Here is a 54,621-nt window from a genome sequence, read left to right as displayed (position 1 = left end):
CGTGACGACCCGACCGGGACCGCGGCGGCCACGCCGCCGCTCGCCCCGCAGGCCCGCCGCCCCGTCGCCCGTCGGCCCGCAGGCCCGCCGTGCTGCCCGGGGTGGCGGGCGCTCGTAAGCTGAGCCGGTGCGAGGCGACGGAGGGGCGCGGCCCGGTTGGCCGGCTGCGGCGGGTAGGCCGGAAGGTGCCCGGTGAACCGCGCCGAGCGCGGCACGAGGGAGACGCACGCGGCCCTTCCCGTGGCGCTGCGGGAGGCGGTGGACGACTTCGCCGACCACCTGGCCCGGGTGCGCAACCGCTCGGCGCACACCGTCCGGGCGTACGTCGGCGACCTGGTCTCCCTGTTCGACCACGCCGCCCGGATGGGCTGCGTCGCGGTGGCCGACCTCGACCTCGGCGTCCTGCGCAGCTGGCTGGCGAAGCAGCGGACGACCGGGGCCGCGCGGACCACGATGGCCCGGCGGGCCGCCTCGGCGCGCACCTTCAGCGCGTGGGCCCACCGCGCCGGCCTGCTGCCCACCGACGTGGCCGCCCCGCTGGCGAGCCCCCGGGCCCACCGGGACCTGCCGGCGGTCCTCCGCGCGGACCAGGTGACCGCCCTGATCGAGGCCCCGGCCTCCCGCCCGACGGCCCCGCCCGCTGCCACGAGGACGGAAGGGCTCGGCGGCGAACGGCCCCTGGCCGAGCCGGATCCTGCCATCGCCTCACCGCCGGCTCCGGCTCCCGGCGACGGGGAGGCGGCGCGGGCCGTGGTGCTACGGGACCGGGTTCTGCTCGAGCTGCTCTACGCGACCGGGGTCCGGATCAGTGAGGCGTGCGGCTTGGACACCACCGATGTGGACGACGTGCGCCGGGTGGTCCGGGTGCTCGGCAAGGGTTCCCGGGAGCGGTCCGTGCCCTACGGGGTGCCGGCGCAACGGGCACTGGACGAGTGGCTGCGCGCCGGGCGGACCGTCCTCGCCGGCCCGGAGTCCGGCGAGGCCCTGCTGCTCGGGGCTCGGGGCGGCCGACTCCACCCGACCACCGCCCGACGGGTCGTCGCCGGGTACGCGGAGGCGACGGGGCTGCCCCGGACCAGCCCGCACGGCCTGCGCCACTCGGCCGCCACCCATCTGCTGGAGGGTGGCGCGGACCTGCGGGCGGTGCAGGAGCTGCTGGGCCACTCGTCGCTGGCCAGCACGCAGATCTACACCCACGTCTCGGTCGAGCGGCTGCGGGCCGCGTACCGGCAGGCGCACCCGCGCGCCTGAGCCGGGTGACTCCGCGACCCCAGGCGTCTGCGCCGGCCCGGTCCCGCGCCGACGCGCCCCTCGGACCGACCGCCGCACGGGTCGACCGCCCCTCGGACCGGCCGCCGCACGGGCCGACCCGTGCGTGACCGGGGAAGCCGGCCACCGTCGCGTGGTCGTTGGAGGGCACCGTCGATGGATGTCGGGCTACGATCATGGGATGAGCGCGCCGCAGCCGCCCGAGCCCATCCCCGGCGCCCGGCTGCTCTTCTCCCTCGACCCGGCGGTGAGCCACCTCAACCACGGCTCGTTCGGCGCGGTGCCGATCGGGGTGCAGCGCGCCCAGCAGCGGCTCCGCGACGAGATGGAGGCCAACCCGCTGCGCTTCTTCGGGCCGAGCCTGGTGGACCGGATCGCCCACACCCGCCGGCACCTGGCCGCCTTCCTCGGCGCCGACCCCGACGGAACCGCGCTGGTCGGCAACGCCACCACCGGCGTCGCCGTGGTGCTCCAGTCGCTCGGCCTGCGCCCCGGCGACGAGGTGCTCACCACCGACCACGGCTACGGCGCGGTCGGTCTCTCCGTCGACCGCGAGTGCCGGCGCACCGGGGCGACCCACCGCACCCTGCACGTGCCGTTGACCGCGACGGACGAGCAGGTCGTCCAGCTTGTCCGGGCGGGACTGCGGCCCGGACGGACGAAGCTGCTCGTCGTCGACCAGCTCACCTCGGCCACCGCCCGTCTCCTCCCGGCCGCGGCGATCGTCGGGGCCGCCCAGGAGCACGGGGTGCCGGTGCTCGTCGACGCCGCCCACGCGCCGGGCATGCTGCCGACCCCCGTCGGGGACATCGGCGCGGACTTCTGGGTCGGCAACCTGCACAAGTGGGGGTACGCCCCGCGCGGCACCGCCGCGCTGGTGGTGGCCCCGTCGTGGCGGGACCGGATGGAACCGCTGGTGGTGTCCTGGGAGCAGCGGGCGGGTTTCCCGGGCAACGTCGAGTGGCAGGCGACCCTGGACTACACGTCGTGGCTGGCCGCACCGGCCGGCGTCTGGACCCTGCGCAGCCTCGGCGTCGACCGGGTGCGGGCGCACAACGCCGCGCTGGCCGCGTACGGGCAGCGGGTGGTGGGGGACGCGCTGGGGGTGGCGCCGGCCGACCTGCCGGATCCGGGCGGGCCGACGGTGGCGATGCGGATCGTCCCGCTGCCGGCCGGGCTGGCCGCCACGCTCGACGACGCCCTCGCCCTGCGGAGCCGGATCGCCGAGGAGCTGTCCACCGAGGTGGCGGTGATGTCCTGGAACGACCGTGGCTGGCTACGGCTGTGCGGCCAGGTCTACAACGCGCCGCACGAGTATGAACGGCTCGCCGCGCGGCTTCCGGCGCTGCTCACCCGGCGCTGACCGGCGACCGCACCGGCGACCGCGTGCCGGGCACGCCGCGGGCCGCCCCGACCCAGGTCAGGGGCGACGGCACCGCGAAGGCGGCACCCGTGAAGGCGGCACCGTAAGGCGGCTGCGTGAAGGCGGCACCGTAAGGGCGGCTGCGTGAAAGCGGGGGCGTGAAAGCGGCTCCGTGGCGGCGGGGCGGTCAGGTGGGCAGGAGCCGGACGGGGCCGAGCCCGAGCAGGGCGAGCGGGTCCAGGTACTCCGCTCCCCGGCGCAGCCCCCAGTGCAGGCAGGCCGGCTCGGGGCAGCCCAGGTGCCCGGGCCGCAACCGGCCCAGCGGTGCCCCGGCGGCCACCCGGTCCCCGGCGCGGACGCCCGGCCGCACCGGCTCGTACGTGGTCCGCAGCCCCGCGTCGTGCCCGACCGTGACCACGGGACGACCCGCGACCGGGCCGGCGAACAGCACCACCCCCGGCCCGGCGGCCCGGACCACGGCGTCCGGCGCGGCAACCAGGTCGACGCCCCGGTGGCCGGGCAGCCACGGCTGCGGGGGCGGCGCGAAGCGGCGGGCCGGTCGCGGTACGCCGTCGAGCGGCCAGCGGAACCGCGCGTCGGGCGCGGGAGGCTGCGCCCGGGCCGCTGCGTCGGGCGCTGCCGCCCGCCCGTCACCGGGCGGGACGGGGTCGGACCCGACGGCGGACACGACCACCACGCCGGCGGCGCCGGATTGCGACAAAGCCACGGGGCCGGCCCCGACGGCGAGGACCGCCGCGCAGAGCGCCGCTACGGACAGCACCGCCGTGGCCGGTCGCGCCGGCCTGCGGGCGTCCTCACCCCGGGCCCGCCGCCCGCCGGCGCGCGTCCCGCCCCACCGTGAGCCACCGGCCCCGATCCTCGTCCACATGCCCGGCAGCGTGCCGGAGTCCCGGGACGCGCCGCCACCGCAGGCCGCTCGCCTGTGGACGGCCGGGCGGCCTGTGGACAGTCCTCGTCCGAACCGATGATCTGCTATGGCCCGGCCGGTCGGTCCGGCCCCACGCAAGCGCGGTGCGTCGCGGCCGGCACCCCGGCCCGCCAGCGGGCAAGCCGCCGGCCCGGGCCAGGGCGTGATGACCACTGTGGACGACATCAGCCGACCCGCCCGGGTCGCCGGCCGGACGAGGCGATCAGCATCGGGGAGTTCGGCTGGCCGCCCGCGCCCACGGCGAGCCGTCGGGCGCGGGCCGGCGCGGCGGTCCCGGCGGAGTGCGGGCGTGGCCGGGCGGTGGGGACGCGCGGCCGGCGCCGGAGAGGTCGACGCGGGTGGGCTGCCGGGAGGGACCGTCAGCCGCCGAAGCCGGAGTCGGCCGGCAGGGAGATGTCGGGCTTCTCCAGCTCCTCGACGTTGACGTCCTTGAACGTCATCACCCGGACGTTCTTGACGAATCGGGCGGGACGGTACATGTCCCACACCCAGGCGTCGTGCATCTCGACCTCGAAGTAGACCTCGCCGTCGGAGTTGCGCACGTGCAGGTCCACCTGGTTGGCCAGGTAGAAGCGGCGCTCCGTCTCCACGACGTAGGAGAACTGGCGGACGATGTCGCGGTACTCCCGGTAGAGCTGGAGCTCCATCTCGGTCTCGTACTTTTCGAGATCTTCCGCGCTCATCGCACTCCGCCTTCCATGACCACATCTTCCCCCACCGGCGCGGGAGGTCGGGGCTGCTCGCCCAACGCCACGCCGACGGTACCTCCTGACGCCCCGAAGCGCTCCATCGGCTCGTCCGGGCGCGCACCCACCGGTCGGCGGGACCTGGGTGGCCGCCCGTCCAGGCCGGACACGAGGGCCACGTTCACGTACGAGAAGCGGTGTTCCCGGCACGGTCCGTGCTCCCGCAGAGCGGCGGTGTGCTCCGCCGTGATGTAGCCCTTGTGCTCGGCGAAGCCGTAGTCGGGGAACGTCCCGTCCAGCTCGACCATGATCCGGTCCCGGGTGACCTTGGCCAGCACGCTCGCCGCCGCCACACAGGCGGCCACCCGGTCGCCCTTCCAGACCGCCAGCCCCGGCACGTCCAGCCCGTCGACGCCGAAGCCGTCGGTCAGCACGTAGTCCGGGCGGGTGTCCAGCGACGCCAGCGCCCGGCGCATCGCGGCGAGGTTGCACACGTGCAGGCCGCGGGTGTCCACCTCCTCGGCCGGGATCACCACCACCGCGTACGCCAGGGCGCGGGTGACCACCTGCTCGTAGATGCGCTCCCGGCTGGCCGGGGTGAGCAGCTTGGAGTCGGCCAGCCCGTCGATCTCGCCGCGTCGCCCCTCGGGCAGCACCGCCGCCGCCGCGACCAGCGGGCCGGCGCAGGCGCCCCGGCCGGCCTCGTCGGCGCCCGCCACGTGCCGGAAGCCGCGGCGTTGCAGGGCGCGCTCCAGCGCGTACAGCCCGGCCTCCCGGCGGACCACCGTGCGCGGCGGGGTCAGCACGGCGTACCCCCGGCCGCAGCGACCCCGGCGGACCCGGCGGGCGGGGTCGGCGCGGCCAGCACCCGGCGCAGCAGGGCCGGCAGGTCGGCCGGGTAGTACCGCTCGGTGGTGGCGGCCAGTTCGTCGGCCGGCCACCAGCGGTGCCCGGAGACGCTGGCCCGCTCGACGGCGTTGAAGCCGGCGGTGTCCACCTCCCAGAACGGCACCCGGACCAGGAAGAACTCCTGCTCCTGCTGGTACCGCACGCCGTCGAAGGGGAACCGGAGCGTCTCCCGCCACACCGGTTCGCCCATCTCGGCCGGGGCCAGCCGCAGGCCCGTCTCCTCGGCCAACTCCCGGGCGGCGCCGGCCGCCGGGGACTCACCCGGCTCCAGCCCGCCACCGGGGGTGAGCCAGTACCGGTGCTCGGGCCGCGCCGGGTCGCAACCGGCGAAGAGCAGCACCCGGTCGGCGTCGTCGACGAGCAACACGCGCGCCGCACGTCGATGGGTGTAGACCGTCACCTGCCCAGCCTGCCAGACCCGGCCCGCGTCGCCCACGCCCACCCGGGGGTCGGCGGGCGGATCAGGGGTTGGGGACGCCGTCGAACGACTCCGGGACGGTGAGCCAGGTGGCCCGGCCGACCGGCCAGAAGACGGTGAAGGCGCGGCCGACCACCTGGTCCTCGGGGATGGTGGCGCTCTGGATGTTCTGGCCGGACTGCTGCCAGTGCTCCAGCGAGTCGCCGGAGGCCGAGCGGTGGTCACCCATCACCCACAGCCGCCCCTTCGGGACCGTGATGTCGAACTCCTGGTCGGCCGGCTTGTCCTGCTGTCCGGCTGCCGAGTAGATGTACGGCTCGTCGAGCGACCTGCCGTTGATCACCAAACGCTCCTGCGGGTCGCAGCAGACCACGTGGTCGCCGCCGACGCCGATCACCCGCTTGATGAAGTCCTCGCCGTCGGGGTTGCCGCTCCACTCGGTGGGCGCCTTGAAGACGATCACCTCGCCGCGGTGCGGCGACCGGAAGTCGTACACCAGCTTGTTGACCAGCACCCGATCGTCGATCTGGAGGGTGTTCTCCATGGACGGCGACGGGATGTAGAAGGTCTGCAGCACAAAGGCCCGCACCAGCACCGCGACCAGGATCGCCACGCCCAGAAGGATGGGCAGCTCCTTCCAGAAGGAGCCGCTCTTCTTGTCGGTCTGCTCGTCAATCACGGGTGGAGCCTACGTCGCCGCGACCACCCGGACCGCCCGGAACGCGCGAGGACGGACACCGAGGCCGAGACCGGGAGGAGCAGCAGCACACCGCCCGATCCGCTGGGGCGCGCTGGGGCCGGGGGGTCACCGGCAGCCGTGACGGGACTGGTGACTCCGGCGAAGGTGTCCGGCACCGACAGCGACGCCCACCGGGAGGACGGCCAGACCACGACGAACGCCCGCCCGACGACGTTGTCGATCGGCACCGGGCCCTGGCAGCGGGCGTCCTGGGAGACCAGCCGGTGGTCGCCCATCACGAAGATCTGGCCGGGCGGGACCACCACCTCGGCGAAGCGCCGCGACCGGCACTCGCTTGGATTCGGCGGCAGGTCCAGCGGGGAGTTCCGGATCACGTACGGCTCGTCGAGCGGTATGTCGTTGACGGTGACCCGCCCCTGGGCGTCGCAGCACTTCACCCGGTCGCCGGGGAGGCCGATGACCCGCTTGATGAAGTCCTTCTCGCCGGGGCGGCTGAGCCCGACCAGGTCGCCGATCGTGCGGGCGAATCTCCCGGCGATCCCGGGCTCGGGCTCCTGTGCCTGCTGGGCGACCCACCTGTCGGTGCCCCGGAAGACCACCACCTCGCCGCGCTGCGGGTCCCGCACGTCGTAGACGACCTTGTTCACGAGCACCCGGTCGCCGATGAGCAGGGTGTCCTCCATCGACCCGGACGGGATGAAGAACGCCTGGAACAGGAAGGTGCGGATCAGCACCGCCAGGCAGAAGGCGACGATCAGCAGCAGGGGCAACTCCTGCCAGAGCGGCATCTGCCGGCGGGGGCGCCAGGCGCGCCGACGCCACGGGTCGACAGCGCCGTCCTCGTCAAGCGTCCGCACCTGGCCACTCCCCGGTCCGCAGAAATGCCACTACCGCCCGGGAGCCTCGACGAGGCCCCACGGGCGGTAGTGGGACGATCTGTGGCCGCAGCTGCCGCCGCGACACGCCGATGCCCGCCTGTGCCCGTGCGAACAGCGTAACCGGGGCTGGCCGGTACGACATCCGCGCAGCTCAGGCGGTCTGGCTAGCGAGCAGTCAGCTCGACTGCTTCTCGCGGCGCTCCTTGATCTTGGCCTTCTTGCCCCGCAGCTCGCGCAGGTAGTAGAGCTTGGCGCGACGGACGGCGCCGCGGGTCACGATCTCGATCCGGTCGATCCCCGGGCTGTTCACCGGGTAGGTCCGCTCGACGCCCACACCGAAGCTGACCTTGCGGACCGAGAAGGTCTCGCGCAGGCCGTCACCCTGGCGGCGGATGACGACGCCCTGGAAGATCTGGACACGGGACCGGTTGCCCTCGACGACCCGCGCGTGCACCTTGACGGTGTCACCGGCACGGAACTGGGGAATGTCGACCCGCTTCGACTGGGCGTCAAGGGCGTCCAGGATATTCATCGCTGTGTCCTCGTGAGGCTCACGGCGCACCGTCAGTCGGTGCGCGGATGGGTGATTCTGATCCCCGGGTGGCGACCGCCGGGCGGCCCCGGTCGGGAATCCTCGCAGCCGCCCACGGCGCGGGCGGTTGCGGCAACCCCCCTACTTTGCCACATTCCCCGGCGGCACCTGAAATCCGGCCCGGTCCAGGGCCGCTCTGTCCCGCTTGTCCAGACTCGTCGGGTCGAGCGCGGCGAACATGTCGGGCCTGCGGGTCGCGGTGCGTGCCAGCGCCTCGTCGCGCCGCCAGCGGGCGATCCGCCCGTGGTCGCCGGAGCGGAGCACCTCCGGCACCTCGTGCCCCCGCCAGGCCGCCGGCTTGGTGTACATCGGCGCCTCCAGCAGCCCGTGGGCGTGCGACTCCTCGTCCAGCGACCCGGCGTTGCCGAGCACCCCGGGCAGCAACCGGGTGACCGCCTCCAGGATCACCAGCACCGCCACCTCGCCGCCGAAGAGCACGTAGTCGCCGAGCGACACCTCGGTCACCCGCATCCGGGTGGCGGCGTGGTCGAGCACCCGCTGGTCGATGCCCTCGTACCGGCCGCAGGCGAACAGCAGGTGCGACTCGCCGGCCAGCTCGTGCGCCATGGCCTGGGTGAACGGCTCCCCGGCCGGGGAGGGCACCAGCAGCCGGGGCAGGCTCAGCTCGTCGGAGGTCTGACCGTCGGGGGCCAGCTCCGCCGGGGCGAGGGCGTCGAGCGCGGCCCCCCACGGCTCGGGCCGCATCACCATGCCGGGCCCGCCGCCGTAGGGGGTGTCGTCGACGGTGCGGTGCACGTCGTGGGTCCAGCTCCGCAGGTCGTGCACGGCCAGCCGCAGTACGCCGTTGGCCCGGGCCCTGCCGATCAGGGAGAGGTCCAGCGGGGTGAAGTACTCGGGGAAGATCGACACGACGTCGACGCGCATGCGCGGGTGCTCCAGCGGTCTAGAGATCGAACAGACCGGCCGGCGGGTCGACGACGACGCGTCCGCCGGCGACATCCACCTCAAGGACGATCGCCTTGACGAACGGGATGAGCGCGGTACGTCCCTCGGGGCGGCGCAGCACCAGCAGGTCGGACGCGGGTGCGTGGTCGATCCGGGCCACCTCACCGAGGTGCTCGCCGCCCGGGGTGACGACGGCGAGGCCGACGAGCTGGTGGTCGTGGAACTCCTCCGGGTCCTCCGGCGGGGCGACGCCGGCGCTGTCCACCCCGATCAGGGTGCCGCGCAGCGCCTCGGCGACGTCGCGTTCGAGGATGCCCTCGAACGCGACCAGCATCCGCCCCTGGTGCCAGCGGGCGGACTCCACGGTCAGCTCGGCCGGGACCCGGAACGGCACTCCGGGGCCGGGGGCGGGGTTGGCCGGCGGCGCCGCGCCCGGCTCGGTACTGAGTACCGAGCCGGGCGCGAAGCGTGCCTCGGGCTCGTCGGTGCGCACTTCCACGGTGACTTCACCGCGGAGGCCGTGCGGCTTACCGATCCTGCCGACGATGAGCCGCATCAGTACGAGTCGACGATGTCGACGCGCACGCCACGCCCACCGATGGAGCCGATCACCTGGCGCAGCGCCTTGGCAGTCCGGCCGGACCGCCCGATCACCGTGCCGAGGTCCTCCGGGTGCACGCGGATTTCCAGCCGCTTGCCCCGACGGGAGTCGGCCATCCGGACCCGGACGTCGTCCGGGTGATCGACGATGCCCTTGACCAGGTGTTCGAGCGCCGGACGCAGTGCCATGTCAGGCCTGCTCGCCAGCGTTCGTGGCGGGCTGCGCCTCGGCCTTCGGCGCCTCGGCCTCAGCCTTCGGCGCTTCAGCCTTCGGTGCCTCGGCCTTCGGCGCCGCAGCCTCGGCCTTGGCGGCCTTCTTGGCCGGCTTCGCCGGAGCCTCGGTCAGGCCGGCGGCGGCCTTCGCCTCGGCCTCGTACGCCGCCTTGCGGTCGACGCGCTCGGCGGCGACCTTCAGCGGCGGCGGGGCCGGCAGGCCCTTGAACTTCTGCCAGTCGCCGGTCAGCTCGAGCAGGCGCTGCACGGCCTCGCTCGGCTGCGCACCGACGGACAGCCAGTACTGGACCCGCTCCGACTTGACCTCGATCACCGAAGGGTCTTCCTTCGGCTGGTACACGCCGACGAACTCGATCGCGCGACCGTCACGCTTGGTACGCGAGTCGGCGATGACGATGCGGTACTGCGGGTTGCGGATCTTGCCCATCCGCAGGAGCCGGATCTTTACGGCCACAGTTGTTTCGCTCCTGTTGCGATCTCACCGACCCAACACGGGCGGTGCACGGGTGAGCGCCGACCGGCACAGTGGGGTTTGGGCCGGAGACTGCTCGGTGGACTGGCGACGCGCCCGGGTTAGAGGGCGCCGGACGCGCGCCGGATACCAGCGACCCATTCTGCCAGACCGGGCCGGGATCCTTCACATCGGCGGGCCAGGTCACTCGCCCGACTGCCGGATACCACCCCTTCGCGCCCTTTGTCCGACTGTTCGGGCACTCGCGGCGACTGCTCAGCGGGCCGGCGGACGGTCCCAGCCGTCCGGCAGCTTCTCCGGCACCTCCCACCCGGGCGGCGGGGTGAAGTCGCACCAGGTGCCGTCGAACGGGAACTCGCCGGCCTCGGCACGGGCGATCACCCGCAGCCCCTCGGCGCGCACCGCCGCCTCGTCGGCCACCCAGTAGTCGTCGGGGAGGGCCAGCCGCTCGGCGAACTCCTCCTCGTCCTTCCACTCCCAGCTGCGGTCCGGCCGGACCACCACGTCGAGGTCCTGGTCGACCATGTCCACCCCGACCACGTCGCCGTCGTCCCAGCAGACACCCGGCTCCTCCAAATTGACGTACCAGTTGGCGAAGCGCCCGTCGGCGTCGGAGAACCACCAGACCGAATGGGCAGCGCCCACGGGCAGGAACTTGAGCACCGAGGGCCCGTTCCACCGCCCGGGCGCCAGCCGGTACGACGACGTGACCCACTCGGCGAACGGCATCGCCCGCATCCCGAGGCCGGCCTCGGTGACCTCGTAGGCCACCGGCGAGTCGCGGGCGACGAAGATGAGCAGCCCGCGCTCGTCGTCGCTGACCACCCGCCCCGCCCGGACCCAGCCGATCCGGCCGTGCCGCACGTTGCGATGCATGATCAACCGGCCGGGCGAGAACGTCATGGACACCGACCCTACCGGGGCCCGGCCGGCCGCCCCTCGCAGGCGGTGGATCAGTAGGCGCGGGCCAGGACGGCGACCAGGTCGGGTTCGTCCTCGGAGTCCGGGACCGAGCCGTCGGCGCGCAGCAGGCAGCGCACGGTGACGCCCTGGCCGTTCGCCTCGGCCTCGCCGGCCACGCCGACCGCCGACCACGGCACCCGGGCCCAGCCGGTGGCGGCGGCCTCGATCGCCTCGGCGAGCGTGGCGACCTCGACGGTTCGGGACTCGCGGTGCGCGAGGGCCTGGTCGTGCAGCGCCCGCTGGTCGGCCTCCAGGGCGGCCAGCACCGCGCCGACCACCTCGGCCACGGGGGTGGGCGACTTCGAGCCGTCCGTACGACGGACCACGACCGCGTTGCCGGCGGCCAGGTCGCGGGGGCCGACCTCGACGCGTACCGGATAGCCGCGCAGCTCGGCGTCGACGGCCCGGCGGCCGAACGGGGTGTCGGTGCGGTCGTCGAGCGCGACCCGGACCCCGGCGTCGCGCAGCGCGTCGAGCAGCTTGGCCGCCGCCTCGCCGACGCCCTCGCCGGCCTTGACCACCATCACGTACGCCTGGACCGGCGCCAGCCTCGGCGGCACCCGCAGCCCGTTGTCGTCGCCGTGGGCCATGATCAGGCCGCCCAGCATCCGCGTGGAGGTGCCCCAGGAGGTCGTCCAGGCGTGCTCCCGGCCGCCCTCGGCGGAGGAGTAGCTGATGTCGAACGCCTTGGCGAAGTTCTGCCCCAGCTCGTGGCTGGTGCCGAGCTGGAGGGCCTTCCCGTCGCCCATCATGCCCTCGCACGTGAACGTGGCGGTGGCCCCGGCGAAGCGCTCACGGGTGGTCTTCAGGCCCACCACCACAGGGATGGCGAGCACGTTGACCATCAGGTCCTCGTACGCCTCGTGCAGGATCTTCCGGGCGTACGCCTGGGCATCGGAGCGGGTCGCGTGGGCGGTGTGCCCCTCCTGCCAGAGGAACTCGCTGGTGCGCAGGAAGATCCGGGGGCGCAGCTCCCAGCGGACCACGTTCGCCCACTGGTTGAGCAACAGCGGCAGGTCCCGGTACGAGTCGATCCACTTGGCCATGAACTCGCCGATCACCGTCTCGCTGGTGGGGCGCACCACCACCGGCTCGGCGAGCTGCTTGCCACCGCCGTGGGTGACCACCGCCAGCTCCGGCGAGAAGCCCTCGACGTGCTCGGCCTCGCGCTTGAGGTAGCTCTCCGGGATGAACAGCGGGAAGTACGCGTTCTCCGCGCCGGCCGCCTTGATCCGGGCGTCCATCTCGGCCTGCATCCGCTCCCAGATGGCGTAGCCGGCCGGTCGGATGACCATGGTCCCTCGGACCGGGCCGTTGTCGGCCAGCTTCGCCTTGGCGATCAGGTCCTGGTACCAGCGGGGAAAGTCCTCCGCTCGGGGAGTGAGCACGCGTGCCATGACCGCACATCCTATGCGGCCCGCGCCGGACGGTCGCCATCGGGCGCGACATGCCGCTACCGGACCGCCCGACGGACGGCGGTCATGGGCACGCCGCGTGCCGCTACCGGACCACCCGCCGGGCGGCGGTCCCGGCGGGTCGGGCAGCCCCGGCCGTAGACTTCGACCACCATGGGTGAGTTCAGGGACGCCGCCCGGCAGCGACTGCGGAACAGCATCGTCGACGCCGCCCGGGCGCAGACCGTGGCCGGCGGCTGGGACGGCGTACGGATGGGCGAGGTGGCCGGCGCTGCCGGGGTGAGCCGGCAGACCGTCTACAACGAGTTCGGCAGCAAGGCCGGGCTGGCCGAGGCCCTCGCCCGGCGTGAGGTGGACCGGTTCGTCACCGACGTGCGGGCCAACCTGGACGCGCACGGCGACGACGTCCGGGCCGGGGCGTACGCGGCGATCTCGCACACCCTCGCCGCGGCGGCGGACAACCCGCTGCTCAAGGCGATCCTGACCAGCGCCCGGGGCGGCTCGGACGAGCTGCTGCCGTACCTGACCACCCGCGCCGAACTGGTACTCACCGAGGCGACCGGAGCGCTGCTGGACTGGGCCACCGTCCGCCTCCCGGCGGCCGACCCGGCCGCCCTGGCGTTCGCCGCCGACACCATCGTCCGCCTGGTGGTCAGCCACATCGTGCTCCCCCGCTCCCCGGTCGACCGAACCGCCCGGACCCTGACCGACCTGACCCTCACCCTCTTCGGAGGGGCCGGCCGCGGAGGATGACTCGGGTGGGGGTGCGGACCACCGACAGGTCGCGGCGGGGATCCGTCGGGTAGACCGTGAGGTCCGCGAGGCCGCCCTCGACCAGGCCCGGGAAGCCCAGCCACTCCCGCGCCTTCCAGGAGGCGGCGGCCAGGACGTCCACCGCCGACATGCCGGCCCGCTCGTGCAGCAGCATCATCTCCTCGGCGGCCAGCCCGTGGTCGATGCCGCCGCCCGCGTCGGTGCCGACGTAGATGGGCACCCCCGCCTCGTACGCGGACCGGACCACCTCGGGGAACCGGTCGCGCAGGGCGAGCATGTGGTCGGCGTACCCGGGGAACTTCGCGCGGGCCTGCTCGGCGATCCCGCCGAACGTCGCGATGTTGATCATCGTGGGGACGAGGGCGGTGCCCTGCCGGGCCATCAGGTCGATCAGGTCGAGGCTGAGCCCGGTGCCGTGCTCGACCGAGTCCACCCCGGCCCGCACCATGATCTCGACGGCGGACTCCGAGAAGGTGTGCACCGCCGCCCGCACCCCGGCGGCGTGCGCGGCGGACACGGCGGCGGTCATCGTGTCGGCGTCCCAGGCCGGGGCGAGGTCGCCGACCCCCCGGTCGATCCAGTCGCCGACCAGCTTGACCCAGCCGTTGCCGGCGGCGGCCTGGGCCGCGACGGTGGCGGCCACCTCCGCCGCGTCGACCTCCACGCCGATGTCGCGCAGGTAGCGCTTCGGCGGGGCGACGTGCCGGCCCGCGCGGGCCAGTCGCGGCAGCTCCGGGTCCTCGTCGAGCTCGGGGTACGGGTACGGCGAGCCGGCGTCCCGGATCGCGAGGACCCCGGCGTCCCGGTCGACGCGGGCCAGCGCGCGGGCCTGGTCGAGGGAGGTGACCGGGGCACCACCCCGGGCGATGCCGAGGTGGCAGTGGGCGTCGGTCAACCCGGGCAGGATGAAGCCGCCGTCGACGACCGTCTCCGCCCCGGGCACCGGGTCGAAGGTGACCCGGTCGCCGACCAGCCAGAGATCCCGGACCTCGTCGTCGGGGAGCAGCACCCCTCGCACATGCAGAGCCATGCGCACAGTCCTACCCGATCACTCCCCGTCGGTGGCGAGCAGGCCGTTCCGGCGGGTGGTGAGCGCCGGCAGGTCGACGGAGACCCTCCACGGCCGCTCGGTGACGAACAGACCCTCACGCGTCAGCGGGGGTGGTTGTCGCCGCCCTTGCCAAGCTTGTTGAAGTCGATCTTCGGAAGCTTGAAGCCCGGCGGGAGACCCTGCCCGCCGGCCAGGTCGTTCGGGTCCAGGCCCGGCGGGAGCTGCGGCATGCCGCCCGGGAAGCCGCCCGGCAATCCGGCGCCCGCCCCCGTACGCGGCCGGTTGCCGCCCTTGGTGCCCTTGCGCTTGTTCTTCGGCGACTTGGTCGCCTTGCGCCGGCCGCCGCCGGGCAGGCCCATCATGCCGCCCATCTGCTTCATCATCTTCTGCGCGTCGGTGAAGCGGTTGAGCAGCTGGTTGACGTCCATCACCGTGACGCCGGAGCCGCCCGCGATCCGGGCCCGGCGGGAGCCGTTGATGATCTTCGGGTTGGTGCGCTCGGCCGGGGTCATCGACCGGATGATCGCGGTGACCCGGTCGAAGTGCTTGTCGTCCAGCTCGGCGAGCTGGTCCTTCATCTGCCCCATGCCCGGCATCATGGCCAGCACGTTGGCGATCGGGCCCATCCGGCGGACCGCGATGAGCTGGTCGAGGAAGTCCTCCAGGGTGAACTGCTCGCCGCCCATCAGCTTGGCGGTCATCTTCTCCTTCTGATCGGAGTCGAAGGCCTGTTCGGCCTGCTCGATCAGAGTGAGGACGTCGCCCATGCCGAGGATCCGGCTGGCCATCCGGTCGGGGTGGAAGACGTCGAAGTCCTCCAGCTTCTCGCCGGTGGAGGCGAACAGGATCGGCTGCCCGGTCACCTCGCGGACCGAGAGCGCGGCGCCGCCCCGGGCGTCGCCGTCGAGCTTGGAGAGCACCACGCCGGTGATGCCGACGCCGTCGCGGAACGCCTCGGCGGTGCGCACGGCGTCCTGACCGACCATCGCGTCGATGACGAAGATGACCTCGTCCGGGTTGACCGCGTCGCGGATGTCGGCGGCCTGCCGCATCATCTCGGCGTCGATGCCGAGCCGGCCGGCGGTGTCGACGATGACGATGTCCCGGGCGGACCGCTTCGCGTGCTCGATCGAGGCGCGCGCGACCTGCACCGGGTCGCCGGTGCCGTTGCCCGGCTCCGGGGCGTACACCTCGACGCCGGCGCGGCCACCGAGCACCTGGAGCTGCCCGACGGCGTTGGGGCGCTGGAGGTCGGCGGCGACCAGCAGCGGCTGGTGGCCCTGGGCCTTGAGCCAGCGGGCCAGCTTGCCGGCCAGGGTGGTCTTGCCGGAGCCCTGGAGGCCGGCCAGCATGATCACGGTCGGCGGCTGCTTGGCGAACTGGAGCCGCCGCCCCTCGCCGCCGAGGACGTTGATCAGCTCCTCGTTGACGATCTTGACAATCATCTGCGCCGGGTTCAGCGCCTGGGAGACCTCCGCACCGCGCGCCCGCTCCTTGACGTTCGCGATGAAGCCCTTGACCACCGGCAGGGCGACGTCGGCCTCCAGCAGCGCCATGCGGATCTCGCGCGCGGTGGCGTCGATGTCGGCGTCGGTGAGCCGACCCTTGCCGCGGAGCTTGGTGAAGATCCCGGAGAGGCGGTCACTCAAGGTGTCAAACACGCGAACATCCCGTTTGTCAGTGTTCCGGCGGGCACAACGCGGCCGGGCTCAGGTGTCCGGCCATGGCTAGGGTAGCCCGCCGACCGTGGCCGCGCTTCGGCCCCGCCGCCGAGCGGCGGGATCGCGGCGACGGGGAGCCGGCCCCCGGGCGGGGACGGCCGGTCCCGCCGCGCCCGGCGGCCGGGGCGACCCCGCACACGGCGGCCGGGGCGGCCTTTCACACGGCGGCCAGGACTGCGGCCTCCAGGCGGGCCCGCTCGTCGTCGGGGGGCCAGCCGCCGACCAGGTAGAAGGCGTCCACCACGTCGCCGCCGAGGGTGGAGATCCGGGCCGCGCGGACCTGGGCGCCGGCCTCGTCGAGGGCGCAGGTCACCCGGTACAGCAGCCCGGCCGCGTCGGCGGCGCGCAGTTCCAGCAGCACCGCGCCGGTGGCCGCCTCCCGGTGCCAGACCACCCGGGGCGCCGCCCCACTGCCGCGCGCCGCGAGGGCCCGGCCGCGCAGGCGCTGGGTGACCGAGACGTCGCCGGCCACCGCCCGGCGCAGGTCGCCGCCGAGCGCGATCGGGTCGGGCGGCAGACCGTACCGGGGTTGCACCCGGCACTCGACCAGGGCCCGGCCGTCGACCGTGGCGGCGTCCGCGGCGAGCACCTCCAGCCGGTGCAGGGCCAGACAGCCGGCCACCGTCGCGAGCAGCCCCCGCCGGTCGGCCGCGGCCACCGCCACCCGGTCCCCGGTCAGGTGTACGACCGGCAGTGGCCCGGCGATCAGCGCCGGGTCCGGGGCGGGCGGGGCGGGCAGCACGCCGGTGTCCAGCGCCGTGCGGACCCGGGTGACCAGCTCGGCGACGAGCCGGCCCTTCCAGTCCGACCAGGCGGCCGGGCCGGTGGCCGCCGCGTCGGCTCGGACCAGGGCGTGCAGCAGGTCCAGGGTGGTCGGGTCGCCGACCTGCTCGGCGACCCGGGCGATGGTCACCGGGTCGGACAGGTCGCGGCGGGTGGCCACGTCGGGCAGGAGCAGGTGCAGCCGGACCAGCGTGCCGATCAGCACCACCTCGGGCCCGGGCAGGCCGATCCGGGCGGCCACGGCCTCGGCCAGCGGCGCGCCCACGGTGCTGTGGTCCGCGTGGGCGGGCTCATGCCTGCCGGCCCGCCCGGCGGCACCCACGCCCGGCAGCCCCTTGCCGATGTCGTGCAGGAGCGCGCCGAGCAGCAGCAGGTCCGGCCGGTCCACCTCCCGGGTGTGCCGCCCGGCCTCGCACGCGGCCTGCACGAGGTGCCGGTCGAGGGTGTACCGGTGCACCGGGTTGTGCTGGGGCAGACTGCGCATCCTGGTCCACTCGGGCAGCCAGCCGTCGACCAGCCCGTACCGGTCGCAGGTCTCCCAGGCGGGCACCAGGCCGGGACCGGCCCCGAGCAGGGTGATCAGCGCGGCGCGCGCCTCGGCGGGCCACGGCGACGGCAGCGGCGGGCAGTACGCGGCCAGCCACTCGCAGGTGGCCCGGGCGATCGGCAGCCGGGTGATGGCCGCCGCGGCGGCCATCCGCAGCGACAGGCTCGGGTCGGGGCGCGCGCCGATGGCGGTGCGGGCCAGCACCAGTTCCCCGTCGTGCTCGACGACGTCCCGGGCGACCGGGCGGCGCACCGGCCGGGAATCGATGCCCCGGCGGCGGCCGGAGCGCAGCCGGTCGGCGGCCCGCCAGGCGTCGTCGAGGGCGTGGCTGATCGTACGGGCGTCCCCGGCGACCCGGCGCAGCAGCGCGTCGCCGTCGTCGGGCCCCGGCCCGGGCTGGAGCTGTCCCCCGACGGCTTCAGGCCGCTGCGCGGCGTCGGACGCACCGGGCTGCCGTAGCCCGAGCCGGGCTGCGACCCCGTCGCGTTCCTGGGCGACCAGCCGGTCGATTCGGCGGCCGGCCTGCTCGTGCAGGGCGTCGCGGGTGTCCAGCAGGCGCAGGTGGGCGGCCCGGACGGCGGGGCGCAGCGCGTCGGTGATGCCGGCGGCGGCGATGGCCCGCAGGATGCCCACGTCGCGCAGCCCGCCGGCGGCCTCCTTGAGGTCGCCCTCCAGCAGGAAGGCCAACTCGCCGTGGGCCTGCCAGCGGGCGGTGGTGATCTCCCGCAGGCCCGGGAGGCGGCGGACGGCGGTGCGCCGCCAGTGGTCGGTGGCGGTCCGGGCCAGGGTGTCGGCCAGTTCCCGGTCCCCGGCGACGAACCGGGCGTCGAGTAGGCCGAGGGCGACCTTGACGTCGTCCTGGGCCACCGAGAGCGCCTCGGCGACGGTACGCACCGAGTGGTCCAGCCGCAGCCCCGCATCCCAGATCGGGTACCACAGCTTCGGAGCCAACTCGTCCATCCCGCCCACCCCGGCATGCAGCAACACCAGGTCAAGGTCCCCGTACGGCGCACACTCCCGCCGCCCGAGCCCTCCCACGGCAACCAACGCCACCCCGCCCGGCCACGGCACCAACCCGCCCAGCCACCGCTCAAACGCTCCCGCCCGAGCCCTCCGAGCCCCTTCCCCGAGCCCCCCGACAACGCCAACGACCTCGTTGATCAAGAGGTCCGCGTCACCGTCACCGGCGCTTTCCGACGTATTCCTCTTGATCAACGAGGTCATCTCCCGTGTTCCGGCCCTAGAGGGCGTCGAGGCCGCGTTCGCCCGTGCGGACCCGGACCACCTCCTCGACGCCCGTGACCCACACCTTGCCGTCGCCGATCTTGCCGGTCCGGGCGGCCCCGACGATGGCGTCGACGATCTTGTCGACGTCGATCTCGTCGGTCAGCACCTCCACCCGGATCTTGGGCAGGAACTCGACGGTGTACTCGGCACCCCGGTAGACCTCGGTGTGCCCCTTCTGCCGGCCGTACCCCTGGACCTCGCTGACGGTCAGCCCGGCCACCCCGAGGGCGTGCAGAGCCTCCTTCACCGCGTCCAGCTGGTACGGCTTGATGACCGCGGTCACCAGCTTCATGTCCAACCCCTCCATCCCAGGAACGTTAACCGGCGACCTTCGCGCTGACCGGCTCGGCGGGCTCCTCCGAGGCCGGCTTGGTGCCGGCGGCACCGCCCGGCGTCCCGATCCCGGCGAGCGCGAACGCGCCGCCGCTGCCGCTGCCACCGGCCGGGGAGAGGTCGTAGCCGCTCTCGGCGTGCTCGGCGATGTCGATGCCCTCGACCTCGGCCTCGGGCTTGACCCGGAAGCCGATGGTCTTCTCGATCACGAAGGCGAGCACCCAGGCGACCGCGAACGACCAGACGGTCACGATCAGGCCGGCGATCGCCTGACGGCCGAGCTGGGTGACGCCGCCGCCGTAGAACAGTCCGTCGGAGGCGCCGACCACGTCGCTGATCGCGGCGTTGACCGAGTTGGTGGCGAACAGGCCGAGCCACAGCGACCCGATCCAGCCGCCGACGAAGTGCACGCCGACCACGTCGAGGGAGTCGTCATAGCCGAGCTTGTACTTCAGGCTGATGGCCAGCGCGCAGACCACGCCGGCGACGATGCCGAGCAGGACCGCGGCCCAGGGGGCGATGAAGCCACAGGCCGGGGTGATGGCGACCAGGCCGGCGACGGCGCCGGAGGACGCACCGACCATGGTCGGCCGCTTGTCCTTGATCCACTCCACCGCGAGCCAGCCGAGCACCGCCGCGGCGGTGGCGAGCTGGGTGTTGATGAACGCGAGCCCGGCGACCGAGTCGACGGTCAGCTCCGAGCCGGCGTTGAACCCGAACCAGCCGAACCAGAGCAGGCCGGCGCCGAGCGCGACCAGCGGGATGTTGTGCGGCTTCATGCCCTCGCGGGGCCAGCCGAGCCGCTTGCCGAGCACCAGCGCCACGGCCAGGGCCGCCGCACCGGCGTTGATGTGCACCGCGGTGCCACCGGCGAAGTCCAACGCGTGGATGTCACCGCCGATGATGCCGCCGCCCCACACCCAGTGCGCGACCGGGAAGTAGACCAGCGTCGCCCAGCCGAAGGCGAACAGCAGCCAGCCGCCGAACTTCGCCCGGTCGGAGATCGCGCCACTGATCAGCGCGACAGTGATCACCGCGAAGACCATCTGGAACGCCATGAACACGTAGAGCGGGACCCCGATGCCGCTGGGGTTCTCCGCGGTGGCGCCCCACAGGTCCGTCTCGGCCAGGAAGGTCTTGGTGCCGAGGTACGCGCCCGGGTCGCCCCAGAATCCGTTCACGTCGGCCCCGAAGGCGACGCTGAAGCCGTAGAACCACCACAGAACAGAGATGAGCCCGATGGCGGAGAAGCTCATCATCATCATGTTGAGCACGCCCTTGGCCCGGTTGAGCCCGCCGTAGAACAGCGCGAGCCCGGGCGTCATGAGCAGCACGAGCGCGGTCGAAACCAGCAGCCAAACGGTGTTGGCGCCGTCGATCGTCGGTGCTTCAGGCACGCTGGCCTCCTAAAGGTGAAGTTCCCTCCTTCGCGGCTTCCGGGGCAACGTCGCCCGTACGCCGGTTGCGCGGAAGCTTGGTCGTCGCCTGTTTCCTTCAGCGTCACCGGTCGATTTCCAACCCGTGACGCTGTGTTTCATACGTGTGAAGAACCCCTCACCGTCCCCACCAGCCCCCCTCCTGCCTCGCCCCGCCCCTCGCTCACGGAAAGAGTGGCCATTCCCGCCGGAATGGCCACTCTTTCCCAGAGACTGCGAGTACGGACGGGCGGCGTGGGGGTCAGCGGAGGGCGTACTCCAGGGCGTGGCGTTCGTAGTCGAGCAGGCGTAGGTCGCGCATGGGGCGTCGGAGGTGACCCTTGTGCACGATCCGGACGAACGCCGGCTCCCCCGCGGCGGCCATCCGGCGGATGCCCTCGACGTGGTCGACGACGCGCTTGCGGATGGTCCGGACCAGCCGGTGCCGGTCGCGCGGGATCAGCCCGTACGCGTCGGCGAACAGCCGCAGCCGGCGCGGCCGGTCCGGGCGGTTCCAGCCCAGCGTGATCGAGTCCCGGTCGGAGAAGATCGGCACCCAGGTCCACGCCGCGTACGCCACGTCGTAGATCCGCGCGCCCGGCGAGGCGAGGTCGAAGTCGATCAGCCCGAGGGTGCCGTCCGGCCGCCAGATGACGTTGTGCGGGGCGGCGTCGTGGTGGCAGATCACCTCGGTGTCCGGCGGCGGCGGCCCGAAGGAGCGCCACACCGCGCCGGGCGGCGGGGCGAAGCCGTACTGGGCGTCGTGGAACATCCGCAGCATGGTGGCGACCGTGACCAGCGCCTCGTCGGTGACCCAGTGCGGGGCCAGGGGGTACTCCCCGCACTCCCCCTCCAGGTACGACAGCACCTCGCGGTTGCGCTCGTCCATCCCGAGTGCCCGGGGAGCGCCGGTGAACCCGACGTACTCCAGGTGGCGCAGCAGGGCGTGCACGGACGGGGTCCATGGGCCGGCGTTGCGTCGGACGGTGTCGCCCACCCGGACCACGGTGCTCACGTTCCCGCCGTGCAGCGGGATCTCCTGCGAAGTCACGTACGGTCTCCCGAGGCCCGGCGCCGGGTGGCGGTCCCCGCGCCATCCGGCGTGGGCGCGATCGTCACTGGTCACTGCGAGGTTACGCGTCCCGGGCGAGCGGCTCGGTGCCGAGCAGCGCGTCGACGAACTGCGCCGGGTCGAACGGGGCCAGGTCGTCCTTGCCCTCGCCGAGGCCGACCAGCTTGACCGGAATGCCGAGCTTGCGCTGCACGGCGATCACGATGCCGCCCTTGGCGGTGCCGTCGAGCTTGGTCAGCACCACACCGGTCACGTTGACCACCTCGGTGAAGACCCGGGCCTGCTCAAGGCCGTTCTGGCCGGTGGTGGCGTCGAGGATGAGCAGGGTCTCGTCGATCGGGCCGTGCTTCTCGACCACCCGCTTGACCTTGCCCAGCTCGTCCATCAGGCCGACCTTGTTCTGCAGCCGGCCGGCGGTGTCGATCAGCACGGTGTCCACGCCGGTGTCGATGCCCCGCTTGACCGCGTCGAAGGCCACGCTGGCCGGGTCGGCGGCCTCCGGGCCGCGGACGGTCTCCGCGCCGACCCGGCCGCCCCAGGTCTCCAGCTGGTCGGCGGCGGCGGCGCGGAAGGTGTCGGCCGCGCCCAGCAGCACGGTACGGCCGTCGGCGACCAGCACCCGGGCGATCTTGCCGCAGGTGGTGGTCTTGCCGGCGCCGTTGACCCCGACCACCAGCAGCACCGCCGGGACGCCCTCCTTCGGGGCGGTCCGCAGCGACCGGTCCAGGCTCGGGTCGAGGGCGTTGACCAGTTCGGCGGCGAGCAGGGCGCGCAGCTCGGTGGCGGACCGGGTGCCGAGCACCCGGGTCCGTTCCCGAAGCCGGTCGACGATGTCCCGGGTGGCGTCGATTCCGACGTCGGCGGTGATCAGGCTGTCCTCGATCTCCTCCCAGGCGTCCTCGTCGAGGTGGTCGCGGGAGAGCAGCCCGAGCAGGCCCTTGCCGAAGGCGTTCTGCGAGCGGGACAACCGGGAACGCAGCCGGACCAGCCGGCCGGCGGTCGGCTCGGGCACCTCGACGGTGGGCGCGGGCGCCTCCAGCACGGGCGGCGGCTCGACCAGGATCCCGGTGGAGAGGTCGGACTCGGGTGCTTCGACGGGCGGTCCGGCGAGGTCCTCCTCGGCCCGGGTGTCCACCTCCGTCTCCGGCAGCGGCGGTTCGGGGCGCCGGCGCAGCCGTGGCACCACGAGCCCGAGGCCGCCGAGGATCAGCACGCCGAGCAGGGCGAGCGCGATGAGGAGGTATTCCGTCATGCCGAAATCCTGTCAGATGCCGGCGACGGCGTCCCAGCCACCGCACCCGGCGGGCGACCGAGCTGCGGGTACGCTCGCCCAGCCGTGGCTGGCACAGCCGCCGACCGGGTAGAAATGATGAGATCGGCTCACCCTGGAGGTCACCCATGCCGGCTCCCCGCCTGCTCATCGGCCCGCTGCTGCGCCGGGTCGTCGACACGCGGGCCACGGTCTGGGTGGAGACCAGTGCGCCCGCGACGGTCCGGGTCCGCACGGCAGACGGCGCCGAGGGCGCCGCGGCCACCTTCTCGGCGTACGACCACCACTACGCGCTCGTCGTGGTGACGGGGCTCACCCCGGACAGCGCGACGACGTACGAGGTGCTGGTCGACGACGAGGTGGCCTGGCCGGAGCCGCAGGGCGGCTTCCCGCCCAGCGTCATCCGCACCCGGGCCGCCGACGACCGGGACCAGCCGGTGCGTCTGGTGTTCGGCTCCTGCCGGGAGACCACCCAGCACTCGACCGCCCGCAAGCTGCCCCCGGACGCGCTCGACGCGTACGCCCGGCGGTTGATGACCGAGCCGGACCAGGCCGCCGCCCAGCCCGACCTGCTGGTGCTGCTCGGCGACCAGGTCTACGCCGACGTGACCTCCCCCACGGTCCGGCGGCTGCTGAAGCGACGCCGGCGGCGGCCCAAGGGCGCGCCGGGCGACCAAGTGGTCAGCTTCGACGAGTACACGAAGCTCTACCTGGAGTCGTGGCGGGACCCGGAGATCCGCTGGCTGTTCTCCACGGTCCCGAGCGTGATGATCTTCGACGACCACGAGATCATCGACGACTGGAACACCTCGGCCGAGTGGCGGGCCGACATGCGCGAACAGCCCTGGTGGGCGGAGCGGATCAGCAGCGGCCTCGCCTCGTACTGGGTCTACCAGCACCTGGGCAACCTCTCCCCCGACGAGATCGCCGCCGACCCGGTCTTCGCCAGCGTCAGCGCGGCGGGGAACGCCACCGACGTGCTGCGCGAGTTCGGGAAGCGGGTCGACACCGAGGCCGACCTCGCCCACGACACCGAGCGCTGGCGGGCCGTGCAGTACCAGTGGAGCTACGCGCTGGACCTGGGCCGGACCCGGCTGGTCATGCTGGACAACCGGTGCAGCCGGGTGCTGGAGCCCGGCCAGCGGGCGATGCTGCCCCCGGGCGAGTGGTCGTGGTTCCTCGACCGCGCCCACGGCGTCTACGACCACCTCGTGGTCGGCGCGTCCCTGCCCTGGCTGCTGCCGCCGGGCATCCACCACGTGGAGGCGTGGAACGAGAAGCTCGCCGACTCCCGACAGCGCCGGGTCGCCCGGCTGTCGGAGAAGCTGCGCCGGGCGCTGGACCTGGAGCACTGGGCCGCGTTCCGCCGCTCGTTCGACGCGCTCGGCGCCCTCTTCGCCCGCATCGGCAGCGGCACCCCCGGCGAGCCCGGCGAGCGGGTCGGGGCCGGGCCGGCGTACGCGCCACCGGCGTCGATCAGCGTGCTCTCCGGTGACGTGCACCACTCGTACGTGGCGCGGGCGCGGTTCGACGACCCGGACGTGGTCACCCCGGTGCACCAGCTCACCTGCTCACCCATCCACAACCAGGTGCCCGCCGGGATGCGCCCGCTGATGAAGCTGGGCTGGTCGCCCGGACCGGCCGGGGCCACCCGGGCCCTCGCCCGCACCGCCGGGGTTCGCCGCCCGCCGTTGCGGTGGAAGCGGCTGGCCGGGCCGTACTTCGGCAACGCGGTCGCCACGCTGGTACACGCCGGGCGGACGGCCGAGGTGACCGTCGAGGGCACCACCAGCGCGGGCCACCTGCGTGAGGTGATGCGGCAGCGCCTCACGTCCGGCGGCTGACCTCCGCCGTACCGCCCGGGGTTTCGGCAGTTTTCTTTGTGCGGCATCGAATCGCGCCTTTGCCCCGTTCCACTCCGTGGCGTGGTCGACCTGCCCATACCCGCGGCGGGTGCGTGACTGATGCCAGAACGAGACATTCAACAGCGATGATCTTCCGGTGTTCCGTCAGAACACTCTCTGCCCTTGCTGTGTGAGGGCATGGTCACCCCTTGGGTGGAAGGAAGAATTGCATGGGGATTCCCTGGCTTGCCGATGTCCTGCGAGCAGCCGGCGTCGCGGTTGTCGAGGAAGGAGACTGGCGCTCGCGGGGTGTCAGCGGCTCGTTCGCCCCGATCGGGGTGCTGTGGCACCACACCGCCGCCACATCCAGCCCGAGCAGACCGGCACCGGCACTGGGCGTCTGCATCAACGGCCGATCCGACCTGCCCGGTCCGCTGTGTCATGCGCTGGTTGACTACAACGGCGTGTTCCACCTGATCTCCGCCAACCGCGCCAACCACGCCGGCAACAGCCGGGGCAGCGGACCCATCCCCGCGGGCAGCGGCAACACGATGCTGATCGGGTGGGAGATCGACTACAACGGTGTCAACCAGGCGATGACCCAGGCCCAGTACAACGCGTCCGTCGCGGCCACCGCCGCGGTGCTGCGCACGCTGGGCCGCGACGCCAGCTACGCCCGGGGCCACCGCGAGACCAGCACCACCGGGAAGATCGACCCCTCCTTCATCGACCTCGACGCGATGCGCCGCGACGTCGCCGCCGCCATGGCCGGTGGCCCCGGCCCCGACCCGAGCGTCGGCCCGATGTTCCACCAGTCGCGTTACCCGGACAGGTCGTGGACCGGGTTCCAGCCGTTGGCCGGCTACGGGACGACAGCGCCCGGCCAGGCACGCGACATGGCGATCGCCGGAATGGCGGACGGCTCCGCCCACCTCCTCATCGTCGGCGCCGACAACGGCATCTACCACAAGATCCGCAACCCCAACGGCACCTGGACCGGCCTGCAACCGCTGCCCGGCGTGGGCACCCCCACCACGGCCGCCGGCAGCCGCGTCAGCATCGCCGGAATGCCCGACGGCTCCGCCCAGGTCCTCATCGTCGGCGCGAACAACGGCATCCACCACCAGATCCGCAACCCCAACGGCACCTGGACCGGATTCCAACCCATCAGCGGCTACAACACCTCAGCCCCCGCAGCCGGCAAGGACGTCGCCATCACCGGCCTGCCCGACGGCTCCGCCCAGATGCTCCTCGTCGGCGCCGACAACGGCATCTACCACAAGATCCGCAACCCCAACGGCACCTGGACCGCCCTGCAACCGCTGCCCGGCGTGGGCACCCCCACCACGGCCGCCGGCAGCAACGTCAGCATCGCCGGAATGCCCGACGGCTCCGCCCAGGTCCTCATCGTCGGCGCGAACAACGGCATCCACCACCAGATCCGCAACCCCAACGGCACCTGGACCGGATTCCAACCCATCAGCGGCTACAACACCTCAGCCCCCGCAGCCGGCAAGGACGTCGCCATCACCGGCCTGCCCGACGGCTCCGCCCAGATGCTCCTCGTCGGCGCCGACAACGGCATCTACCACAAGATCCGCAACCCCAACGGCAGTTGGGACGCTCTCCAGCCACTCACCGGCGTCGGCACACCGACCACGGCCGCCGGAAGCCGCGTCAGCATCGCCGGCATGCCCGAGGGCTCCGCCCAGGTGACCATCGTCGGCAAACGTTGACGAAGCACCCGCGGGCCGCGGGCTGACACCAGCACCCGGAACGCTCCACGTACGTCGGGGTACGGCCACACCTGGCCGTACCCCGAGGCGAAACGCTCACCGTCAGCCGACCGGCCAGCCCGGGCGGGCCGGTCGGTCGTCGTGCCGTGCTGACAATGCGGTCGCGAACTGTCGGAGTGCTCGGCGAGGATGACCGGCATGACCTGGCGAGCACCGGAGATCACCCGGACCCCCGAGCCCTACGTCGGCGACGAGCGCACCATGTTGGAGGGCTGGCTGGACTACCACCGGCAGACCCTGCTGCTCAAGTGCGCCGGGCTGACCGCGGAGCAGCTACGCACGCCGAGCGTCGAGCCCTCGGGGCTCACCCTGCTCGGCCTGGTCCGGCACCTGGCCGAGGTGGAGGCCTGGTGGTTCCGGGAGAGCTTCGCCGGTGAGCGGGTCGACTACCCCTACTACACGCCAGACAACCCGGACGCCGACCACGACGTGAGCGCCGCCGACGCAGCGGCCGATTTCGCCACCTACCATCGGGAGATCGCGCTGGCCCGCGCCGCCACCACCGGCCGGTCGCTCGACGAGACCTTCACCGAGGTCGGCCCGAAGCGCCGGACGTTCAACCTGCGCTGGGTCTACGTGCACCTGATCGAGGAGTACGCCCGGCACAACGGCCACGCCGACCTGATCCGCGAAAGGATCGACGGCCGCACCGGCGAGTGACCGGCCCGGCCGCCGCCGCACGCCTTCAGGAGGCCAGCGCGGCCCGCAGGTAGCGCAGGTCGGCCGGGCCGCTCCAGCGCAGCGCCGACAGCCCGGCGACGCGGGCGCCCCGGATCGACCGGTCCTCGTCGTCGACGAAGAGCACCCGGGCCGGCGGGGTCCCCAGCGCCTCGCAGGCGGCCTGGAAGTACTCCTTCGCCGGCTTGTGCACCCCGATCTTCGAGGAGTTGACCACCACGTCCAGCTCACCGACCAGGCCGAGCGCGACGAGGTCGGCGTCGAGCAGGTCGGTGGCGTTCGTGCCGAGCCCGACCCGGATGCCGCCGGCCCGCGCCTCGCGGACGAAGTCGAGCACCTCGGGGTCCACCTCGCCGCGGTAGCGCTGCCACTGCTCGACGGCGGCACGGGCCCGCTCGGGGTCGCCCACGGAGTCGGTCAGGGCGTCGGAGACGCTGGTCATCCAGTCGGCGTGGCTGACCTTGCCGGTCAGCACCGGTTGGAGCCGCCCCCAATGCATGGCGATCTCGGTGAGCACGCCCTCGGACAGGCCGTACTCCCGCTCCACCCCGGCGGCCACCGCCGGGTCCCACCGCCGCAGGACGCCGTCGAAATCCACCAGGAGCGCCGTCGCCCGTTCCCGACCCACTACTCGTTCTCCTCGCCGCGGCCACGCCGCTCGTCGTCCCCGTCGGCCCGGTTGAGCCGTTGGCTGATCACCTGGGTCACCCCGTTGCGCATGGTCACGCCGTACAGGGCGTCGGCGATCTCCATCGTCCGCTTCTGGTGCGTGATGACGATCAGCTGACTCTTCTCCCGCAACTGTGCCAGCAAAGTGATCAACCGGCCCAGGTTGACGTCGTCGAGGGCCGCCTCCACCTCGTCCATGATGTAGAACGGGCTGGGCCGGGCCCGGAAGATCGCCACCAGCATGGCCACCGCGGTCAGCGACCGCTCGCCGCCGGAGAGCAGGGAGAGCCGCTTGATCCTCTTGCCCGGCGGACGGGCCTCCACCTCCACGCCGGTGATGAGCAGGTCGTCGGGTTCGGTGAGGATCAGCCGACCCTCGCCGCCGGGGAAGAGCACCGTGAATACCTGCTCGAACTCCCGGGCGGTGTCGGCGAACGCACTGGCGAAGACCTCCAGGATCCGCTCGTCGACGTCCTTGACCACGGTGAGCAGGTCCCGGCGGGTGGCCTTGAGGTCCTCCAGTTGCTCGGTGAGGAACTTGAAGCGCTCCTCCAGCGCGGCGAACTCCTCCAGCGCGAGCGGGTTCACCTTGCCCAGCAGGGCCAGCTCCCGCTCCGCCTTGGCGGCCCGCTTCTCCTGCACCGGGCGCTCGTAGGCGACCGGCTCGGGCACCGGCAGCCCGTCCCGCTCGGCCGCCGCCACGTCCGCCTGCGTCGGCGGTACGGGCTGGTGCGGGCCGTACTCGGCGACCAGGGTCTCCACGTCCAGGCCGAAGTCCTCGGCGGCCTTCGCCTCCAACTGCTCGATGCGCAGCCGCTGCTCGGCGCGGGCCACCTCGTCCCGGTGCACCTGGCTGGTCAGCCGCTCCAGCTCCGCGCCGAGGCGCTTGGCCGCGCCGCGCACCTCGGACAGCTCGGCCTCCCGGGTGGCGCGCTCGCGGGCCACGGCGTCCCGGTGCTCCTCGGCCCGCGCGATCGTGGTGGCCAACCGGGCCAGCGCCTCGCGGGCGCCGCCGGCGACCGCGCGGGCGATGTCCGCGCCCCGGGCCCGGGCGGCCCGGCGGGCCGCCGCGCGCTCCCGCGCGGCCCGCTCGGCGGTGGCCTGCCGGCGCAGCGAGTCGGCCCGGCCGGCGATCGAGGAGACCCGCTCCTCGGCGGTACGCACCGCGAGCCGGACCTCCATCTCGTTCTGCCGGGCCCGCGGCACCATCGCGGCGAGCTGGTCGCGCTCCTCGGTGGACGGCTCGGCGTCGAGCGGGGTGGACTCGGCCAGCCGGAGCCGTTCCGCCAGCTCGGCCAGGGCGGTCAGGTCGCGTTCCCGGGCCGCCTCGGCGCGGGATCGGGAGTCGCCGAGCCGGTCGGTCTCCGCCTTCGCCGACCGGGCGGCGGCGCCCAGCTCGGCGAGCCGACGGGCGGCGGCGTTGCGGTGGCTCTCGGCCTCCCGCCTCGCGGCGGCGGCATGCTGCACCACCTCCTTCGCGGCGGCCACCTCGGCGCGCGCCTCGCGGAGCTGGTCGCGCAGCTCGGCGGCGGCCCGCTCCGCGGCCGTCCGGTTGGCCCGGGCCTCCTCCACGGCGGCCTGCACCTCGATGAAGCTGGGTGCCTTGGCCGACCCGCCGGCCGCCGCGTACGCCCCGACCACGTCACCGTCGGGAGTGACCGCGCGCAGCTCCGGGTTCCCGGCGACCAGCTCGGACGCGGCGGCGAGGTCGTCGACCAGCACCACGTCGCGCAGCGCCCGGTGCACGGCCGGGCGCAGCTCGGCCGAGCACTCGACCAGGTCGGGGGCCCAGCGGGCGTGCTCGGGCAGCTTCGGGCGCAGCGCGTCGGCCGACCCGGTCATGCCCGGCCCGGCGGGGCTGCCGACCAGCAGACCGGCCCGACCGGCGTCGGCGATCTTCAGCAGCCGCATCGCCTCGACCGCCTCGTCGACGCCGCTGACGGCGACCGCGTCGGCGAGCCCGCCGAGCGCCGCGGCGAGCGCCGCGGAGTGGCCGGGGGCGACGCTGAGCAGCCCGGCCAGGCTGCCGAGCAGGCCGGGCACCTCGTCGGCGCGGGCGAGCAGCGCGCCCGCACCGTCCTTGCGGCGCAGCCCGGTGGCGAGCGCCTCCTCGCGTGCCTTGTGCGTCGCGGCGTCCTTCTCGACGGCCCGCTCGGCGTCGGCGAGGGACCGGACCGCTGCCTGCGCCTTCTCCTGCACCGCGACCGCCTCGGCGTGCCGGGCGTCGAGGTCGGCGTTGTCCCGGTCGGCCTCGGTGGACTGTTCGGCCACCGCGTCGAGGTCGGCCTGCGCCTGCGCGGCGCGGGCCAGGGCGTCGGCGTGCGCGGCGGCGAGCCGGTCGATCTCCTCACCGGCGCTGGTGGTGCGGGCCCGCGCCGAGTTCACCTGGCCGGTGAGCCGGGCCAGTCCCTCGCGCCGGTCGGCGATGGCTTTGGCCGCCGCGACCAGTTCCCGCTCGGCGGCGGCGAGCTGCCGTTCCAGCTCCTGCCGGTGTTCGACGGCCTCGGCGAGCCGGATCTGGTCGTCGGTGAGCGCCGCCCGCAGCTCCTCCTCCTGCTCGTGGATTCGCTCGGCCTCGGCCTCCAACTGGTCGGGGTCGCGGCCGGGGCGCTCGTCGTCGCCGGTGGCGCTGAGGTGACGCAGCCGCTCCCGGGCGAGCTGCTCGATGGAGCGGAACCGCTCGGACAGCGCGGAGAGCTTGTACCAGGTGTCCTGGGCGGCAGCCAGCAGCGGGGCGTCCTCCGCCAGTGCCGCCTCCAGCTCACCGAGCCGGCCCTGCACCTCGACGTGCTCCGCCTCGATCTGCTCGCGCCGCTCGCGCAGGGCGCTCTCGTCGGCGATCTCCTTGTCCAGGGTGGCGCGCAGGGTGGCCAGGTCGTCGGCGAGCAGCCGCAGCCGGGCGTCGCGCAGGTTGGCCTGGATCGCGGCGGCCCGCCGGGCCATCTCGGCCTGCCGCCCCAGCGGCTTGAGCTGACGGCGCAGCTCGGCGGTGAGGTCGGTGAGCCGGTTGAGGTTGGTCTGCATCGCGTCCAGCTTCCGCAGCGCCTTTTCCTTGCGCTTGCGGTGCTTGAGGACGCCGGCCGCCTCCTCGATGAACGCCCGCCGGTCCTCCGGCTTGGCGTGCAGCATCCCGTCGAGCCGGCCCTGCCCGACGATGATGTGCATCTCCCGGCCGATGCCGGAGTCCGACAGCAGCTCCTGGATGTCGAGCAGGCGGCAGGAGTCGCCGTTGATCTCGTACTCGCTCTCGCCGGAGCGGAACATCCGGCGGGTGATGGAGACCTCGGTGTACTCGATCGGCAGCGCGCCGTCGGTGTTGTCGATGGTGAGGGTGACCTCGGCCCGGCCCAGCGGCGACCGCCCGGCGGTGCCGGCGAAGATGACGTCCTCCATCTTGCCGCCGCGCAGCGCCTTGGCGCCCTGCTCGCCGAGCACCCAGGCGATGGCGTCGACGACGTTGGACTTGCCGGAGCCGTTCGGGCCCACCACGCAGGTGATCCCGGGCTCCAGCTTCAGCGTCGTCGCGGAGGCGAAGGACTTGAACCCCTTCACCGTCAGGCTCTTGAGATACACCTTCTCGATCCTCGTCCGGTGGTCGCCGACCGTCGTGGGCTGCGCGGACCTGGTGACCCGCAGACTAACCCGCCCTCGCCGGGGGCCGGACACGCGACCCGCCCCGGGCGGCCGTTCTCCACCGGCCCGTCGCGGCCGACGTCGGGCGTCCCGGTACGGATCGGACGGATCGCCGGACCGAACCTTGATCAATTATTCAAGATCAGGAAATGGTGCCGGGGAATGGCCCGGACATGGCGGCGCGCCGGCACATAAGTGTCGGCGCGCGATTTTGCGTGGTGCGATTCAGTTGTCCGACAACCGAAGATCAGGTCAGCGCCGGCTCGGCCAGACGGAGCAAATCGTCCGTCTCCGCCACAGCCGCCGCGAGCCGATCATTCTCGGCACGCAGGCGCGTGATCTCGAACTCCAGTGCCTGAACCCTGGACCGCAGTCGGGTGACCTCGTCGAGCAGACGCCGATCGGGCGCTGCACCTACGTGGCCGTAGAGGGCCTTCGCCATACTGACTCCTTGATATGCGCTGCCAGAAAGACCGGCCAACGCGCGCCCACTCGTTCGCGGCTGTCATTCCCAGCGATTCTGGGCATGACCGGGCGCGACTGGCGACACCTACATATTGAGCCGACAACCGCCATTCGTCAAGTTCCCGCAGGCCGTAGATCATCTCCACGTCTGCCGGTCCACTTGTCGGGGGCTGCCACCAGGCACGGACACGCTCTGTCCGGACGCGTTAACTGTACGCCTCGGATCACCGGAAGTGGCCATCCGTGCGAGCAGGATTCGCTTAACTCTTCCTTAGCCACGTTGCCGCAGCTCGCGCCGCACCCGTAGGTTCAGCCCGGTCCGCAACCGACCCGTGGAGGCGACAGGCGTGTATGGCCCGAACGACCCGAACGACCCGGAGGGCGCCCGGCGGCGTGAGGAATCCCCGGCCGGCAAGCCCGCCTGGCTGACCGACCGGCCCGAGCCGCGGTCGGCGTACCTGTTCGGGGACGAGCCGGACCAGCCGGGTGACCGGTGGGCCGCCGATCCGCACCGGGCGGGGCCCGACGACCGGCCATGGGCGCGGCAGCCCACCACCCGGTGGGAGCGACCGGGCGGCGAGCCCCGGCGGGAGGAGCCCACCGGCCGGTGGCAGCCCGCGCGCGAGCCACGACGGCCGGACGGCGAGCCGTGGCAGCCCGACGCCGAGCCGTGGCACAGCCAGCCGACCGAACCGTGGCACGACCAGCCGACCGGGCAGTGGCACAGCCAGCCGACCGAACCGTGGCACGACCGGCCCGCCGACGGGCCGGGGGACGCGGAGCGCACCCGGGTCGTGCCGGTCGTCGGGCCCGGCGCGTCGGAGGCCGGCGGGCCGCAGGCGGGACTCACGACGCACCGGGGAGGCCGGGCCGGGAACGCCCCGGCCGACGGCGAGGGGCGGCACCGGCCGGCCCGCCGGTTCCCGCGCCCGCTGCTGATCGGCGGGGCCGCCGCGGCGGCCACCCTGGTCGTCAGCCTCGGCGTCGGCGCCCTGGCCCTGCCGGGCGGGGACGACCCGCGGACCGACCCGGCCGCCGCCGACGGCCCGGTCGCCGCCGCGCCGGCCGACCCCGGCGCGACGCCCGCGCCGGCAGCCCTCTCGCCGAGCGCCGCACCCACCACCGCCCGTCCGTCGACCACGCCGAGCCGGACCGCCAAGCCGACGCCGACGCCCAGCCGGTCCACCGCCGCGTCGCGGAGCAACCACCGCAGCACCCCGGCGACGGCGTCCCGCAGCGTCGCCGGGACGGGCGTCAGCAGCCAGGCGCGGCAGGTCGTCGACCTGGTCAACGCCGAACGGGCCAAGGCCGGCTGCGGCGCACTGAAGATCAACAGCAAGCTGACGACCGCCGCCCAGGCGCACAGCCAGGACCAGGCCGACCACCGGAAGATGTCGCACGACGGCAGCGACGGCAGCGGCGTCGGCACCCGGCTCGACCGGGTCGGGTACGCCTGGCGCGCGTACGGCGAGAACGTCGCCTGGAACCAGCAGACCCCGGCCGCGGTGATGAACGCCTGGATGAACAGTTCCGGGCACCGGGCCAACATCCTGAACTGCTCGTTCACGGAGATCGGCGTCGGCGTGGCCACCAGCAACGGGCCGTACTGGACGCAGGACTTCGGCACCCCGCGCTGAGGCGACGAACGTGACCCGGGCGAGTCGTCGCCGGGGTCACGTTCGTTGCACCGGGTGAGGCCCGCCGAGGCGGTACGTGGGAGCGGCGGGCCCGACCGGGCGGCCGGGGGCCGCCAGCTCCCCGGGAGCTGCCGATGCGGATCCGGCTGCGCTCGCCCGGCCTGGGGCGTGGGCCGGGCCGGCTGCTGCGGTCCCTCGTCGCGGTGGCGCTGCTCACGACGGCGTACGGCTGCCGGGCGGACCTGCTCCCGCCGGGCGCGCCCACCCCGTGGCCGGCCGACTCGGCCCGGCACTGGCGGTGGCAGTGGCAGCTCAACGGGCCGCTCGACACCACGGTCGACGCGGACGTGTTCCTGCTCGACCCGGTGCGTACCACCGCCACCGAGACCGCGGCGCTGCGCGCCCGGGACCGCCGGCTGGTCTGTCAGGTCGCCGTCGGCTCGTACGCCGGGACGGACCCCGACGCCGACCGGTACCCGGCGGCGGTGCGCGGCGGGGCGGGCCTGCGGCCGGGCACCCGCTGGGTGGACGTCCGGCGGTGGGACGTGCTGGAACCGATCCTCGCCGACCGGTTCAGGCTCTGCCGGGGCAAGGGCTTCGGCGCGGTGGCGCTGGCCGACGCCGACGGGTACGCCCGCCGGCCCGGCCTCCCCCTGGACTTCGACGACCAGTTGCTGTTCAACCGGCGGGTCGCCGCGCTGGCCCGTACGCTGAGCCTCTCCCCCGGCCTGCTCGGCGACGTGCCGCAGGTGGCCGCGCTGGCGCCGGACTTCGACTTCGCGGTCGACGAGGAGTGCGTCCGGCTGCGCCGGTGCGCCAAGCTGCTGCCGTTCGCCGACGCCGGGAAGCCGGTGTTCCACGTCGAGTACACCGGCGACCCCACCGAGTTCTGCGTGGCCACGGTCGGGTACGGCTTCGCCTCGATGCGCAAGGACCGCCTGCTCGACGCGTGGCGGGCACCGTGCCCGGCCGCCCCATGACCGTCCGGGCCAGCACGACTCGGCACGTCGCTGTGTCCCGCCGGACCGTGCGCCCGGCAGGCGCACCCGGGGCCGGTCGCGGCGTACCCCCGGGGTGGTCCCGGCACGGCGACGCCGCCCCCGGGCGGCGGGAGCGGCGTCGCGGCGTGTGGCGCGTCAGCCGGTGGCGGCCGGGGTCGCGGCGTCGTCCGCCCCGCGCTGCCGGGGCACGCCGGCCTCCTCGGCGCTCAACGGCGTCGCCAGTTCCTCCAGCGACTTCCCCTCGGCCTGGACGCCGAGGACCAGCTCGACGATGCCGCCGACGATCATCACGGAGGCGCCGATCACGAAGGCGAGCACGGTGTCGCCGACCTGGCCGCTGCCGACCAGCTTCGAGAACAGCAGCGGGCCGGTGATGCCGCCGGCGGCGGTGCCGATCGCGTAGAAGAACGCGATCGCCATGGCCCGGGTCTCCATCGGGAAGATCTCGCTGACCGTCAGGTACGCCGCGCTGGCCCCCGCGGAGGCGAAGAAGAGCACCGCGCACCAGCAGGCGGTCATCGTGGTCGCGCTGAGCACCCCGTCGTGGAACAGCCACGCGGTGCCGAGCAACAGCAGGCCGGAGATGATGTACGACCCGGCGATCATCGGCACCCGGCCGACCGTGTCGAAGAGCCGGCCCAGCAGCAGCGGACCGAGCAGGTTGCCGACCGCGATCACCGCGAAGTAGTAGCCGCTGTTGCCCGGCGGCACCTCGAAGAAGGTCTCCAGGATCTGGGCGAAGCCGAAGGTGATGGCGTTGTAGAGGAACGCCTGCCCGACGAAGAGCGAGAAGCCGAGGACGGCGCGCTTCGGGTACCGGGCGAAGAGGGTCTTCGCGATGGTCAGGAAGCCGGTGCTGCGGCGCTGGCGGATCTCGAGGTAGCTGTCGGCGGCGTCGAGTTTCCGGCCGGTCTCCCGCTCCACCTCCCGCTCGACGGAGTCGACCAGCCGCTCGGCCTCCTCGCCCCGGCCGTGGATGAACAACCACCGTGGGCTCTCGGGCACGTGCCGGCGGACCAGCAGGACCACCACCCCCAGCACCGCGCCGAGGCCGAACGCCACCCGCCAGCCGACGCCGGTGGGCAGGCCGTTGAGCAGCGGCACGGTCAGCAGCGCGCCCAGCGCGGCACCCAGCCAGAAGGTGCCGTTGATGATGATGTCGATCCGGCCCCGGTGCCGGGCCGGGATCAGCTCGTCGATCGCGGAGTTGATCGCCGCGTACTCGCCGCCGATGCCCATGCCGGTCAGGAACCGGAACAGGAAGAACCACCAGGTGTCGAAGGAGAGCGCGGTCATCGCGGTGGCGACCAGGTAGACGCCCAGCGTCAGCAGGAACAGCTTCTTCCGGCCGAACCGGTCGGTGAGCCAGCCGAAGAAGAGCGCGCCGGTGCAGGCGCCGGCCACGTAGAGCGCGGCGGCCAGGCCGGTGACCTGGCTCTGGGTGATGTTCAGGCCGCTGCCCGGCTCGGCCAGCTTGCCGGAGAGGTTGCCGACGATGGTGACCTCTAGGCCGTCGAGGATCCACACCGTGCCGAGGCCGATGACGATCATCCAGTGCCAGCGGGACCACGGGAGCCGATCGAGCCGGGCCGGCACGTTGGTCCGCACGGTGCCGGTCCGCACGTCGGCGCTCATGGCCGGCTCCGCGGGGATTCGGGTTCGCCCGGGGCATCGGCGCGGTGGCCGGCCGCCGGCATGCGCTGTACGTCCATGGCGGCCCAGATGCCCCGCGGACCGGGCGGCTAATCCTGCCGTCGCGTCGACGGGACACACCCCGGGCGGCGGGGTCGGTCGGGCCGGTCCGGCCCGCCCAGGGTCACCCCCGGAGCGCACCCCGGGGCCGGGGCTGGCAGCGGGGACAGCTGTACGAGGAGCGGTTCATGAACGCCTCGCGGCGCATCGGCGTCCCGCACCGCCGGCACGGCTCACCCTCCCGGCCGTACGCGTTGAGGGCGCGGTCGAAGTAGCCGCTCTCGCCGTTCACGTTGACGTACAGGGCGTCGAAGCTGGTTCCGCCCTCGGTGATCGCCTCGCTGAGGACGTCGCGGACGTGGCCGAGGAGCCGCAGCGTGGTCGGCCCGGTCAGCGCGTCGGTCGGCCGGGCGCCGTGCAGCCGGGTCCGCCACAGCGCCTCGTCGGCGTAGATGTTGCCGACCCCGGAGATCAGGGTCTGGTCGAGCAGCGCCCGCTTCACCTCGGTACGCCGTCGGCGCAGGGCGGTGACGAAGGCGTCGTCGGAGAACTCCGGGTCCATCGGGTCCCGGGCGATGTGCGCGATCTCCCCCGGCAGTTCCGCCCCGCCCTCGGAGACCGACAGCCCGCCGAACGTGCGCTGGTCGACGAAGCGCAGCTCGGGGCCGTCGTCGGCGAACCGGAACCGGACCCGCAGGTGCAGCTCGTCGGCCGCCGTGGCCGGCTGGAGCAGCAGCTGGCCGGACATGCCGAGGTGGCCGACGATGGCGTCACCGCTGTCCAGCGGCAGCCACAGGTACTTGCCGCGCCGCCGCACGTCGCACACCGTCCGCCCGGCCAGCACGTCGGCGAAGTGCGCCGGGCCGGCCAGGTGGCGGCGGACCGCCCGGGGGTGGCGCACTTCGACGGTGGCGATCCGCCGGCCGGTGACCCACTGGGCCAGGCCCTGCCGGACGGTCTCGACCTCGGGCAGCTCAGGCACGGCCCGCCTCGTCGGCCGCTCGGGCGTCCAGCCCGCTGCCGCCGGCCGGGTCCGCGGCGGACCCGTTCGCCCCGTCGGGCGCGCGCGCCCCCACCGCCGCCGGCGTACCGGCCTCTCCGGCCGCCGACTGTTCGGTCGCCGCCCGCTCGGCGGCGACCCGCTCGGCCTGGGCGGTCAGCTCGGCGGCGTCCCGCTCGGCCTGGTCCCGCTCGGCCTGGGCGGTCAGCTCCCGCCAGGCGGACTCGGCGGCCCGCTGCTCGGCCTCCTTCTTGCTGCGCCCCTCCGCCCCGCCGTAGCGGTTGCCGGCGACCACCACCCAGGCGGTGAACGTCTTGAGGTGATCGGGGCCGGTGCCCTCGATCCGGTACTCCGGGACGCCCAGCCCCAGCGCGGCGGTCAGCTCCTGCAGGCTGGTCTTCCAGTCCAGCGCGGCACCCCGACCGGCCGACTCCGCCATCAGCGGATCGAACAGCCGGTGGATCACGATCGCGGTGGTGTCGAGGCCGTACTGGAGGTAGATCGCACCGAGCAGGGCCTCCAGGGTGTCGGCGAGGATGCTCGCCTTGTCCCGGCCGCCGGTGCTCTCCTCGCCCTTGCCCAGCAGCAGATACGCGCCCAGCCCGTCCGGGCCCAGCCCACGCGCCACGTCGGCGAGCGCGCGCATGTTCACCACGCTCGCCCGCAACTTCGCGAGCTGCCCCTCGGGCAGATCGGGGTGGTTGTGGAAGAGCGCGGTGGTGATCACCACGCCGAGCACCGAGTCGCCGAGGAACTCCAGCCGCTCGTTGGTGGGCAGGCCGCCGTTCTCGTACGCGTACGAGCGGTGGGTCAGGGCCCGCTCCAGCAGTTCCGGGTTCAGCGAGACCCCGAAGGCGGACTCCAGGTGGCCGACGGGGGCCCGCCGCCGCTTGTCGTTGGTCATGATGCGGTTACCTCTTCGTTCGCGACCGGGCGGGCCGCGCGCGGCGGGCCCCCCGGGGCCGGCGCGGAACACGCGGCCGGTCGGGCCGGGACGGGACGGGCGGTCACAGACTCACCTCGGTGTCGGTGGTGCGATCGGCGTGGTCACCGGGTTGGGCGGGGGTTTGCGGAGCACGACCGAGCAGCGCGGAGACCGTTTCGGTGGCCCGCCGACGCCATAGGTGGGCGGCCAGGGCGATGCCGGAGGCGACGTCGTCCCCCCGGGCCGCGCCGTGGCAGACGACCACCGTCCCGGCCACCCCCAGCAGGGCCGCCGCCCGTGGGACACCGCCGCCGGCGGGCGGCCCGCCGGCCATCGCGTACGCGCCCTCGATCGCCTTGAGCAGCACGTTGCCGGTGAAGCCGTCGGTCACCACCACGTCGGCGCGCGCGCCGGAGGCGATGTCGTACCCCTCGACGAGGCCGACGTAGCGCGCTCCGTGGGGCAGCGGCACGGCGGCGAGCATCGGATCGGCGGTGCGCCGCAGCCGGTCCCCCTTGCCGGCCTCGGTCCCCACGGACAGCAACCCGACCCGGGGCTCGGCCACCCCGTGCGCGACGGCCGCATAGGCCGCACCGAGCACGGCGTGCCGGGCCAGCGCGGCGGGGCCGGGTTCCAGGGAGCCGCCGACGTCGAGCAGCACCACCGGGCCGGCGACCGCCGGCAGGGTGGCCACCAGCGCCGGCCGTCGCACGTGCGGCCAGCGGCCGAGACCCAGTGCGGCGGCGGTGACGGTGGCGCCGGTGGCGCCGGCGGAGACCATCGCGTCGGCGGTCCCGTCGCGGACGGCGGTGACCGCCGCCCGCACGGTGCTGTCACCCCGGGCGGCGACCGGGTGATCGGCCATGCCGACGGCGGCCCGCACCGGCCGGACCGTGATCCGGGTGCGCTGCACCGGGTCGAGGGCACCGATCAGCCCGTCGGCGACCTCGGCGGGGCCGACGAGCAGGAGGTGCAGGTCCGGGTCGGCGCGCATGGCACGCAGAGCGCCGTCAACCACGACGGCGGGAGCGTCGTCCCCGCCGAGGAGGTCAACGGCGATCCGCACGGTGCCCGGCTCCACCGGGACGTCGGCCGGAACGGGCCGGCCGGCCACGGCGGGAGCCGGGGCACCGGGCGATCGCCAGGATGCACGCGCCACCCGACCTGGGGTCGGGGGCGTCACTCGGCGTCCAGGTCAGACCTCGATGACCTGGCGGCCGTTGTACGTGCCGCAGACGGAACAGGCGGTGTGCGGCAGCTTCGCCGACTTGCACTGCGGGCAGGCCACGGTCGCGACCACGGCCGCCTTCCAGTTCGCCCGGCGGGACCGGGTGTTGCTGCGCGACATCTTGCGCTTCGGGACGGCCACGGTTCTTACTCCTCTGTACGGGTCAGTTGCGACAGGCCCGCCCAACGCGGGTCGATCTGCTGGTGACTGTGGTCGGCCGGCAGATCGTCCCACTGCACCCCGCACTCGGGGCACAAGCCTGGGCAGTCCTCCCGGCAGAGCGGGTTGGTCGGCAGCGCGAGCACCACCGCGTCCCGCAGCGCCGGCTCCAGGTCGATCAGATCGTCCTGCATCCGGCCCACCTCGTCCTCGTCGGTCGTCTCGTCCGTGGTGCTGTCCTCGTACGCGTACAGCTCCTGGACGTTCACGGCCACCGAGTCGTTGATCTCGCGCAGGCACCGGCCGCACTCGCCCCTGACGAGACCGCTGACGGTCCCCGAGACGAACACGCCCTCGGACACCGACTGCAGCCTCAGGTCGAGGTCGAGGTCCGTGCCCTCCGGCACGCCGATCAACTCCCCGCCGAGGTCCGCCGGTGCCGGGACGACCCGCTTGACCGTACGCAACGCGCCAGGGCGACGTGGCAGGTCCCTCGTGTCGAGGACCAGCGGCGCCTTGGGGTTGAGTGATGAAGACGAGTGTTTGGGCATAGTCAGACTCCGGCCGGTGAGAGGCCGACAAAAAAGGTTACCTGGGCGACCGCCGGACCGTCGAACCGGGGGCGGCGCCCGACCCGTCTGTCGGCTGCTGAGGTGCCGCTCAGAAGGGTAGCGGGCGATCCGCCTCGTCCCCACCGAAGGTGCCGATCTCCCGCAGCGCGTGCATCTTGTCCCGGCCGCGCTCTATCGAGGCGAGCGCCCGGGTGAGGAACTGCTCGAAGTTCGCCAGCGCGGTGTCGACGTAGTCGTCGACCTCCTCGCGCAGCCGCTGCGCCTCGGCCCGGGCCTCGGCGATGATCCGGGCCCCCTCGTGCTCGGCCGAGACGGTGATCTCGTTCACCGACACCAGGCGGGCGTGTTCCGCCTCACCCTCGCTGATGATCCGGTCGGCCTCGCGCTTGCCGGCGTCCATGATCTTGTCCCGCTCCTCCAGCAGGACGGCGGCCCGGCGCAGATCGGCGGGGAACTCGGCGCGCATCTCGTCGAGGACGGCGATCATCTCGCCCCGGTCGACCATGCAGTTGTTCCGCGACATCGGGACGGAGCGGGCCTGCTCCACCATGGCGATCAGTTCGTCGATGCGATCGAGCGGGTCCACCGGTACCTCACTCCTGTCGTTCGTCGGCCGACCTACATGATGCGGGCTACGGCCGGGTTCCCGCTCGACCCATCATGTCGCGCCGGGGCCACCGCTTGCCGGTCCGCCCCGCCCGGCGCGCGTCGTGTCGCGCCCAACGGGGCCGAGCGGGCACGCGTAGGCCCGACGAATCGCCCGCAACGGGGCGATCCGGTGGCCGACGCAACGGATCGGGCGCGCGGGTCAGAGGGGCGGGGTGAGGCGGGACCGGAGGGCGTCGCGGACCAGGTCCGGGACGTGGGAGGAGATGTCGCCGCCCCACTTGGCCACGTCCTTGACCAGGCTGGAGGAGAGGAAGGAGTAGAGCGGGTTGGTCGGCATGAACAACGTCTCCACCCCGGCCAGCCCCATGTTCATCTGGGCCATCTGGAGCTCGTAGTCGAAGTCGCTGACCGCCCGCAGGCCCTTGATCAGCACACTGGCCTGCTGCGCCCGGCAGAAGTCGACCAGCAGGCCACGGAAGGACGCGACCCGCACGTTGTCGTACGAGGACGTCACCTCCCGGAGCATGTCGATCCGCTCCTCGACGGTGAACAGGCCGCTCTTCGACTGGTTCACCAGCACGCCGACGATCACCTCGTCGAAGAGTCGGGCGGCCCGCCCGATGATGTCGAGGTGTCCATTGGTGACCGGGTCGAACGAGCCGGGGCACACCGCACGTCTCATGAGCGGCGACCGTACCAAAGGGTGGTCTCGCCGTATCGACGGCTGCGCTCCCCGGTGACGCCCTGCACCCAGGCGACCGGGCCGGTCCGGCTGGACCGTTCCACCACCACCAGGGCGTCCGCCGCCAGCCAGTCGCCGTCGACCAGGGCGGCCAGCAGCTCGGTGACCTCGGCGTCGGACACGGCGTACGGCGGGTCGGCGAACACCACGTCGTACGGCCCGCCGTCCGGCCCGGCCGCCAGCACCGTGGCGACCCGGCCGGTGACCAGCCGGGCGGCCGGGGCGGCCCGCAACGCGGCGATGTTCTCCCGGACCACGCGGGCGGCCCGGGGATCGGACTCGACCAGCAACACGTGCGCCGCGCCCCGGGACAGCGCCTCCAGCCCGACCGCGCCGGACCCGGCGTACAGGTCGGCGAACCGCGTACCGGTCAGGTCGACGTCGGCCTGCACCGCGCTGAACAGCGCCTCCCGCACCCGGTCGGAGGTGGGTCGGGTGCCGGCGCCGGGCGGCGCGGCGATCCGCCGGCCGCCGAACGTCCCGGCCACGATCCGGGTCACCGCCTGATCCTGCTCATGCCCCGACGCTACGCGACCCCGCGTGCCGCCACGGTGCGTGCCGGGGGCGTCACGCCAGGATCACCGGGAGTGCATCAATGATCTCAAATTTATAACATCACTTCCGGAGGTTTCCGTGCGCTGTGCCGGCCGGCCCGTTCTCGCTAGGGTCTGCCGGGTGCCGGCCGCGTCCCGCCGGCCCACCGGCGCCGGGAGGCGTCGTCGCGGGCGCGCCGCACCCGGCCGCGACCGCTGACCGCCGTTGCCCCGCGCCGCACCCCTGATGCTTCTTTACCCCGGGAGTACGCGTGATCCGTCCCAAGCTGTCGCCACGACGGCCGATCGTCGTGGCCGCCGCCGCCCTGGCCGGCCTCGCCACGGCGTTCGCGGCGTCGTCTCCGGCGCTGGCCACCAGCCCGTCCCCGCAGCAGCCGGCGTCGCCGGCCACCCAGACGCCGTCGCCGAGCGCGCCCACCCCGCAGGCGGCCTCGCCCGCCCCGGAGGGGCCGACCTGCGTCAGCGCCGCCGACGCGCGGTACACGCACACCTTCCGCGGCAAGCGCGGCGAGGCCAGCATCACGCTGGTCAACGGCCCGCTCTGCGAGGGCGAGGAGCAGGCCTTCGCGCTGGTCTCGTACGTCGCCCCGTCGGCGAAGGTCGAGTTCCCGCAGTACGTGCTGAGCAAGTCGGTCGACAAGTTCACCTCCGTCGCCAAGGACGAGGTGGGCACCCGGTCCACGCTGAAGTTCAAGGTCGAGGTCCCCACCTGCTACACCCAGGTCGACTTCGTCTTCGGCGACAAGATCATCGACCCGCTGACGGAGAGCGACCTCTACCGCAACCGCAAGGTCGGCAGCCCCAAGGGCATCGGCTCCCATTCGAAGGGCCCGCAGGCCTGGTACAACGGCGGCAGTGAGACCTGCGAGGCCGCGCCCGAGGTGGTCGTCGAGTCCGACTGCCAGGGCAAGGTCACCTTCAACCTGATCAACCGCAACGGCAACGCCGCGGCGAACTTCGTGATCGCCACCGACAAGGGCTACAACAAGGCCGTCACGGTCGCCCTGCGCAGCATCGAGAAGGTCGAGCTGGACGCCGCTGCGGTGGACGGCCAGATCACCGTCACCGCGAACGAGAAGAGCCTCTGGACCGGCACCCAGCAGCCCCCGGCGGAGTGCCAGGAGCCCGAGGTCGGCGAGCCGGAGACCTCCTACGAGTCCACCTGCGACGAGCTGGTCCTGCTGGTCCAGAACCCGAAGAACGGCGTCAGCCTGACCTCGACCTTCACCCCGAGCACCGGCAAGCCGCAGACCGTCACCATCGAGCCGGGCACCAACAAGTCCGTGCGCTTCCCGGCCTCGAAGGGTCTGACCGTCGTCGTCACCGGCGACCTGGAGTCCGCCGAGCCGATCAAGTGGACCGCCCCGATCTCCGGCTGCGACGAGGGCGGCACCGGTGGTGGCGACCAGGACGGCGGCCTGCCGGTGACCGGCGCGGCGGCCGGCGGCATCGCCGCGGGCGCTGTTGCCCTGCTGGCGGCCGGCGCGGTGCTCTTCGTCGTCGCCCGGCGGCGGCGGATCCGCTTCACCTCCTGACCCACCGCCCCACCCCGGCCCACTGAGCTGACCGGGTCCCCCGAACCGCACGACCCGAGGGCGCGTCGACCACACCCGGCCGACGCGCCCTCGGTCACATCCGGACCGGCCCCCCACCCGCAGAGTCGCGCTCCTTCACGGATTCAGTGGCCTCCGGCGAGCACGAGGCCACTGAATCCGTGAAGGAGCGTTCGCGTGGAACACAGCGGGACGCGACGGGTGAGGCGGGGGTGGTCAGTCGGTGGTGAGGAGGTGGTCGATCAGGGTGTGGGCGACCGGGTCCTCGTCGTCGTTGGTCAGCACGACCAGCCGGCGGTCGGAGTCCGGCAGCCAGGCGACGAACGCCTTGAAGCCGAGGTTGTGCCCGGAGTGGCCGACCGACCGCTCCCCCGCCGACAGGCCGACGAAGCAGCCGTACCCGTACGCCTGCGACCCGAAGCTGGCCTGCGCGTACGCGGTGACCATCCGCGCGACCGAGGCGGGGGTGAGCAGCCGGGCGTCCCGCAGCCCGTCGAGCCAGGCCAGCAGGTCGTCGGCGGTGCACCAGACGTCACCTGCGCCCATGCTCACCGTGTCCAGGTCCCAGGAGGGCACCGGACGGCCGCCGGAGTGGCCCGTCGCCACGTCGGCGCGTCCCGCGCCGGAGCCGGCGAAGCTGCCGGTCATGCCCAGCGGAGCGAAGACCTCCTCCGCCAGGAAGTCCTGGTACGACCGGTCGGCGGCCCGTTCGACGGCGCGGGCGAGCAGGACGTAACCCGGGCTGCTGTAGTGCCAGCCCGCACCGGGGGCGAACAGCGGCGGGACCGCGCGGAACCTGGCCAGCAGCTCATCGGGGTCGATCGCGCCGGCCAGATCGAGCAGCGGGTACTCCGCCCAGTGCCCGAGGCCCGAGGTGTGGGTGAGCAGGTGGTGCAGGGTGATGGGCCGCCAGGCCGGCGGGCAGCCCGGCACCCACCGGTCGACGGGATCGTGCACGTCGAGCCTTCCCCGCTCGGCGAGGAGCAGGACGGCCGCGGCGGCCATGTTCTTGCTGATCGAGGCGATCTGGAACCGGGTCCGGCCGGAGCAGGGCTGACCGGTGGCGTCGTCGGCGAGGCCGGTGGCCTGCTCGACGGCGCGCCGGTCGCCTTGGGCCAGCAGCACCAGGCCACGAAGGAGAGAGGGGGTCGACATCGGCCGAGCCTAGGCGCGGACGCGTCCCCGGTGGGGGCCGCCGACGACCCTCCCGGCCGGCGAAGCCGCTCCTCCCGGTGGGCGGCACAACACTCCGCGCGGTGCCCCATCCGGAGTCGATCAGCCCGCCCAGGGCGGGATCAGCCCTTCTCCAGGTACTCCGCGCGTTCCTCGTCGACCAGGGCGGCCACCGAGGCGGCCAGCGCCGGGTGGCGTTCCAGCTCCGGGTCCTCCTCGACCAGGGCGGTCGCCTCGACCCGGGCGTCCCGGATCAGGTCGGCGTCGCGTCTCAGCGACAGCAGCCGCAGGTGCGAGCGCCGGCCGGACTGGGTGGCTCCGAGCACGTCGCCCTCGCGGCGCTGCTCCAGGTCCAGCTCGGCGAGCTTGAAACCGTCCGTGGTGGACGCCACCGCGTCGAGGCGCTCCCGGGCCGACGAGCCCTCGGCGGCCTCGCTGACCAGCAGACAGAGCCCGGCCGCCGAACCCCGGCCCACCCGGCCGCGCAGCTGGTGCAGCTGGGAGACGCCGAACCGGTCGGCGTCCAGCACGATCATCACGGTGGCGTTGGGCACGTCGACGCCGACCTCGACGACCGTGGTGGCGACCAGCACGTCCAGGTCGCCGGCGGCGAAGGAGCGCATCACGGCGTCCTTCTCGTCGGCGGGCAGCTTCCCGTGCAGGACGCCGATCCGCAGCCCGTGCAGCGGCCCCTCGGCGAGCAACGGGGCGACCTCGGTCACCGCGAGCGGGGGCCGCCGCCCGTTGTCGTCCTCGCGGGGCGGCTCCTCCTCCGACGCCGGTCCCTCTCCGATCCGGGGGCACACCACGTACGCCTGGTGGCCGGCGGCGACCTCCTCGCGGAGCCGGCGCCAGGCCCGGTCCAGGAAGGCCGGCTTCTCGGCGGCCGGCACCACGTGCGAGGCGATCGGCGAGCGCCCCTGCGGGAGCTGGGACAGGGTGGACGTCTCAAGGTCGCCGTAGACGGTCATCGCCACCGTGCGCGGGATCGGGGTGGCCGTCATCACCAGCACGTGCGGCGGCTGGTCGGCCTTGGAGCGCAACGCGTCGCGCTGCTCCACGCCGAACCGGTGCTGCTCGTCGACCACCACGAGGCCCAGGTCGGCGAAGTCCACCCCCTCGTACAGCAGGGCGTGGGTGCCGAGCACGATCCCGGCCCGCCCGCCGGCCACCTCGGCGAGGGCCTGCCGGCGGGCTGCCGCACCGAGCGAGCCGGTGACCAGCTCGACCCGGGTGGCGTCGTCGGCGGCGCCCAGCTCACCGGCCCGGGCGAGCGGGCCGAGCAGGTCGAGTATCCCCCGGTGGTGCTGGGCGGCGAGGACCTCGGTCGGGGCGAGCAGCGCGGCCTGCCCGCCGGCGTCGACCACCTGGAGCATCGCCCGCAGCGCCACCACCGTCTTGCCGGAGCCGACCTCGCCCTGGAGCAGCCGGTGCATCGGGTGCGGAACGGTCAGGTCGGCGGCGATCTCCGCGCCGACCGTCCGCTGGCCGGGCGTCAGCTCGTACGGCAGCCGGGCGTCGAACGCGTCGAGCAGCCCACCGGCGCGCGGCGGCCGGGCCTTCGCCGGCCAGGCGGCGGCTCGGAGCTTGCGCTGCACGAGGGTGAGCTGCACGGCGAACGCCTCGTCCCACTTGAGCCGGCGGCGGGCCCGGTACAGGTTCTCCTTGCTGGACGGCCGGTGGATCTCGCGCAACGCGGTGCCGATCCCGACCAGTTTGCGGTCGGCGCGGACGGTGGCGGGCTGTGGGTCCTCTGGCGGGGTGAAGGTGTCCAGCACCACCCGCACGCAGCGGGCGATCACCCAGGTCGGCACCGCCGCCGCGGCCGGATACACCGGGATCAGCGCCCCGGCGAACTCCTCGACCTCCTCGTCGACCGCGGCCTCACCGTCGCCGCCGTCGCCGAGCATGACGTACTCCGGGCCGTTGAGCTGCCGCTTGCCCCGGAACTCGGTGACCTTGCCGGCGAACAGCCCCCATCGGCCGGGACGCAGCTCCCGCTCCCGCCACGCCTGGTTGCCGAAGAAGGTCAGGGTGAGCACGCCGCCGGAGTCGTCCCCGACGGTCACCTCCAGCAGGTTGCCCCGACGCTGGCGCATCGGCCGCACGGCGGTTCTCTGCACCTGGGCCAGCACGGTGACCTGCTCGCCGACGTCCAGCGAGCGGATGTCGGTGTGCTCGCCGCGCTCGTCGTACCGGCGGGGGAAGTGGTGGACCAGGTCACCGGCGGTGTGCAGGTCGAGGTGCGCGGCCAGGGCCTTGGCCGTCTTGTCCCCGACCAGCTTCTTCAGCGGTGTGTCGACCGTGGCCGGCTCGGACGTCGTCATTCGACCCCCACCAGGAGCGGATAGTGCGGTTGGCCGCCCGGGTACGCCTGGACCTCCACGAACGGCCAGCGCCGGGCGACGTGCTCGCGGACGGCCTCGGCCAGCCCGTCGGGGGCGTCCGCGCCGGGGAGCAGGGTGACCAGCTCGCCGCCGCCGCCGAGCATCCGGTCGACCACGGCGGCGCAGGTGTCGGCCAGGTCGACGCCGATCAGGTGCACCTCCCCCTCGACCAGGGCGAGCACGTCACCGGGGCGGCACGGGCCGGCGACGGTCAGCGCCTCCCGGCTGGCCCAGCAGACCTCGGCGTACCGGCACGCGCCCGCGGCCTCGGCCATCGCGATCACGTCGTCGGTGAAGCGGCGCTGCGGGTCGCGCACGGCGAGGGCTGCCAGCGCCTGCACCGGCGACCGGGTCGGCACCACGCTGACCTTCACCCCCAGCGCGTGCGCCTCCCGCGCGGCGGCGCTCGCCACGGCCTGGGTGTTCGGGTCGTTGGGCAGCACCACCACCCGGGCCGCCGCCGTGGCCCGGATGGCGTCGAGCAGCTCACCGATGGACGGGTTGCCCGGCACCACCGTCGCCCCCTCGCCCTCGAACAGTTCCGCCATGCCGACGCCGGAGGCGACCACCACGGCCGCCCGGCCGTCCCGGGCCGGGGTCGGCGTGGCCACCTGGTCCGCGAAGCGGGTCACCGAGATCCGGTACGGCCGGCCGGCCTCCACCCCCGCCTCCACGGCCGCGCCCACGTCGTTGACGTGCACGTGCACGTTCCACGTGGTCGACGCCGCATCGGTGGCCCCGTCGCCCACCACCACCAGCGAGTCGCCGAGCCCGGCCAGGATCTCCCGCAGCCGGGTGACCGCCTCGGGCCCGGCGTCGAGCAGGAACTGCACCTCGTACGCGTACTCCGCCGAGCCGGTCTCCCGGGCGGCGGTGGCCGGCGGGCGGGCCTCGCGCGGGGCCGGCGCCGGCCGGGCCGGGCTCTCCCCCGTGATCACCTCGACCAGCGCGTCGAGCAGCAGGCACAGCCCCCGACCACCGGCGTCGACCACGCCGGCGCGGGCCAGGGCCGGCAACTGCTCGGGGGTGCGCGCCAGGGCCCGGGCCGCCGCTCCGGCCGCCTCCCGGGCGACGATGCGCAGGTCGTCGCTGTCCGCCGACTCGGCCGCCGTGGCCGCCGCCGCGACCACGCTGAGCAGGGTGCCCTCGACCGGGCGGGCGACAGCGGCGTACGCCGCCGCGGTGGCGTCGCGCAGCGCGGCGGCCAGCTGGCGGCCTCGCACCGCCGGCACGGTGGCCAGGGCGTCGGCGAAGCCGCGCAGGATCTGCGAGAGGATCACCCCGGAGTTGCCCCTGGCGCCGAGCAGCGCGCCGCGCGCCATCAGCCGCAGCGCGTGCCCGTGCGGGGTGGACCCGCCGTCGCCGACGGTGGCCAGGTCCATCGCCAGGGCCTGCTGGGCCGAGGTGAGGGTGAGCACGAGGTTGGTGCCGGTGTCACCGTCGGGGACCGGGTAGACGTTGAGGTCGTCGATCTCCCCCTGGTGCCGGCGGAGCGCGGCCAGCCCGCCCGCACACCAGCGGCGCACCGCGGCGGCGTCGAGGGTGTCCAGCACGGCGAGAAGCCTACTGGCGCGCACCGACACCCGCCCGGGCCGACCGTCCCTCTCCGGCGTGTCCACCCCGCCCGACCTCGACCCGCCGCCCAGCTCGCCGCCCCGCCGCGCGGACGTCCCCGCCGCGCGGCCCCGGCCTGTCGGGTGACCGCCTTCACAGCCGTCATGCTCGACAGGGGCCGGTTGGCCAGGCACGGGGGCATCGGGTAACCTGGCCAGGTTGCCCGGGCAGCGTCTGGCGGCGACCTCATGAACGTTTCAAAAAACCCAGGAGTATCCCGTGGCTAGCGTGTGCGACGTCTGTGGCAAGGGACCGGGCTTCGGCCACAACGTGTCCCACTCGCACCGGCGGACCAACCGCCGCTGGAACCCGAACATCCAGTCGGTGCGTACCCCGGCCGGTGGCGGCAACACCAAGAAGTTGCAGGTCTGCACGTCCTGCATCAAGGCCGGCAAGGTCACCCGCGCCTGACGCGGTAGCGCCGACCCACCCTTCGCCGAAAGCCGGCGGGCCCTCGGGGCCCGCCGGCTTTTCGTGTCCGCCCGCGGGGCGGGGGCACCGCGGGGGCGGGGGCGTCAGAGGGTACGACCGAAGGAGAGGCAGCCCGGGGCGTCCTGGTAGTACCCGAAGTTCGGGATGCACTCGTACCCGGCCGAGGTGTACATGGCGATCGCCTCGGGCTGCTTGTCCCCGCACTCCAGGATGAGCCGCTTGCGCCCGTGCTCGCGCGCCGACCGCTCGACGGCCACGAGCACCGCCCGCGCCACGCCTCGTCCGCGTGCCCCGGGGCTGGTGTACATCCGCTTCAGCTCCGCGGTGTCCCCGGTGTCGCCGTGGCTGCGCCAGCCGCCGCACCCCACCGGCTCCCCGGCCAGGTACGCGACCAGGAACGCCCCACCCGGTGGCTCGAACTCGACGGCGTCGACCGGGGTGTCGTCCCCGCTGCCTCCGTACCGCTGACCCAGGTCCGCCAGGGCGGCCCGGACGAGCCGCTGCGACTCCGGCGAGTCGAAGCGGGTCGCGCGGATCTCAATCTCACTCACCGGTGAAGGGTACGTCCCTGACCAGCCGTTACCGGAAGTGGTCCCAGCCGGTCGGCCCGGCGTACGGCACGCCGTCGACGGTCACGCCCCCGCCCTCGACCACCCGGCCGACCGGCCGCCACGGCGCGGGCAACGCCACCGCCGGGGGGAAGGTCGCGGCCAGCGCGTGGTCGTCGCCACCACCGAGGATCCACAGGTACGGGTCGACCCCGAGCGCCTGGGCGGCGTCACGCATCTGCCGGGGCACCTCGAAGGCGTCCCGGCGCACGTCGATGCCGACCCCGCTGGCGCGGGCCACGTGCCCGAGGTCGGCCAGCAGCCCGTCCGACACGTCGATCATGGCGGTGGCGCCGAGCCGGGCGGCCTGCGGGCCGGCCGGGTACGGCACCTCGGGCCGCCGGTACGCCTCGACCAGCAGCTTCGGGGTGCGGAAGCCCCGGGACAGCACGGTGCACCCGGCGGCGGCGTACCCGCTGCGGCCGGCCAGGGCCAGCACGTCCCCCGCCCGGGCGCCCGAGCGGACCACCGGGGCCAGCCCGCCCAGGTCACCGAGGGCGGTGACCGCGATCGTCAGCGTCGGGCTGGCGGACATGTCGCCGCCGACCACGCTCGCCCCCACCGTGGCCGCCTCGGCGGCCAGCCCGTCGGCCAGTTCCTCGGCCCAGGTTGGGTCCAGGTCCGCCGGCATGCACAACGCCACCAGCAGCGCGGTCGGGGTGCCGCCCATCGCCGCGATGTCGGCCAGGTTGGCCGCCGCCGCCCGGTGCCCCACGTCCCGGGCGCTGGACCAGTCCCGCCGGAAGTGCCGCCCCTCGACCAGCACGTCGGTGGACGCGACGACGCGGGCGTCCGGCGCGACCAGCACCGCCGCGTCGTCGCCGGGCCCCAGCAGGCAGGCCGCTCCCTGTGGCAGCCGGGCGGTGACCCGGTCGATCAACCCGAACTCGCCGACCCCGGCCACGCTCATGCCCGTCCCCCGTCGCGCCCGTACCCGCCGTGGGCCCGGAACCGTCCCACGCCCCATCCGCTGTCGCGCCCGTCGCGCTCGCTCACCGCTTCTCCTTGGCCACCGATAGGGATCAGACCTGGTCCGTAAGGTAGTTTCACCCTTCGGGCCGCCTACGGGCGGCGACGGACGGAGGTCGAGTCGTGGTACAGGCGTACATCCTCATCCAGACCGAGGTCGGCCGAGCGCGTGACGTGGCCGATCTGATCGCGGACCTTGCCGGCGTGGTACGCGTCGACGCCGTCACCGGCCCGTACGACGTGGTCGTGCTCACCGAGGCCAACACGGTCGACGAGCTCGGCAAACTCATCGTCAGCAACGTGCAGATGGTGCCCGGCATCACCCGCACCCTCACGTGTTCGGTGGTGCGCCTGTAAGTGGACGAGATCAGTTCCTCCCCCGACAAGAACGACAATCCCGACAGTGCCGACAGCGCCGGCGGGCAGGCCCCGGTCCCGCCGCGCCGGGACCGGGCCAACCGGAGCGCGGCGCTGATGGCCACGCTGATCGCCGTCCCGGTGACCGTGGCCGTCGCCGGGTTCACCTTCGCCAAGCTCGCCCCGGACCCCCCGGCCGCCGAGCCGGGCCCGGCGGCGACCAGCGCCCGGCCGCAGTCCACCGCGCCGGTCGAGATGGCCGCCCCGAAGCTGCCCGAGCGACCCGAGATCGTGTGCCGCGCCCTGACGTCGCAGCTCCCGTCGACCGTGCGGGGCCTGGGCCAGCGGCCGGTCACCGCCGGCCCCGAGCAGAACGCCGCGTACGGCGATCCGGCGCTCACCGTCGCCTGCGGCGGCGACGAGCCCACCCCCGGGTCCACCGACGACGTCTGGGTGGTCAACAAGGTCTGCTGGTACGGGGTCGAGGGGCCGGACGCGACCGTGCTCACCACCCTCGACCGGGAGACCGCCGTGCGGGTCACCGTCCCCCACGCGCACGGGTCGGCCCTGCAGTGGGTGAGCCCGATCTCCGACGTGGTGGTCGCCACGGTGCCCTCCGGCGGCACCGCGCCGGCCGGCTGCACGGGCTGAGCGCGGCCCGCACCCGGCCCCGCTCGGCGCGGGGCCGGGTGCGGGCTCAGTGCAGGCCTACGCCGCGCCGCTGGGCGGTGCGGATCAGGCGGTTGACCAGCTTCGGGTACTCCAGACCGGAGGCGGCCCACATCAGCGGGAACATCGACGTCGGGGTGAACCCCGGCATGGTGTTGATCTCGTTGAGGTAGACGTCCAGCTCGGGGGTGACGAAGAAGTCGACCCGGGCCAGCCCGGCGCAGTCCAGCGCGGCGAACGCGCGGACGGCGTACTCCTGGACCCGGCGGGTGACGTGCTCGGGCAGGGGCGCCGGGAGGTCGTACTCGGGCTCGGAGAGGTACTTCGCCTCGAAGTCGTACCAGGCGTGTTCGCCGCCTGCGCGCACCTCGGCCAGCAGGGACGCCTCGGCCCCGCCGCCGGCCTCGCTCTCCAGCACGCCGCACTCGATCTCCCGGCCGACGATCGCGCCCTCGACCAGCACCTTCGGGTCGATCTCCCGGGCGACGGCGACGGCGGCCTCCAGGTCGGCCCAGTCGTCGACCTTGGTGATGCCGAACGACGAGCCGGCCCGGGACGGCTTGACGAAGACCGGCAGGCCGAGCCGCCGCTTGTCCTCCTCGGAGAGGGTCACCCCGTTGCGCAGCACGGCGTACGGCCCGACCGGGATGCCCTCGGCGGCGCAGAGCTTCTTGGTGAACTCCTTGTCCATGGCAGCCGCTGAGGCGAAGACGTTCGCCCCGACGTACGGGATGCCGGCCATCTCCAGCATGCCCTGGATGGTGCCGTCCTCGCCGTAGGCGCCGTGCAGGACGGGGAAGACCACGTCGACGCCGGCGAGCACCTGGGGGCCCTCGGTCGGGTCGAGCACCATCAGCCCGTTGCCCGTCGGGTCGGCACGCAGCACGACGTCGGCGCCGGCCTCGGCGGTGATCTCCGGCAGCCGCCGGGCACTGATCGCCAGGTCGTCAGGGTCACCGCTGGTCAGCACCCACTTGCCGGCCCGGGTGATGCCCACGGGGACCACCTCGAACTCGTCCGGGTCGAGCGCGCCGAGCACGCTGCCGGCGCTGACGCAGGAGATGCCGTGTTCGGGGCTTCGGCCACCGAAGACGAGGGCCACACGGGTCTTGCCTGGGGTGGTCACTCGGTCACCCTTTCGTCCGCGACTGCGAGGCTGATGGCGCTCACCCGGTTGACCTTACTGTGGGTGGCGAGGCATGGATGCCGATACCCGGGGAGGGCGGCAATACACCGCAACCGGTCAACATTGCCTACACGCAGCGTAATCGCGTCAGCTCGGACGCCCGGGCGGCCGGCGGCCGACCGGCGGTCAGAGGCCGTAGCGGCGGCCGACCGCTATCACCTTCACCCGCTGCCGGCCGGCCCGCACCATGCCCAGCGCCATGAATGCGCCGGCGATCCGGTCGGCCGCCTCCCGGCTGCTCGCGCCGACCACCTGACGGCGCCGCTCCGGCGCACGCCGCTCGTCCCGGACGGGTCCGTCGACGGGCCGGACGTCGGTCAGCACCACCAGAAACCGGGTCACGGCCGCCCTCCAGCCCCACCCCACTCCGACCGGGCGGACGCCTGCTCCGGCTCCGCCGTGGTCGCCGCCAGGCCACCCGAACGGTCCCGGCACACGTAGGCCAGGCTCGCGTGGATCCACGCATCGTCGTTGTCGCGGAGCACCGGATGCGCGCACCAGCGGCACCGCGACACCCTGGGCCAGGAGGCGGTCACCGTCATGCGACTCCCTTCCGGTGCGTCCCGGGTGGCGGCACGCGGCGATCGGGTACGGGGGAGAAAACCCGATCGCCACGCGCCCCATCCCCTCCGGTCACTCACCACCGCCGTCGCCACGACAACCGGCAGTGAGGAACTGGTCACACATTGACATGTGTATGGGCGTGAATGCAACTCTCATCGGCGTTCTCTCATGTACAACTTCCCGGGGATGTGTGTCACCATCAATGCATGGCACCGAAGACCGCCCGGGCCCGACGGCTCGGCATCGCGCTGCGCGCGCACCGGGAGGCGGCCGGCCTCACCCTCGAGGCCGCCGCCGACGAGATCAACAGCACCCGGAGCACCCTGTCCCGGTACGAGAACGCCCAGACGCTGATCAACCCGGCCACGGTGCGCGCCCTGCTCACCCTCTACGGCGTGGGCGCCGACGAACTCGCCGCGGCCGTCCAGCTCGCCAAGGACGCCCGCAAACCGGGCTGGTGGGTGTCCTACTCGTACCTGCTGGACCGGCGGACCATCGACTTCATCGCGCTGGAGGCGGAGGCGAGCGGGATCGCCAACTTCGAGCCCTCGGTGGTGCCCGGCCTGTTGCAGACGGCGGACTACATCCGGGGAGTGATGCGGGGCGGCCCGCACACCCTCAGCGACGACCAGGTGGAGCAGCGGGTCCACCTACGACTCGACCGCCAGCAGCGGCTCACCGACGAGAATCCACCGATCCTCGACGCGATCATCGACGAGGGCGCGCTGCTGCGCCCGGTGGGCGGTGGGAGCGTGATGGAGGAGCAACTGCGTCACCTGCTCAAGACGTCCGAGCTGCCCAACATCACCGTCCAGGTGATCCCGCTGGCCGCGGGCTACCACCGGGGCACCCGGGGCTCGCTGCACATCCTGGAGTTCCCCGACCCGGAGGATCCGATCATCGCGTCGGTGGAGACGGTGGCCGGGCAGATGGTCCTGGACCGGCCCGGCGACCTGCGTACCTGCACCAAGATCATGGAGCATCTACGGACAGTCGCACTCAGCCCTGCGGCCAGCCGGGAAGAGCTCTTCCGCATCCTGAAAGGACGGTAGGACCATGACCCCGACGACGAGCGAGGCGCTGGCTGCGGCGCGATGGCGCAAGAGCAGCCGCAGCGGCGACGAAGGCGCCTGCGTGGAGATGGCGGTCGTGCCCGACGCGATCGCCGTCCGCGACTCCAAGGACCCGGCCGGCCCGGCGCTGATCTTCCCGCCGACAGCCTGGACCACCTTCGCCACAGCCCCGCCCCGCCGCTGACCGCCGCCCGGCCGGCCGGGGGGTCCCGCCCCCGCCCGCCC

At 73.7% G+C, this 54,621-nt stretch carries 51 protein-coding genes and 2 pseudogenes; 14 read left to right on the top strand and 39 right to left on the bottom strand.

Features of this window, described 5'->3' with window-relative positions; all coding sequences use genetic code 11:
* Positions 1–192 precede the first annotated feature (192 nt).
* A complete protein-coding gene (locus ABT023_RS23385; RefSeq protein ID WP_350888524.1) occupies positions 193–1,251 on the top strand; it encodes a tyrosine recombinase XerC in 1,059 nt (352 codons plus the stop codon).
* A gap of 199 nt (positions 1,252–1,450) precedes the next feature.
* The gene (locus tag ABT023_RS23380) at positions 1,451–2,632 is read left to right on the top strand and encodes an aminotransferase class V-fold PLP-dependent enzyme (protein WP_350888523.1); all 1,182 of its coding nucleotides are present in this window, start codon (positions 1,451–1,453) and stop codon (positions 2,630–2,632) included.
* A 187-nt stretch (positions 2,633–2,819) separates the two neighbouring features.
* Here ABT023_RS23380 and ABT023_RS23375 read toward each other — a convergent pair whose 3' ends face one another.
* From ABT023_RS23375 to proS, 13 genes and pseudogenes are all read right to left on the bottom strand, one after another.
* Positions 2,820–3,521, bottom strand: a complete 702-nt coding sequence (locus ABT023_RS23375; RefSeq protein WP_350888522.1) for a murein hydrolase activator EnvC family protein — start codon at positions 3,519–3,521, stop codon at positions 2,820–2,822.
* Between the two features lie 419 nt (positions 3,522–3,940).
* Positions 3,941–4,264 (bottom strand): DUF2469 domain-containing protein, encoded by a 324-nt coding sequence (locus ABT023_RS23370; protein ID WP_007075222.1) that lies wholly within the window; start codon positions 4,262–4,264, stop codon positions 3,941–3,943.
* Complete coding sequence (locus tag ABT023_RS23365; protein ID WP_350888521.1) at positions 4,261–5,073, bottom strand: ribonuclease HII; 813 nt, start codon at positions 5,071–5,073, stop codon at positions 4,261–4,263. The genes ABT023_RS23370 and ABT023_RS23365 overlap by 4 nt, the downstream gene beginning before the upstream one ends.
* Positions 5,067–5,576 carry an NUDIX hydrolase gene (locus tag ABT023_RS23360; RefSeq protein WP_350888520.1) on the bottom strand — a complete coding sequence of 170 codons (510 nt, stop codon included), beginning with the start codon at positions 5,574–5,576 and terminating at the stop codon, positions 5,067–5,069. Before ABT023_RS23360 ends, ABT023_RS23365 begins: the two co-directional genes overlap by 7 nt.
* A gap of 61 nt (positions 5,577–5,637) precedes the next feature.
* On the bottom strand, positions 5,638–6,273 hold the full coding sequence (gene lepB / locus ABT023_RS23355) for a signal peptidase I (RefSeq protein ID WP_350888519.1): 636 nt from the start codon (positions 6,271–6,273) through the stop codon (positions 5,638–5,640).
* A 9-nt stretch (positions 6,274–6,282) separates the two neighbouring features.
* Positions 6,283–7,151, bottom strand: a pseudogene (lepB, locus tag ABT023_RS23350) (signal peptidase I).
* Between the two features lie 196 nt (positions 7,152–7,347).
* Positions 7,348–7,704 carry a 50S ribosomal protein L19 gene (gene rplS, locus ABT023_RS23345; RefSeq protein WP_161687914.1) on the bottom strand — a complete coding sequence of 119 codons (357 nt, stop codon included), beginning with the start codon at positions 7,702–7,704 and terminating at the stop codon, positions 7,348–7,350.
* Positions 7,705–7,845: 141 nt separating this feature from the next.
* Positions 7,846–8,649, bottom strand: coding sequence for a tRNA (guanosine(37)-N1)-methyltransferase TrmD (gene trmD / locus ABT023_RS23340; RefSeq protein WP_350888517.1), 804 nt, complete (start codon positions 8,647–8,649; stop codon positions 7,846–7,848).
* Between the two features lie 19 nt (positions 8,650–8,668).
* Positions 8,669–9,226, bottom strand: a complete 558-nt coding sequence (gene rimM, locus ABT023_RS23335) for a ribosome maturation factor RimM (RefSeq protein WP_350888516.1) — start codon at positions 9,224–9,226, stop codon at positions 8,669–8,671.
* Positions 9,226–9,459 carry an RNA-binding protein gene (locus tag ABT023_RS23330; protein WP_350888515.1) on the bottom strand — a complete coding sequence of 78 codons (234 nt, stop codon included), beginning with the start codon at positions 9,457–9,459 and terminating at the stop codon, positions 9,226–9,228. Before ABT023_RS23330 ends, rimM begins: the two co-directional genes overlap by 1 nt.
* 1 nt (position 9,460) lies before the next feature.
* Complete coding sequence (rpsP, locus tag ABT023_RS23325; RefSeq protein ID WP_350888514.1) at positions 9,461–9,958, bottom strand: 30S ribosomal protein S16; 498 nt, start codon at positions 9,956–9,958, stop codon at positions 9,461–9,463.
* Positions 9,959–10,231: 273 nt separating this feature from the next.
* Positions 10,232–10,879 carry a ribonuclease FAU-1 family protein gene (locus tag ABT023_RS23320; RefSeq protein WP_350888513.1) on the bottom strand — a complete coding sequence of 216 codons (648 nt, stop codon included), beginning with the start codon at positions 10,877–10,879 and terminating at the stop codon, positions 10,232–10,234.
* Between the two features lie 50 nt (positions 10,880–10,929).
* Positions 10,930–12,336: a proline--tRNA ligase gene (gene proS, locus ABT023_RS23315; protein ID WP_350888512.1), complete on the bottom strand. Its 1,407-nt coding sequence runs from the start codon at positions 12,334–12,336 to the stop codon at positions 10,930–10,932.
* A gap of 171 nt (positions 12,337–12,507) precedes the next feature.
* On the opposite strand from proS, the gene ABT023_RS23310 reads away from it, so the two are divergent.
* Complete coding sequence (locus ABT023_RS23310) at positions 12,508–13,107, top strand: TetR/AcrR family transcriptional regulator (protein WP_350888511.1); 600 nt, start codon at positions 12,508–12,510, stop codon at positions 13,105–13,107.
* Here ABT023_RS23310 and ABT023_RS23305 read toward each other — a convergent pair.
* The 7 genes from ABT023_RS23305 to ftsY form a co-directional block, all read right to left on the bottom strand.
* Positions 13,073–14,158 (bottom strand): amidohydrolase family protein, encoded by a 1,086-nt coding sequence (locus tag ABT023_RS23305; RefSeq protein WP_350888510.1) that lies wholly within the window; start codon positions 14,156–14,158, stop codon positions 13,073–13,075. The two genes, ABT023_RS23310 and ABT023_RS23305, sit on opposite strands and share 35 nt — an antisense overlap.
* 122 nt (positions 14,159–14,280) lie before the next feature.
* Positions 14,281–15,840, bottom strand: coding sequence for a signal recognition particle protein (gene ffh / locus ABT023_RS23300; protein WP_350888509.1), 1,560 nt, complete (start codon positions 15,838–15,840; stop codon positions 14,281–14,283).
* Positions 15,841–16,057: 217 nt separating this feature from the next.
* Positions 16,058–18,454, bottom strand: coding sequence for a [protein-PII] uridylyltransferase (locus ABT023_RS23295; RefSeq protein WP_350888508.1), 2,397 nt, complete (start codon positions 18,452–18,454; stop codon positions 16,058–16,060).
* A gap of 16 nt (positions 18,455–18,470) precedes the next feature.
* Complete coding sequence (locus tag ABT023_RS23290) at positions 18,471–18,809, bottom strand: P-II family nitrogen regulator (protein WP_174537509.1); 339 nt, start codon at positions 18,807–18,809, stop codon at positions 18,471–18,473.
* Between the two features lie 25 nt (positions 18,810–18,834).
* Positions 18,835–20,247, bottom strand: a complete 1,413-nt coding sequence (locus ABT023_RS23285; protein WP_350888507.1) for an ammonium transporter — start codon at positions 20,245–20,247, stop codon at positions 18,835–18,837.
* A 280-nt stretch (positions 20,248–20,527) separates the two neighbouring features.
* The gene (locus tag ABT023_RS23280; protein ID WP_350888506.1) at positions 20,528–21,391 is read right to left on the bottom strand and encodes an aminoglycoside phosphotransferase family protein; all 864 of its coding nucleotides are present in this window, start codon (positions 21,389–21,391) and stop codon (positions 20,528–20,530) included.
* 7 nt (positions 21,392–21,398) lie between these two features.
* On the bottom strand, positions 21,399–22,589 hold the full coding sequence (gene ftsY / locus ABT023_RS23275) for a signal recognition particle-docking protein FtsY (protein WP_350888505.1): 1,191 nt from the start codon (positions 22,587–22,589) through the stop codon (positions 21,399–21,401).
* 146 nt (positions 22,590–22,735) lie between these two features.
* Here ftsY and ABT023_RS23270 point away from each other — a divergent pair, with 146 nt between their 5' ends.
* The 3 genes from ABT023_RS23270 (at position 22,736) to ABT023_RS23260 (ending at position 26,907) form a co-directional block, all read left to right on the top strand.
* A complete protein-coding gene (locus tag ABT023_RS23270) occupies positions 22,736–24,451 on the top strand; it encodes an alkaline phosphatase D family protein (RefSeq protein ID WP_350888504.1) in 1,716 nt (571 codons plus the stop codon).
* 230 nt (positions 24,452–24,681) lie between these two features.
* Positions 24,682–26,187, top strand: coding sequence for a DUF8189 domain-containing protein (locus ABT023_RS23265; RefSeq protein ID WP_350888503.1), 1,506 nt, complete (start codon positions 24,682–24,684; stop codon positions 26,185–26,187).
* Positions 26,188–26,385: 198 nt separating this feature from the next.
* The gene (locus ABT023_RS23260; protein WP_350888502.1) at positions 26,386–26,907 is read left to right on the top strand and encodes a DinB family protein; all 522 of its coding nucleotides are present in this window, start codon (positions 26,386–26,388) and stop codon (positions 26,905–26,907) included.
* A 25-nt stretch (positions 26,908–26,932) separates the two neighbouring features.
* Here the strand turns inward: ABT023_RS23260 and ABT023_RS23255 are convergent, their stop codons facing one another.
* From ABT023_RS23255 to ABT023_RS23245, 3 genes are all read right to left on the bottom strand, one after another.
* Entirely contained in the window at positions 26,933–27,553 is a 621-nt protein-coding gene (locus ABT023_RS23255) for an HAD family hydrolase (RefSeq protein WP_350888501.1), read from the bottom strand.
* Positions 27,553–31,167 (bottom strand): chromosome segregation protein SMC, encoded by a 3,615-nt coding sequence (gene smc, locus ABT023_RS23250; protein WP_350888500.1) that lies wholly within the window; start codon positions 31,165–31,167, stop codon positions 27,553–27,555. Before smc ends, ABT023_RS23255 begins: the two co-directional genes overlap by 1 nt.
* A gap of 307 nt (positions 31,168–31,474) precedes the next feature.
* The gene (locus ABT023_RS23245; protein WP_350888499.1) at positions 31,475–31,669 is read right to left on the bottom strand and encodes a hypothetical protein; all 195 of its coding nucleotides are present in this window, start codon (positions 31,667–31,669) and stop codon (positions 31,475–31,477) included.
* 355 nt (positions 31,670–32,024) lie between these two features.
* Here ABT023_RS23245 and ABT023_RS23240 point away from each other — a divergent pair, with 355 nt between their 5' ends.
* Both ABT023_RS23240 and ABT023_RS23235 read left to right on the top strand, forming a co-directional pair.
* A complete protein-coding gene (locus ABT023_RS23240) occupies positions 32,025–33,329 on the top strand; it encodes a CAP domain-containing protein (RefSeq protein ID WP_350888498.1) in 1,305 nt (434 codons plus the stop codon).
* Positions 33,330–33,463: 134 nt separating this feature from the next.
* Entirely contained in the window at positions 33,464–34,309 is an 846-nt protein-coding gene (locus ABT023_RS23235) for an endo alpha-1,4 polygalactosaminidase (RefSeq protein ID WP_350888497.1), read from the top strand.
* Positions 34,310–34,465: 156 nt separating this feature from the next.
* Here ABT023_RS23235 and ABT023_RS23230 read toward each other — a convergent pair whose 3' ends face one another.
* From ABT023_RS23230 to rsmD, 9 genes and pseudogenes are all read right to left on the bottom strand, one after another.
* Positions 34,466–35,965, bottom strand: a complete 1,500-nt coding sequence (locus tag ABT023_RS23230) for an MFS transporter (RefSeq protein WP_350888496.1) — start codon at positions 35,963–35,965, stop codon at positions 34,466–34,468.
* Positions 35,966–36,146: 181 nt separating this feature from the next.
* The gene (gene mutM / locus ABT023_RS23225) at positions 36,147–37,004 is read right to left on the bottom strand and encodes a bifunctional DNA-formamidopyrimidine glycosylase/DNA-(apurinic or apyrimidinic site) lyase (protein ID WP_350888495.1); all 858 of its coding nucleotides are present in this window, start codon (positions 37,002–37,004) and stop codon (positions 36,147–36,149) included.
* 196 nt (positions 37,005–37,200) lie between these two features.
* A pseudogene (rnc, locus tag ABT023_RS23220) lies at positions 37,201–37,926 on the bottom strand (ribonuclease III); the annotation flags it as partial.
* Between the two features lie 103 nt (positions 37,927–38,029).
* Entirely contained in the window at positions 38,030–39,028 is a 999-nt protein-coding gene (locus ABT023_RS23215) for a phosphate acyltransferase PlsX (RefSeq protein WP_350888526.1), read from the bottom strand.
* A 114-nt stretch (positions 39,029–39,142) separates the two neighbouring features.
* Entirely contained in the window at positions 39,143–39,316 is a 174-nt protein-coding gene (rpmF, locus tag ABT023_RS23210; RefSeq protein ID WP_161687848.1) for a 50S ribosomal protein L32, read from the bottom strand.
* Between the two features lie 5 nt (positions 39,317–39,321).
* A complete protein-coding gene (locus ABT023_RS23205; protein ID WP_350888493.1) occupies positions 39,322–39,885 on the bottom strand; it encodes a YceD family protein in 564 nt (187 codons plus the stop codon).
* Between the two features lie 109 nt (positions 39,886–39,994).
* A complete protein-coding gene (locus ABT023_RS23200) occupies positions 39,995–40,492 on the bottom strand; it encodes a hypothetical protein (RefSeq protein ID WP_350888492.1) in 498 nt (165 codons plus the stop codon).
* Between the two features lie 222 nt (positions 40,493–40,714).
* On the bottom strand, positions 40,715–41,197 hold the full coding sequence (gene coaD, locus ABT023_RS23195) for a pantetheine-phosphate adenylyltransferase (RefSeq protein ID WP_350888491.1): 483 nt from the start codon (positions 41,195–41,197) through the stop codon (positions 40,715–40,717).
* Positions 41,194–41,757 carry a 16S rRNA (guanine(966)-N(2))-methyltransferase RsmD gene (gene rsmD, locus ABT023_RS23190; RefSeq protein ID WP_350888490.1) on the bottom strand — a complete coding sequence of 188 codons (564 nt, stop codon included), beginning with the start codon at positions 41,755–41,757 and terminating at the stop codon, positions 41,194–41,196. The genes coaD and rsmD overlap by 4 nt, the downstream gene beginning before the upstream one ends.
* A gap of 305 nt (positions 41,758–42,062) precedes the next feature.
* Between rsmD and ABT023_RS23185 the strand changes: the two genes are divergently transcribed.
* On the top strand, positions 42,063–43,346 hold the full coding sequence (locus ABT023_RS23185; protein WP_350888489.1) for a hypothetical protein: 1,284 nt from the start codon (positions 42,063–42,065) through the stop codon (positions 43,344–43,346).
* A 234-nt stretch (positions 43,347–43,580) separates the two neighbouring features.
* Here the strand turns inward: ABT023_RS23185 and ABT023_RS23180 are convergent, their stop codons facing one another.
* The 3 genes from ABT023_RS23180 to ABT023_RS23170 all read right to left on the bottom strand — a co-directional run bounded on the left by ABT023_RS23180 (position 43,581) and on the right by ABT023_RS23170 (position 48,477).
* A complete protein-coding gene (locus tag ABT023_RS23180; RefSeq protein WP_350888488.1) occupies positions 43,581–44,519 on the bottom strand; it encodes a serine hydrolase domain-containing protein in 939 nt (312 codons plus the stop codon).
* Positions 44,520–44,659: 140 nt separating this feature from the next.
* Positions 44,660–46,864, bottom strand: a complete 2,205-nt coding sequence (recG, locus tag ABT023_RS23175) for an ATP-dependent DNA helicase RecG (RefSeq protein ID WP_350888487.1) — start codon at positions 46,862–46,864, stop codon at positions 44,660–44,662.
* Positions 46,861–48,477 (bottom strand): DAK2 domain-containing protein, encoded by a 1,617-nt coding sequence (locus ABT023_RS23170; protein ID WP_350888486.1) that lies wholly within the window; start codon positions 48,475–48,477, stop codon positions 46,861–46,863. The genes recG and ABT023_RS23170 overlap by 4 nt, the downstream gene beginning before the upstream one ends.
* Before the next feature lie 280 nt (positions 48,478–48,757).
* Between ABT023_RS23170 and rpmB the strand changes: the two genes are divergently transcribed.
* The gene (rpmB, locus tag ABT023_RS23165) at positions 48,758–48,949 is read left to right on the top strand and encodes a 50S ribosomal protein L28 (protein ID WP_007456456.1); all 192 of its coding nucleotides are present in this window, start codon (positions 48,758–48,760) and stop codon (positions 48,947–48,949) included.
* 104 nt (positions 48,950–49,053) lie between these two features.
* Here the strand turns inward: rpmB and ABT023_RS23160 are convergent, their stop codons facing one another.
* Both ABT023_RS23160 and ABT023_RS23155 read right to left on the bottom strand, forming a co-directional pair.
* Complete coding sequence (locus ABT023_RS23160; protein WP_350888485.1) at positions 49,054–49,521, bottom strand: GNAT family N-acetyltransferase; 468 nt, start codon at positions 49,519–49,521, stop codon at positions 49,054–49,056.
* 28 nt (positions 49,522–49,549) lie between these two features.
* A complete protein-coding gene (locus tag ABT023_RS23155; RefSeq protein ID WP_350888484.1) occupies positions 49,550–50,488 on the bottom strand; it encodes a thiamine-phosphate kinase in 939 nt (312 codons plus the stop codon).
* Between the two features lie 182 nt (positions 50,489–50,670).
* Here ABT023_RS23155 and ABT023_RS23150 point away from each other — a divergent pair, with 182 nt between their 5' ends.
* The gene (locus ABT023_RS23150) at positions 50,671–50,904 is read left to right on the top strand and encodes an Lrp/AsnC ligand binding domain-containing protein (protein ID WP_161687828.1); all 234 of its coding nucleotides are present in this window, start codon (positions 50,671–50,673) and stop codon (positions 50,902–50,904) included.
* A 9-nt stretch (positions 50,905–50,913) separates the two neighbouring features.
* Positions 50,914–51,555 carry a DUF3515 family protein gene (locus ABT023_RS23145; protein WP_502890742.1) on the top strand — a complete coding sequence of 214 codons (642 nt, stop codon included), beginning with the start codon at positions 50,914–50,916 and terminating at the stop codon, positions 51,553–51,555.
* 46 nt (positions 51,556–51,601) lie between these two features.
* On the opposite strand, the gene ABT023_RS23140 is transcribed toward ABT023_RS23145, so the two are convergent.
* Entirely contained in the window at positions 51,602–52,699 is a 1,098-nt protein-coding gene (locus ABT023_RS23140) for a D-alanine--D-alanine ligase family protein (protein ID WP_350888483.1), read from the bottom strand.
* 186 nt (positions 52,700–52,885) lie between these two features.
* The gene (locus ABT023_RS23135; RefSeq protein WP_350888482.1) at positions 52,886–53,101 is read right to left on the bottom strand and encodes a hypothetical protein; all 216 of its coding nucleotides are present in this window, start codon (positions 53,099–53,101) and stop codon (positions 52,886–52,888) included.
* 428 nt (positions 53,102–53,529) lie between these two features.
* Between ABT023_RS23135 and ABT023_RS23130 the strand changes: the two genes are divergently transcribed.
* Positions 53,530–54,375, top strand: a complete 846-nt coding sequence (locus tag ABT023_RS23130) for a helix-turn-helix domain-containing protein (protein ID WP_350888481.1) — start codon at positions 53,530–53,532, stop codon at positions 54,373–54,375.
* A gap of 4 nt (positions 54,376–54,379) precedes the next feature.
* Positions 54,380–54,580, top strand: a complete 201-nt coding sequence (locus ABT023_RS23125) for a DUF397 domain-containing protein (protein WP_350888480.1) — start codon at positions 54,380–54,382, stop codon at positions 54,578–54,580.
* The last annotated feature ends 41 nt before the right edge of the window (positions 54,581–54,621 follow it).

The sequence above is a fragment of the Micromonospora sp. NPDC002296 genome (assembly GCF_040296145.1).
GTDB lineage: Bacteria > Actinomycetota > Actinomycetes > Mycobacteriales > Micromonosporaceae > Micromonospora.
The sequence above is the reverse complement of the archived record's forward strand: the minus strand, read 5'-3'. Positions and strand labels throughout refer to the sequence as shown.

Bases quoted from the DNA above. Each gene is read 5' to 3' on its own strand.
- ABT023_RS23290 (WP_174537509.1), bottom strand. From the start codon at position 18,809: ATGAAGCTGGTGACCGCGGTCATCAAGCCGTACCAGCTGGACGCGGTG.
- ABT023_RS23380 (WP_350888523.1), top strand. From the start codon at position 1,451: ATGAGCGCGCCGCAGCCGCCCGAGCCCATCCCCGGCGCCCGGCTGCTC.
- rimM (WP_350888516.1), bottom strand. From the start codon at position 9,226: ATGCGGCTCATCGTCGGCAGGATCGGTAAGCCGCACGGCCTCCGCGGT.
- ABT023_RS23235 (WP_350888497.1), top strand. From the start codon at position 33,464: ATGCGGATCCGGCTGCGCTCGCCCGGCCTGGGGCGTGGGCCGGGCCGG.
- ABT023_RS23205 (WP_350888493.1), bottom strand. From the start codon at position 39,885: ATGCCCAAACACTCGTCTTCATCACTCAACCCCAAGGCGCCGCTGGTC.
- ABT023_RS23155 (WP_350888484.1), bottom strand. From the start codon at position 50,488: ATGAGCGTGGCCGGGGTCGGCGAGTTCGGGTTGATCGACCGGGTCACC.
- ABT023_RS23245 (WP_350888499.1), bottom strand. From the start codon at position 31,669: ATGGCGAAGGCCCTCTACGGCCACGTAGGTGCAGCGCCCGATCGGCGT.
- ftsY (WP_350888505.1), bottom strand. From the start codon at position 22,589: ATGACGGAATACCTCCTCATCGCGCTCGCCCTGCTCGGCGTGCTGATC.
- ABT023_RS23265 (WP_350888503.1), top strand. From the start codon at position 24,682: ATGGGGATTCCCTGGCTTGCCGATGTCCTGCGAGCAGCCGGCGTCGCG.
- ABT023_RS23180 (WP_350888488.1), bottom strand. From the start codon at position 44,519: ATGTCGACCCCCTCTCTCCTTCGTGGCCTGGTGCTGCTGGCCCAAGGC.
- ABT023_RS23260 (WP_350888502.1), top strand. From the start codon at position 26,386: ATGACCTGGCGAGCACCGGAGATCACCCGGACCCCCGAGCCCTACGTC.
- ABT023_RS23370 (WP_007075222.1), bottom strand. From the start codon at position 4,264: ATGAGCGCGGAAGATCTCGAAAAGTACGAGACCGAGATGGAGCTCCAG.
- ABT023_RS23330 (WP_350888515.1), bottom strand. From the start codon at position 9,459: ATGGCACTGCGTCCGGCGCTCGAACACCTGGTCAAGGGCATCGTCGAT.
- ABT023_RS23375 (WP_350888522.1), bottom strand. From the start codon at position 3,521: ATGTGGACGAGGATCGGGGCCGGTGGCTCACGGTGGGGCGGGACGCGC.
- ABT023_RS23310 (WP_350888511.1), top strand. From the start codon at position 12,508: ATGGGTGAGTTCAGGGACGCCGCCCGGCAGCGACTGCGGAACAGCATC.
- coaD (WP_350888491.1), bottom strand. From the start codon at position 41,197: ATGAGACGTGCGGTGTGCCCCGGCTCGTTCGACCCGGTCACCAATGGA.
- ABT023_RS23230 (WP_350888496.1), bottom strand. From the start codon at position 35,965: ATGAGCGCCGACGTGCGGACCGGCACCGTGCGGACCAACGTGCCGGCC.
- ABT023_RS23130 (WP_350888481.1), top strand. From the start codon at position 53,530: ATGGCACCGAAGACCGCCCGGGCCCGACGGCTCGGCATCGCGCTGCGC.
- rplS (WP_161687914.1), bottom strand. From the start codon at position 7,704: ATGAATATCCTGGACGCCCTTGACGCCCAGTCGAAGCGGGTCGACATT.
- ABT023_RS23270 (WP_350888504.1), top strand. From the start codon at position 22,736: ATGCCGGCTCCCCGCCTGCTCATCGGCCCGCTGCTGCGCCGGGTCGTC.
- proS (WP_350888512.1), bottom strand. From the start codon at position 12,336: ATGGCACGCGTGCTCACTCCCCGAGCGGAGGACTTTCCCCGCTGGTAC.
- ABT023_RS23295 (WP_350888508.1), bottom strand. From the start codon at position 18,454: ATGACCTCGTTGATCAAGAGGAATACGTCGGAAAGCGCCGGTGACGGT.
- ABT023_RS23125 (WP_350888480.1), top strand. From the start codon at position 54,380: ATGACCCCGACGACGAGCGAGGCGCTGGCTGCGGCGCGATGGCGCAAG.
- ABT023_RS23320 (WP_350888513.1), bottom strand. From the start codon at position 10,879: ATGACGTTCTCGCCCGGCCGGTTGATCATGCATCGCAACGTGCGGCAC.
- trmD (WP_350888517.1), bottom strand. From the start codon at position 8,649: ATGCGCGTCGACGTCGTGTCGATCTTCCCCGAGTACTTCACCCCGCTG.
- recG (WP_350888487.1), bottom strand. From the start codon at position 46,864: ATGACGACGTCCGAGCCGGCCACGGTCGACACACCGCTGAAGAAGCTG.
- ABT023_RS23305 (WP_350888510.1), bottom strand. From the start codon at position 14,158: ATGGCTCTGCATGTGCGAGGGGTGCTGCTCCCCGACGACGAGGTCCGG.